This window comes from Terribacillus saccharophilus (assembly GCF_002272075.1).
GTDB lineage: Bacteria > Bacillota > Bacilli > Bacillales > Amphibacillaceae > Terribacillus > Terribacillus saccharophilus_A.
Window position 1 is genome coordinate 1 of the sequence record NZ_NPBJ01000019.1, and the last position, 40,621, is coordinate 40,621.

The 40,621-nt window shown below is 40.0% G+C and carries 43 protein-coding genes and 2 riboswitches; of the genes, 15 read left to right on the plus strand and 28 right to left on the minus strand.

The genetic code is table 11. The features are described from left to right. Window positions 1–650 precede the first annotated feature (650 nt). A complete protein-coding gene (locus tag CHH48_RS10010) occupies window positions 651–1,628 on the minus strand; it encodes a Gfo/Idh/MocA family protein (RefSeq protein WP_095219008.1) in 978 nt (325 codons plus the stop codon). 503 nt (window positions 1,629–2,131) lie between these two features. Here CHH48_RS10010 and CHH48_RS10015 point away from each other — a divergent pair. Both CHH48_RS10015 and CHH48_RS10020 read left to right on the plus strand, forming a co-directional pair. Beyond that, window positions 2,132–3,022, plus strand: a complete 891-nt coding sequence (locus CHH48_RS10015; RefSeq protein ID WP_095219009.1) for a retron St85 family effector protein — start codon at window positions 2,132–2,134, stop codon at window positions 3,020–3,022. A 162-nt stretch (window positions 3,023–3,184) separates the two neighbouring features. Next, complete coding sequence (locus CHH48_RS10020; protein WP_095219010.1) at window positions 3,185–4,144, plus strand: retron St85 family RNA-directed DNA polymerase; 960 nt, start codon at window positions 3,185–3,187, stop codon at window positions 4,142–4,144. A gap of 1,334 nt (window positions 4,145–5,478) precedes the next feature. Here the strand turns inward: CHH48_RS10020 and CHH48_RS10030 are convergent. The 4 genes from CHH48_RS10030 to groES all read right to left on the minus strand — a co-directional run bounded on the left by CHH48_RS10030 (window position 5,479) and on the right by groES (window position 10,246). After that, entirely contained in the window at window positions 5,479–6,363 is an 885-nt protein-coding gene (locus CHH48_RS10030) for a hypothetical protein (RefSeq protein ID WP_095219012.1), read from the minus strand. Window positions 6,364–6,655: 292 nt separating this feature from the next. Then, entirely contained in the window at window positions 6,656–8,026 is a 1,371-nt protein-coding gene (locus tag CHH48_RS10035; RefSeq protein ID WP_095219013.1) for a hypothetical protein, read from the minus strand. A 251-nt stretch (window positions 8,027–8,277) separates the two neighbouring features. Then, on the minus strand, window positions 8,278–9,909 hold the full coding sequence (gene groL / locus CHH48_RS10040) for a chaperonin GroEL (protein WP_095219014.1): 1,632 nt from the start codon (window positions 9,907–9,909) through the stop codon (window positions 8,278–8,280). A gap of 52 nt (window positions 9,910–9,961) precedes the next feature. Continuing rightward, window positions 9,962–10,246 (minus strand): co-chaperone GroES, encoded by a 285-nt coding sequence (groES, locus tag CHH48_RS10045; protein WP_095219015.1) that lies wholly within the window; start codon window positions 10,244–10,246, stop codon window positions 9,962–9,964. 267 nt (window positions 10,247–10,513) lie between these two features. On the opposite strand from groES, the gene CHH48_RS10050 reads away from it, so the two are divergent. Together CHH48_RS10050 and CHH48_RS10055 are read left to right on the plus strand one after the other, a co-directional pair. Then, a complete protein-coding gene (locus tag CHH48_RS10050; protein ID WP_095219016.1) occupies window positions 10,514–11,242 on the plus strand; it encodes a CPBP family intramembrane glutamic endopeptidase in 729 nt (242 codons plus the stop codon). 6 nt (window positions 11,243–11,248) lie between these two features. Further along, entirely contained in the window at window positions 11,249–11,455 is a 207-nt protein-coding gene (locus CHH48_RS10055; protein WP_038558255.1) for a DUF4305 domain-containing protein, read from the plus strand. 85 nt (window positions 11,456–11,540) lie between these two features. Here the strand turns inward: CHH48_RS10055 and CHH48_RS10060 are convergent, their stop codons facing one another. Together CHH48_RS10060 and CHH48_RS10065 are read right to left on the minus strand one after the other, a co-directional pair. Next, window positions 11,541–12,050 (minus strand): GNAT family N-acetyltransferase, encoded by a 510-nt coding sequence (locus CHH48_RS10060; protein WP_095219017.1) that lies wholly within the window; start codon window positions 12,048–12,050, stop codon window positions 11,541–11,543. A gap of 82 nt (window positions 12,051–12,132) precedes the next feature. After that, window positions 12,133–12,549, minus strand: coding sequence for a carboxymuconolactone decarboxylase family protein (locus CHH48_RS10065; RefSeq protein WP_095219018.1), 417 nt, complete (start codon window positions 12,547–12,549; stop codon window positions 12,133–12,135). A 123-nt stretch (window positions 12,550–12,672) separates the two neighbouring features. Here CHH48_RS10065 and CHH48_RS10070 point away from each other — a divergent pair, with 123 nt between their 5' ends. Continuing rightward, window positions 12,673–13,116 (plus strand): Lrp/AsnC family transcriptional regulator, encoded by a 444-nt coding sequence (locus CHH48_RS10070; protein ID WP_095219019.1) that lies wholly within the window; start codon window positions 12,673–12,675, stop codon window positions 13,114–13,116. Window positions 13,117–13,136: 20 nt separating this feature from the next. Here CHH48_RS10070 and CHH48_RS10075 read toward each other — a convergent pair whose 3' ends face one another. Continuing rightward, entirely contained in the window at window positions 13,137–13,793 is a 657-nt protein-coding gene (locus tag CHH48_RS10075) for a FusB/FusC family EF-G-binding protein (RefSeq protein WP_095219020.1), read from the minus strand. Between the two features lie 249 nt (window positions 13,794–14,042). Beyond that, window positions 14,043–14,984, minus strand: coding sequence for a helix-turn-helix transcriptional regulator (locus CHH48_RS10080; RefSeq protein ID WP_095219021.1), 942 nt, complete (start codon window positions 14,982–14,984; stop codon window positions 14,043–14,045). Between the two features lie 84 nt (window positions 14,985–15,068). On the opposite strand from CHH48_RS10080, the gene CHH48_RS10085 reads away from it, so the two are divergent. Next, entirely contained in the window at window positions 15,069–15,512 is a 444-nt protein-coding gene (locus CHH48_RS10085; RefSeq protein ID WP_095219022.1) for a VOC family protein, read from the plus strand. Between the two features lie 52 nt (window positions 15,513–15,564). On the opposite strand, the gene CHH48_RS10090 is transcribed toward CHH48_RS10085, so the two are convergent. Then, window positions 15,565–15,852: a hypothetical protein gene (locus tag CHH48_RS10090; protein WP_095219023.1), complete on the minus strand. Its 288-nt coding sequence runs from the start codon at window positions 15,850–15,852 to the stop codon at window positions 15,565–15,567. Window positions 15,853–15,985: 133 nt separating this feature from the next. Then, window positions 15,986–16,501, minus strand: a complete 516-nt coding sequence (locus tag CHH48_RS10095; RefSeq protein WP_095219024.1) for a DoxX family protein — start codon at window positions 16,499–16,501, stop codon at window positions 15,986–15,988. Between the two features lie 316 nt (window positions 16,502–16,817). On the opposite strand from CHH48_RS10095, the gene CHH48_RS10100 reads away from it, so the two are divergent. The 3 genes from CHH48_RS10100 to CHH48_RS10110 are packed head-to-tail and all read left to right on the plus strand — an operon-like array spanning window position 16,818 to window position 18,003. Further along, window positions 16,818–17,153, plus strand: a complete 336-nt coding sequence (locus CHH48_RS10100) for a carboxymuconolactone decarboxylase family protein (protein ID WP_095219025.1) — start codon at window positions 16,818–16,820, stop codon at window positions 17,151–17,153. A 5-nt stretch (window positions 17,154–17,158) separates the two neighbouring features. Then, the gene (locus CHH48_RS10105; RefSeq protein WP_095219026.1) at window positions 17,159–17,554 is read left to right on the plus strand and encodes a cupin domain-containing protein; all 396 of its coding nucleotides are present in this window, start codon (window positions 17,159–17,161) and stop codon (window positions 17,552–17,554) included. A 32-nt stretch (window positions 17,555–17,586) separates the two neighbouring features. After that, entirely contained in the window at window positions 17,587–18,003 is a 417-nt protein-coding gene (locus tag CHH48_RS10110; RefSeq protein ID WP_095219027.1) for a MerR family transcriptional regulator, read from the plus strand. Between the two features lie 230 nt (window positions 18,004–18,233). Here CHH48_RS10110 and CHH48_RS10115 read toward each other — a convergent pair whose 3' ends face one another. The 3 genes from CHH48_RS10115 to CHH48_RS10125 all read right to left on the minus strand — a co-directional run bounded on the left by CHH48_RS10115 (window position 18,234) and on the right by CHH48_RS10125 (window position 21,628). Further along, window positions 18,234–19,646, minus strand: a complete 1,413-nt coding sequence (locus CHH48_RS10115) for an alanine/glycine:cation symporter family protein (RefSeq protein WP_095219049.1) — start codon at window positions 19,644–19,646, stop codon at window positions 18,234–18,236. Between the two features lie 311 nt (window positions 19,647–19,957). Next, window positions 19,958–20,515, minus strand: a complete 558-nt coding sequence (locus CHH48_RS10120; RefSeq protein ID WP_095219028.1) for a cysteine hydrolase family protein — start codon at window positions 20,513–20,515, stop codon at window positions 19,958–19,960. A gap of 147 nt (window positions 20,516–20,662) precedes the next feature. Continuing rightward, window positions 20,663–21,628, minus strand: coding sequence for a hypothetical protein (locus CHH48_RS10125; RefSeq protein ID WP_095219029.1), 966 nt, complete (start codon window positions 21,626–21,628; stop codon window positions 20,663–20,665). Between the two features lie 80 nt (window positions 21,629–21,708). Then, window positions 21,709–21,813, minus strand: a riboswitch (SAM riboswitch). A 221-nt stretch (window positions 21,814–22,034) separates the two neighbouring features. On the opposite strand from CHH48_RS10125, the gene CHH48_RS10130 reads away from it, so the two are divergent. After that, the gene (locus tag CHH48_RS10130; protein WP_095219030.1) at window positions 22,035–22,643 is read left to right on the plus strand and encodes a transglutaminase-like domain-containing protein; all 609 of its coding nucleotides are present in this window, start codon (window positions 22,035–22,037) and stop codon (window positions 22,641–22,643) included. A 353-nt stretch (window positions 22,644–22,996) separates the two neighbouring features. Here the strand turns inward: CHH48_RS10130 and CHH48_RS10140 are convergent, their stop codons facing one another. The 13 genes from CHH48_RS10140 to CHH48_RS10200 all read right to left on the minus strand — a co-directional run bounded on the left by CHH48_RS10140 (window position 22,997) and on the right by CHH48_RS10200 (window position 33,378). Then, on the minus strand, window positions 22,997–23,860 hold the full coding sequence (locus tag CHH48_RS10140; protein ID WP_095219031.1) for a DegV family protein: 864 nt from the start codon (window positions 23,858–23,860) through the stop codon (window positions 22,997–22,999). Window positions 23,861–24,142: 282 nt separating this feature from the next. Next, window positions 24,143–25,603 carry an amino acid permease gene (locus CHH48_RS10145; protein WP_095219032.1) on the minus strand — a complete coding sequence of 487 codons (1,461 nt, stop codon included), beginning with the start codon at window positions 25,601–25,603 and terminating at the stop codon, window positions 24,143–24,145. 109 nt (window positions 25,604–25,712) lie between these two features. Then, window positions 25,713–25,900: riboswitch (Lysine riboswitch) on the minus strand. A 120-nt stretch (window positions 25,901–26,020) separates the two neighbouring features. After that, complete coding sequence (locus CHH48_RS10150; protein ID WP_095219033.1) at window positions 26,021–26,527, minus strand: DoxX family membrane protein; 507 nt, start codon at window positions 26,525–26,527, stop codon at window positions 26,021–26,023. Window positions 26,528–26,758: 231 nt separating this feature from the next. Continuing rightward, the gene (locus tag CHH48_RS10155; protein ID WP_095219034.1) at window positions 26,759–27,811 is read right to left on the minus strand and encodes a tetratricopeptide repeat protein; all 1,053 of its coding nucleotides are present in this window, start codon (window positions 27,809–27,811) and stop codon (window positions 26,759–26,761) included. 147 nt (window positions 27,812–27,958) lie between these two features. Further along, on the minus strand, window positions 27,959–28,528 hold the full coding sequence (locus CHH48_RS10160) for a 5' nucleotidase, NT5C type (RefSeq protein ID WP_095219035.1): 570 nt from the start codon (window positions 28,526–28,528) through the stop codon (window positions 27,959–27,961). A 2-nt stretch (window positions 28,529–28,530) separates the two neighbouring features. Further along, window positions 28,531–29,634, minus strand: a complete 1,104-nt coding sequence (gene ribD, locus CHH48_RS10165; RefSeq protein ID WP_095219036.1) for a bifunctional diaminohydroxyphosphoribosylaminopyrimidine deaminase/5-amino-6-(5-phosphoribosylamino)uracil reductase RibD — start codon at window positions 29,632–29,634, stop codon at window positions 28,531–28,533. Next, entirely contained in the window at window positions 29,627–30,382 is a 756-nt protein-coding gene (locus tag CHH48_RS10170) for a GTP cyclohydrolase II (RefSeq protein ID WP_095219037.1), read from the minus strand. The genes ribD and CHH48_RS10170 overlap by 8 nt, the downstream gene beginning before the upstream one ends. Before the next feature lie 256 nt (window positions 30,383–30,638). Beyond that, window positions 30,639–31,109, minus strand: a complete 471-nt coding sequence (gene ybaK, locus CHH48_RS10175) for a Cys-tRNA(Pro) deacylase (protein WP_095219038.1) — start codon at window positions 31,107–31,109, stop codon at window positions 30,639–30,641. A 26-nt stretch (window positions 31,110–31,135) separates the two neighbouring features. After that, window positions 31,136–31,543 (minus strand): hypothetical protein, encoded by a 408-nt coding sequence (locus CHH48_RS10180; RefSeq protein ID WP_095219039.1) that lies wholly within the window; start codon window positions 31,541–31,543, stop codon window positions 31,136–31,138. 3 nt (window positions 31,544–31,546) lie between these two features. Then, a complete protein-coding gene (locus CHH48_RS10185) occupies window positions 31,547–31,750 on the minus strand; it encodes a helix-turn-helix transcriptional regulator (RefSeq protein WP_095219040.1) in 204 nt (67 codons plus the stop codon). A gap of 78 nt (window positions 31,751–31,828) precedes the next feature. After that, the gene (locus CHH48_RS10190; protein WP_095219041.1) at window positions 31,829–32,344 is read right to left on the minus strand and encodes a DNA topology modulation protein; all 516 of its coding nucleotides are present in this window, start codon (window positions 32,342–32,344) and stop codon (window positions 31,829–31,831) included. Continuing rightward, complete coding sequence (locus tag CHH48_RS10195; RefSeq protein WP_095219042.1) at window positions 32,341–32,808, minus strand: DUF523 domain-containing protein; 468 nt, start codon at window positions 32,806–32,808, stop codon at window positions 32,341–32,343. Before CHH48_RS10195 ends, CHH48_RS10190 begins: the two co-directional genes overlap by 4 nt. Before the next feature lie 12 nt (window positions 32,809–32,820). Then, complete coding sequence (locus CHH48_RS10200; RefSeq protein WP_095219043.1) at window positions 32,821–33,378, minus strand: helix-turn-helix domain-containing protein; 558 nt, start codon at window positions 33,376–33,378, stop codon at window positions 32,821–32,823. Window positions 33,379–33,457: 79 nt separating this feature from the next. Here CHH48_RS10200 and CHH48_RS10205 point away from each other — a divergent pair, with 79 nt between their 5' ends. Then, on the plus strand, window positions 33,458–34,174 hold the full coding sequence (locus tag CHH48_RS10205) for an AzlC family ABC transporter permease (protein WP_095219044.1): 717 nt from the start codon (window positions 33,458–33,460) through the stop codon (window positions 34,172–34,174). Then, a complete protein-coding gene (locus CHH48_RS10210) occupies window positions 34,171–34,494 on the plus strand; it encodes an AzlD domain-containing protein (protein WP_095219045.1) in 324 nt (107 codons plus the stop codon). Before CHH48_RS10205 ends, CHH48_RS10210 begins: the two co-directional genes overlap by 4 nt. A 34-nt stretch (window positions 34,495–34,528) precedes the next feature. Here the strand turns inward: CHH48_RS10210 and hpaB are convergent, their stop codons facing one another. Then, complete coding sequence (hpaB, locus tag CHH48_RS10215; protein WP_176466391.1) at window positions 34,529–35,959, minus strand: 4-hydroxyphenylacetate 3-monooxygenase, oxygenase component; 1,431 nt, start codon at window positions 35,957–35,959, stop codon at window positions 34,529–34,531. Between the two features lie 312 nt (window positions 35,960–36,271). On the opposite strand from hpaB, the gene CHH48_RS10220 reads away from it, so the two are divergent. The 3 genes from CHH48_RS10220 (at window position 36,272) to CHH48_RS10230 (ending at window position 40,474) form a co-directional block, all read left to right on the plus strand. Next, window positions 36,272–37,225 (plus strand): L-lactate dehydrogenase, encoded by a 954-nt coding sequence (locus CHH48_RS10220; protein ID WP_428848880.1) that lies wholly within the window; start codon window positions 36,272–36,274, stop codon window positions 37,223–37,225. A 33-nt stretch (window positions 37,226–37,258) separates the two neighbouring features. Next, on the plus strand, window positions 37,259–38,881 hold the full coding sequence (locus CHH48_RS10225) for a lactate permease LctP family transporter (RefSeq protein WP_095219047.1): 1,623 nt from the start codon (window positions 37,259–37,261) through the stop codon (window positions 38,879–38,881). A gap of 237 nt (window positions 38,882–39,118) precedes the next feature. Next, window positions 39,119–40,474, plus strand: a complete 1,356-nt coding sequence (locus CHH48_RS10230; protein WP_095219048.1) for an FAD-binding oxidoreductase — start codon at window positions 39,119–39,121, stop codon at window positions 40,472–40,474. The last annotated feature ends 147 nt before the right edge of the window (window positions 40,475–40,621 follow it).

The window sequence follows — 40,621 nt, forward strand, 5'->3', positions numbered from 1 at the left end:
TCCAGCCTCTTTTCTAAAATATTTAAGATGTAGTTTTCGTGTCATGAAGGTTGATGCTTTAGCATCCAAATTTCACTTGTCATAGCATTAGTACCTTAGAACTTAGCTGATAACATCTACCCACCAGAGCCTTTCGTGGTAGTATGATCTGCAAGCTTTTCAATTCCAGTTATTTTTATCAGTTTTTTTACTTTTTAATTTACTGCACTTGTACCCGCATCTGCTGATACAAGTGCAGTGAACATGATATTGTCGATCAAGGACAGATTCTTTAACCGTTTATTCTTTAACCGTTTGATATCCTGAAAGATAAACCCATTAGGATCGCATGACATCTTGCAGTGTAGAATTTAAAGGCCGTGAAATAGGTACTCTAAAAGAAGAATTAGCACGTTACACTGGAACAGCAGAAAGTAGAAGTACAAAAGCAAAAAGCCAAAGCAGAATACCTCACCAAAACAAGAGAAGCACTAATCCATGCCGAAGCAAGAATCAAACAAAGAGATGCGGATGTAGATGATGTAAAAGCAGATTACGGTTAATGATTCTGTCAAACATATAAAAGAAGACACAAATTAATAAACAAACCTAAGACACCTGTGCTAAGAAAGGAGCCCTAATTCAAATCAGCGCTCCTTCTTTTATTACCTTTATTTTTTAAGCTTAACAGGTACACCACTTCTCGCAGACTCCAAAGCAGCATACGTCACCTTATGAGTTAGATATGCATCACTATAATCAGAGCGGATTTGCGAGGTGTCGCCAGTACGAACAGCATGAATAAATGCCTCATTTTCCCGAATGTATGGATTGTCCGTATCCTTATACGCCGTCTTTATGCCTTCTTGATCTATTTCTAGCTTATCGACCTGCCAATCTAGTATTCCTTTATCTGTATAAAGCTTGAGCCCAACATCTCCCATGCCACTAGGAAGGACGCACGTATTCGACAGGTTAGCTACCACGCCATTTTGCAGCCGTAAACTTACCGTACCAATATCCGGCACTGTAACATTATCGTGCTTGTTATGCTGTACTTGATTGCCATACATCGCGTAAACTTCTTCAACCTCACCGCAGACGTATCTTAGTAAATCTACAATATGCGTTGTTTGTTCGATAAATTGACCGCCAGACTTCTCTTGATCTCTCCACCAGCCCACCATGGGCATCTCGCCCATCCATTTACCTAATACCATACCAAGCGTTTGGCTATTTAAGTTTTCCTTTAGATGCTGAACCGAATCACTGTATCGAAAATGATACCCAACAGACGTAATCAAAGAACTTTCATACATACGCTCTAACACCTTGGCTGGAATCTTGTCCTCTATCCCCAGAGGCTTTTCGATGAGGAAAGGAATACCCCGCCCAATAAGCTCTAATTCGATCTCTCCCCGAACCATTGGCGGCGTAACGACATAAACCGCATCAAGCTCCTCTGCGTCCAGCATTTCCACATACTGATCATACCCATTTGCACCCTCATTATCGGCCGCCATATCTGCAGCTTTCTCTTTGCTTGTTCCGCAAATAGCCTGGATCTGGACCCCATCCATCTTTGATAGAATGTCAGCATGCTTGCGGCTAAACCAACCTGTTCCAATCATTCCAATTTTGAGTGTCATGTTTTTCTCTCCCTTGTTTGTGGATAGAGCTGTAAAAAAGAAAGATGATGCTTACTTTTCAGCAGCGTGGTGTTCTCACGGATCACTTTGATGAAAACAACTTTGAGGTAGTTAAATTTCGGATAGTAAACTGGTACTGTAATATCCTCTGACAACTGGTATTCTTTAAAAATTTTATAGCTTTTACCAGTTTCAGTAAATGCTTTATTGATAAAAATGGATCCAGAGCAAATCCGGGAATTGGAAAGCTTCTTTCAATTAATTCATCTTGAACAAGCTCACTTTTATTAATCTCAAAGAGACTAGAACGGGCACTAGTAACAGCAGACATGGATGATTAAGATGGATGGCGAGTATGACTGAGTTTTTAACAACGTAAACATACACGTTTACGTATAAACCAAACATGACACTTATTTGGAAATCCATTTTTGCTTATCTTATATCTAACATTTAGTGTATAGTTTAATTTAGATAAAATTCAATATATAGGTGGACTGATAATGAAGAGTCAATCTGAATTGAAAGTAGAGTTAGGCGTTAGATTAATCGAAACAGCAACTCCATACATTATTGATGTAATAAAAAAAGAAATTAACATTTTTCTTATAGGTGCAGATATAAAAGATAAGGAAAGTATGAGGTATAAGGTACAGAACTCAATAAAACACAAAGTAAACATACTGCTCCCAGAAACCATATTTGAGGATCAATTATTACTTAAAGAATATAACATGCTCACATTGGAGAACATATTAGCTCATAGTGTAGATGCTGTAGTTATGTGTATAGAAAGCCCTGGTTCTTTCACTGAATTAGGAGCTTTTGCAAATCATAAGGATCTGAATAAAAAACTAGTGGTTTGTCTAAATCAGAAATACTCACGAGCTAAAAGCTTTATAAATCTTGGACCTATAAAATATCTAAAACAAAATACTACTTCCATTGTATATTCTGAAAACTATACTGAACCTTTCAATGAAAAAAAAATAGATACACTTCTTAAACATATTAAAACAGTAAAGAAAAAAAACAACCAGAATATGGTATATAACTTGCACAATCCTATTTTTTCTGAAAGGTATGTACTTACACTACTCTATATTGTAGATTCAATAGACAGACCCACACTGTATAACATAATTAAGCAGAAGTTCTCTAATGATAAAGCTAAAAAAGAAGAGATTATTAGTATTATACACTCTAGTTTAAGTTCTTTATCATATAAAAGGGATTTACACTTCCAATCAAGAGACAAAACTTATTCCTTAACTAGAAAAGGCAAAAATCGTATTCATACAGAGTATCCTGACCACTTTATTCACAGCAGTCTAGACAGTTTAAGAATTGAAATGTTAAACTTTAATACAAGAAGGCCTAGAACTTATGCTTAGAAACCTACTTTTACCGATAGTGATTCGCTATCGTAGTAAATTACATGCTTTTCAACCATGGCTGTTAAACCCCCTCGTTTCACCAGGAAACAAGTTGATTTAACAGCCAAGGCTTACTTATGGTAAGTATATTCTAGGCCTTTATTAAAGGATGTGTACATAATGAATATAGCAGCATACACTTTGGGCATACCCAAAATAGATTCTTTATTAGATCTATCAAATGCTATTAATTTAAGCGAGTATACATTGCAAAGAATTTTAAACAGTGTAGACGATCAATACTATCTTATTAAGATTCCTAAAAAAGATAACTCATTTAGAGAAGTATATTCCCCATCACCAGCTTTAAAGGCTATTCAAAAATGGATACTAGAGAATATATTACAGCCTATTGCAGTTGATCCGTCTGCTACGGCCTTTCAAAAAGGCGTGACTATACGAAATAATGTAGAGTTGCATATTGATAATCAATTCTTACTCTGTATGGACATAAAGGACTTTTTTCCGAGTATAAAAAAGAATAGAGTATACCAACTTTTTAGATCTGTTGGTTACGACGAGCATATTTCTTTAGTATTTTCGCGTTTCTGTACATATAAGGAGTTTCTACCACAAGGAGCTGTAACTTCTCCTTCTATTTCTAATATAATTAGTATTAAATTAGATAGAAGGTTGAATGGTTATTGCTCATTACGGAATATTGTTTATTCAAGATATGCTGATGATTTCACCTTCTCTTCTAATAATACGGATAAACTAAGGAAATCTATAAATATATTGAAAGCAATAATTGAAGACGAAGGATACACTTTAAATACCAGCAAAACAAGATTACTGATTCCTGGTAACAAAAGAAAAGTTACCGGTTTAATTATTTCTGATTCTAAAAGTATTAGTATTGGTAGAAAGCAGAGAAGAATATTAAGAGCAAAAATTCACCACAGTATTTTTAAGATGGAGAAAAATACTGATTCCTGGCGACTTTTTAATAAGCATATTAACGGTTGGTTAAGTTTTCTTAAAGGCATAGATTATGAAAGTTATATAAGTTTATTGAAATATAGAGAGAACCTTAAGCAAAAGAAAAAGGAACAAGAAGATATTATATCTGTATTTTAGTGCAAAGTGATTAATAAATCCTTGCACTTTTTTATTTCTCCATATGTTGTTACATCCTTCAAATTATATCGAAAAGATAATTATATTTTAAAATGATAAGATGGATCGCAATAAATTTAAGATAAAACGTAAACATAACCGTTAAGTAAACCTTAGAGATTTTATAGAGTGTGAACTTTAGCATTCCTTGTACTTATTAAAATATAAGCTCGAAAAACTTTCTGAAGATTGTAGAATAAATCCCCTTTGCTTTAATAAGAATCCTCATCCAGTTCCAAGGCTGTTGAATCAGCAACATCGGAACAATTGGAAGGGAAAACTTCTTTAATTAGGAAAGGGCGAGTTTCCTGACTTGAAACAGCAAATACTGTTACTTTAATAACATTTTTAATGAATGCAGCTTCTTGTGGTAATTACGTACCTTACTATCTTATTTCTGGTTATTTTGAGTTTTGTTATTTCGAAAAAATCTTACATAGGTTTCGTTTATTGTTAACAATGATGATAAATAACAATCGGTCTTCTCAATGTAACAACTTAAAGAGTTAAAAGATATTTATTGCACCAATCGCAAATGGAACAAAATATTTGAATGAAAGATTTGTTTTAACTGAGGTGACTATCTAAAAAATAGATTTAATAGCCTAATAATACTTACTTCCCATCCAGAAGAAGTACTATTTCCCTGTACTATCCAATACATGTTAAAGATATGTTAGAATAATGGCCTTGATTAATCGTCTGCTCGTAAAGCTGGTGACGTGATTAGAAGTATTAGTAAAGCATATAACCTAACCCCTTTTTTAAATTGAAATAAGACGATTAATAATTTTCTAGCAATAGCCAAGGTAAACTTTCTTGTTTCATCTACTACTTTTTTAACTATCCTACTCGATTTCAAAGGTTCGTATTGATGAAGGAATACGAGCAGATGCGACAGTTTGTTTCTTCGAATTCTAATTAGGAGTACTGATGAATTTACAAAAGTATTTCACCACTAGAAGTTCCTGTATAACATTTTTTCTCGCCCTAGTTCTTAATACTTTTAAAATAAAGGGATAGTTTGATTAATTTATTGCATAACTTCTGTAAAGCAACAATACTTTCTTTTTTTTTCATTTCTTGATATTCTTCTTTTGTTTGATATCTCCTTAAAAAGTAAGGAAAATAGTGTTCTTTAATTGAATGTGTAAATGTGCTAACAAGCTTATCTACCTCTAGTAATTCCATCCTTATATCCAGTGGTAGCAAGTCATTATTATTATCTATAAACTCTTTAATTTTTCTCTTATGGAATGCTGAGAACCCTTCTAGCAATTCATTTAAGTTTATATTTAAAATATCTTTATTTTTTCATTAATAGAATACTCTAGTATGGATGACGATCTAACTTTAAGTTCATCACTAATCATATTCCATTTCTCCACTGTCAAATTATATAAATCTTCATTTCCAGAAAATTTCAAAATATCTATTTCAATTTTAAGTTCCTTTTGTTTTATTTTTAATGATTCTATCTTATCAAAAAAGTAAAAGAACTTATCTTCATACTCTTTTATACTTGGAATCTGCTGATAGAAACCATCATGAATAGATGTGCCACTTGTTACATCCCAAACTTTAAAATCAGAACCAAATATACTAAAGTCTATCTGCTCTTTTCTATCTGCAACTCTTTTTAAAGATTCAAATGTCTCATCTATAGTTTTAGATGTAATAAACCCCTCATCTCTTTCTAGTAAATATAGTAAATTCCTAATAAAACTTTCTATTAGTTTCTCAAAACTTCGCCCCATAAAATTATATACCACTTTAAGTTCTCTTCTTTTTTGATAATAGTTAAACAAACTGGCAATAATAAAAGTACTTACTACAATTCCTATAGAATCTGCAATAACATTAGGTATTATTTCATCCAGCCAAAAATCCTTATCCCAAAAACCGCTTGCCCTCTCATTTATTATCTCGAAATAGAAAGAAAAGCTAAAGATTCCTATCACTATTAGAGCAATGATAATAGGGATAGCGTTATCCTTAATTAGTATTTTTAGTTTACTAGTAAGCTGAAAAATATAATTCGCTAATCTTACCTGAGTAGTAAATATTTTATAGAAAAACTTATTACATACTTTTCTATAACTTCTCCGAGTCTTATGTATCTTATATCTTAAATACTTAAAAACTGTGATCACCTCAATATCAGTATAGATCGTAAACATTATATTCTACCTAATATAAATAATTTGCAAGTTCATTTCATCCTAACGGATTTTACATTTTAGAAGGTTACAACAATTACTAGAATAAGTTCTTTTCTTTTTCTTTTCATGAAATTTGACTATTTTAATCACCTGACTTACTTCTTCCTTCCGCTAAAATATCCCAAATCATCAGCTATCATAACACTTTTGTAGAAGTTTAGTCTTAAAAATTCATGACTATGGGTGCACATCCATATGAATCACTAGGATTAGTTTTAGATAAGATTAGATTCTCAGATGATATATATGATCAAAAATCAATATTTTCCACATGAGAGAGGCCATACTTTATGAAATCTGCTAAAGAGGCTGGCCTTACACACTGGTTAAACATTCGCTCAAATATCCCATCATGTAAAATTTGTTTAATTTCACCATATTGAATTTCTATTGCCTGCCCGTTATATTCAAAAGATTTCAGCTGTGAAGGTACATTATTGAGTTTGGCAGTTTGTTTTTTTGTCAATAGATTAACCTTCAACCCTTTTTCTTCCAAGATATTAAACCATTTTTTTATATCTAGAGAGATCAATATAGTCTTATCTCTATTAACTAATCGAACTTTATCATCAATAGAAAACGGGTGTAAAAATATAGGAAACGCTGTAGGGGCATTAATAAAACTAATGAGATTTACCGTTGGAAAATCTATGCCCATAGATTTTTTCCACACCTCGAAACCTTCATGTATTGGAATTTTGGAAGTATTATATACCCCTAATACTAAGCACTCATCAATTCTTCTTAATGAATAATTATGTTTATCCACCTCCTCCAGCATTTTAGAAATAATCCCATCGTAGTGTTGTGTATAAAAAACGTCGTTAATTATTTTTAAATCAATACCTGTAACATCATCTTTCCCTTCTCCTGTATTAATAATATTCGCAGTCTTTAATGCTTTAGATTGTTGTTTTACATACCTACTAAATTGTTTTTGGAACTTCGTATCTTTGCCCGATAATTCGTAGTAAAGCTTTCTTTCACATTGATTATCAGCATAGTCTTGAATTATTTCCTCGATTTTTTCATTTACCTTTCCTTCTTTTAATTCTATTATTCTAATTTGAGGATTATCAGGCTCTCTAACTATTAAATCACCTACTTGTATAAATGAAGTAATGTCAGTTATCAAAGGGAAAGTGTTGTTATTGCTTTTAAAAATACCCTCAACTACTTCGATATCATGTTTTAGATTAGAATTATATATTTCAACAGGTGGAATATCTTTGTATAACCTTCTTATTGTAGTAATATCATTCCCAAATAATTGCCACGCGATAGTGTCAGCTGCTTTTCTCAATATTTTCTCTTTATATGTTATTACATCTAAATTCTTTTCATATTTTTGGATAATATCCTTTTCTTTATTTTGTCTCATCATCTCTTTAATCTGGTCTTTAGTTCTAAGCTTTTTATTACCTAATATAATTAGATTTTGTATTATCAAGTTTTGGGCTTTCATAAATCCTAAATGTACCTTTGAACCAAATTCTATTCTCCTATCAACATTTTTGATTGAATTAAATGAATCCAATTTAAATGAAATATTTTTAATGCCATATTCGAGACAGTAATGGAGAATTGACTTTAATTCTCTATTAAAATTATTATCTAGCACTCTCTACAACTCCTTCTTTATGTATCTCATTTCTTTTAGCTTTATGAATTGTTTTTTTTATATTAAGTAAAACTTTAACTCTAATTGACATAATTACTCTTTCTTTATTTTCCGTATGTTTAATAAAACAAAAACCACTCCATAATTATTTATAGGAAGTGGTTTTTGCTAACCATATAAGTTTTTTACATAACTACTTCTCAAATAGGATGAAAAATAGCATTAAACAATCCATGTTTTATAAGACGGCCTTACATCATACCGCCCATACCACCCATGCCGCCCATGTCAGGCATGCCGCCGCCAGCGTTTTCTTCTGGCTTGTCAGCTACTACTGCTTCAGTAGTTAGGAACATAGCTGCTACGGATGCTGCGTTTTGAAGTGCGGAGCGTGTTACTTTAGTTGGGTCAACAATACCTGTTTCAAGCATGTTTACCCATTCGCCTGTTGCTGCGTTGAAGCCGATACCGACGTCTTCTTTTTTAAGACGTTCGATGATTACGGATCCTTCAAGGCCTGCGTTGTGCGCGATTTGGCGAACTGGTTCTTCAATTGCACGAAGGACGATTTTAGCACCAGTTTCTTCGTCGCCAGTTAGTTCAAGACCTGCAACGTTGTTGTAGATGTTAACTAGAGCTGTACCACCACCAGCTACAATACCTTCTTCTACTGCTGCGCGAGTAGAGTTAAGGGCGTCTTCGATGCGTAGTTTGCGTTCTTTCAATTCTGTTTCAGTAGCAGCACCGACTTTGATTACTGCAACACCGCCAGAAAGTTTCGCTAGGCGCTCTTGCAGTTTTTCTTTGTCGAATTCAGAAGTAGTTTCTTCTACTTGTGCACGGATTTGTGCTACGCGGGAAGAAATGTTTTCTGGGTTGCCGTTACCTTCAACGATAGTTGTGTTTTCTTTTGTAACAACAACTTTAGAAGCGCGGCCAAGCTGAGTGATTTGCGTGTTCTTCAGATCAAGACCCAGGTCTTCTGTGATTACTTCACCACCAGTTAGTGTCGCGATATCTTCTAGCATTGCTTTACGACGGTCACCGAAGCCAGGAGCTTTAACAGCAACAGCGTTGAATGTACCGCGTAGTTTGTTTACAACAAGTGTTGCAAGCGCTTCGCCTTCTACGTCTTCAGCGATCATCAATAGAGGCTTGCCTTGCTGAACAACTTGCTCAAGTACAGGAAGTACTTCCTGGATGCTGGAGATTTTTTTGTCTGTGATCAAGATGTATGGATCTTCAAGAACTGCTTCCATTTTATCTTGGTCAGAAACCATGTATGGAGAAGCATAACCGCGATCGAATTGCATACCTTCTACCACTTCAAGCTCTGTGTTGAAGCCGCGGGATTCTTCGATTGTGATAACGCCGTCGTTACCAACGCGCTCCATTGCTTCTGCAATTAGTTTACCAACTTCTTCGTCAGCTGCAGAGATTGCCGCTACTTGTGCGATAGACTCTTTGCCTTCGATTGGTTTAGAGATTTCTTTAAGCTGTTTAACAGCTACGTCAACCGCTTTTTCGATACCGCGGCGCACGCCTACTGGGTTTGCACCAGAAGCGACGTTTTTAAGGCCTTCGCGGATCATTGCTTGCGCAAGGACTGTCGCTGTAGTTGTACCGTCACCAGCGATTTCGTTTGTTTTAGAAGCAACTTCGGATACAAGCTGCGCACCCATGTTTTCGAATGCATCTTCTAGTTCGATTTCTTTCGCGATTGTCACACCATCATTTGTGATTAGTGGAGAACCGAATTTCTTATCCAATACAACGTTACGGCCTTTTGGTCCGAGTGTTACTTTAACTGCATCAGCAAGTGTGTCCACACCGCGAAGCATGGAACGACGAGCGTCTTCAGAAAACTTAATGTCTTTAGCCATGAATAAAAACCTCCTATAATATCTTCTATGTTATATAAATCTGTTCTTCGGATTATCCTACTACTGCAAGGATGTCGCTTTCGCGAAGAATTAAGTAATCTTTTCCTTCATATTTCAATTCTGTACCAGAGTATTTAGAGAAAATGATCAAATTGCCTTCTGCAACTTCCAGTGCAACTCTTTCTCCATTATCGGTTACACGACCGCTACCGACGGCAACAACTTTACCTTCTTGCGGTTTTTCCTTTGCAGATTCAGGAAGCACGATACCAAATGCTGTTTTTTCCTCCTGCTCTACAAGTTCAATTACAACACGATCGCCTAGTGGCTTCAACATGTGAGAAACCCTCCTTATATAATCGATAATTTGATTTTTAGCACTCGAGTTAGTTGAGTGCTAATACAGTTATTATAATAATCAAAACGAAAACGGAATGCAAGCATGACACTCTGATAGTTGTTCGACGAATTCCTTGTTTCTCCTGCCAAGCCTTGGACGAATTAACAGGGTAATTACAATGCGCACCGCTACATACTTCCTTGCTTCTTATGTTAAAATACGTAAGATGCCAACTACATAAGTAAGGCGGAAGGAGTCGTTATATTGCCAGCACGTTATTGGTTCGTCATATTGACATATATTGTGATGCAGCTTTCCGCATTCCTGCTTGTTCCTTTCGTTCCTTTGATGGATGATCGAGGGCTGGATTTAGCAACCGTCTCGTATTGGTGGAGTCTGATCACCTTCCTGCTCGCTGTCGTTATCGTCTGCTTTATGCTACGCAAGGACATGCGGACACCAGCTGTGCGAAACGCTACTGGTCCCGGAATGACGATTGTCTGGATCATTATCGGTTTCTTTGGCGCTTATGCCGGACAAGTGATTGCAGGCTTAATCGAGACGTATGCTTTTGGAATCACACAAGGCTCAGAAAATACGTCTAACATTCTGGACGCAGTTCGGGAAGTTCCAGCGTTTGTACTAATTGTCGTTGTATTCGCCCCAGTATTGGAAGAAATCATTTTCCGTAAAATACTATTCGGTGAAATCTACAAGCGAACAAACTTCTTCGTAGCAGTACTTATCTCCGCACTCGTATTCGGTGCCGTACATGGAGACTTCTTACACCTATTGCAATACTTCGTTATGGGTGTCGTTTTTGCAGCTTTATATGTACAGACAAAGCGAATCATCGTACCTATCATCACACACGGCTTGATGAATCTGATGGTCGTCATCATTCAGCTCTATCTCACCCCGGAAAGAATGGAAGAAATAGAAAGAATGCAGAAACAACTAGAAAATATGCAAATGATCATCTTTGGAGGATAAGAAATTATGATACGATCGCCATTGCCCGCCGCGATACTCTACCTTGTAATAGGTGTCTTCTTCGTCTATTGGGCCATACATGACGTACAGGCAGCAAAAGACTGGACGATTTTCAGCATCTTACTTGCAGTATTCGCTGCATTTGATTTTTACACATCGTTCCGATATTTCAGCCTGTATTTCAAAATCAAGAAAATGAATAACAAGAAATAAGGAAAACCAGCCATTGAGGCTGGTTTTTTCGTTCCCTCATTCCTGTTTCTTATGTAAGCTTGCCACTCTACAGATTCAGGATATGCTATATCTTTCGATAATATCTCAAGGCAGGATAACTTTCTCCTTCTATATCATGGTAACCAGGTCGCTCGTGCTGGACAACGAATCCTCTCGCTTCATAAAAAGGTATACCCTTCTGATTTCCCTTTGCTACAGATACCCACTGTTCAGTGGCGTTAAACTGTTCCTTTTGCTGTTTGGTGAGGGCATCTAACAATTTCGTTCCTATTCCCTCATTGCGTCGTTCAGGATCAAGATACAACACGAACACCTCTCCAATACCTTCACCGATTATTCCACCACCGATAGCTCCCAGCACTTCTCCATCTTCGAGTGCAACGAAGTATCCGCCCCAATCTCTGCTCATCTCAGATACTTCTTTTAGAATTCTGTCGTGATTATAAAACTCTTCGATAATGCCTTGAATGTATTTATCCGAACGCTTTTCACTGTGCGTGGCCCTAAATCCATCGCTGCATACTTTGGATATACCTGCCACGTGGTCTGAATTTGCTAGTGTTATATGTATCATAATTCCCTCCCCTTTCTTACAGGTTTTAACAATTTAATTATAACAATACTCAGATAATTATTCATTGGCAATTCTCGTCTTTTCACAGCTCCGCTTCGAGCTTCATCATCGCCCCAAAATATTGCTGTGCAGTGGTAAAGCAGATAAAAGCACAAAGTTCACTGATCTCAGCTTCTGTGAAATATTCCTTCAATATTGCAAACGATGAATCTGGAACATCACCTTTATGATGGTTTTGAAAGACTATCGCAAATCCTACGGCCACAGACGTTTTCTCGTCCTGCAAGATCGTATCTGGTTTTCCTTTTGCTTTGCAATAAGTACATCCGTTGTTTTGAGCTAATGTACGCCTTACTTGTTCTTTCAAATTTTTGGATAGCTTACTATCATTCTCTAAAATATCGGCTAGCTCCGACCAGGCGGTCATGATTTCTAGGTTATGTCCTAATAATTTTGTGAAGCTCGTTCTACCGAATTTCGACTTTGTAATTCTTGCCATGACTTCTCCTCCTTCGCTATATTTAATATAAGCATTCGTTGATCCTATTTACATACAGATTTTAAGGCGTTATGTGACTATAACTTATTCTTATTAACGAATTTAGTGAGGATGTTTTAAAAAATGAAAATAGATGATACAGATAGAAGGATTCTAGCAGAATTAACGGCAAATAGCCGCCTGTCCATGAGCGAACTCGGACGGCGGGTTAATTTATCATCTCCTTCTGTAAAGGAGCGTGTGCAACAGATGGAATCCTTCGGGGTGATTAAGAGATATACACTGGAGATTGCTTATGAAAAGCTGGGTCAGCCGGTCCAATGCATCATGGAAGCGACGATGAAGAATGGAAATTATAGTGGATTTAAAGCACATATCGCGACACTGGATAATGTGGATTTCTGTTATCGAATTGCCGGCAATGCCTGCTTTATACTGAAAATGCGTTTTGAAAACTTTGCGCAGGTGGAGGAATTCATTGATTCAATCGCTTCCTATGCTGTGACTGTGACACACTTCATCTTTTCACAGGTGGAAATTAATGAAAACATAAAAAGAGCAGACTGATTGAGTCTGCTCTTTTCCCATTACTGAAACAGATAATCCAGGAAAGTCTCTATCTTCCTTCTATCCGTCAGCTTTTCATTACATGCCTGACTGTCCTTGCATATATAGTTTCCTCTATTTACATAGGTCTCTTTCCCGCTCTTGACCCTTGTAACGAACAAACCCACTTCATCCAGACTGTTACATAATGTACAGATTCCTTGGGTACTGCTGTTATCAAAGACACCGGAGATACCTTTCAGCTTGCCTTGATATTCTACAATCAAGTGCTGCTTATGCGCCCGCGTGTCGAACCATCCGATATACGACAATCTCTTAAAATCCATACCATCAATGTCTGGCACCTGCAGCTTTTTCGCCTTCGGAAATAGCTTCTCCACAGTTTTCTTCGAGACCCGTCGAAATGGGATGACATACTGCCTCAGCTCTGATAAAAATGCCTCGGCTTCTATTTCCTCTTCTATTTCGAGCAGGCGATTAAGAAGTGTTTCTTGTACCTCATTCATTTCTGGCAGTATCTCCTCTACTTTTGAAAAAGCATGGAGCTTCACACCGTCCAGTGTATCCTTATGATTTACCGACGCATGCGCATTGATAATATGAGATACCTGCCGTGCGATGAAGTTATATTGGTCATTCCTAATAAATGCTTCTTTTGTAGTTTTCCGTTTATCCATTTTCTGTTCGCTCCCTTATCTTTTTGAGTGCTTAGATAAGTGCAAAGCCCGGACAGAAAAGGATACAATGGCGATTAGTAAACAGACCTCTCACACAAAGTATCGCCTTTCACCATAGGCTTTGCATGAGCTGTTACAAATTCTGACGCATGAGCATTCCTCTCAGTTGCCATCAGGTATCACCTCCACTTCCAGAATATACAAATGAGGGTATTGTTGCAACATGAAAAGGAATAAAGCAGTCGATTGCTAGTTTATGTTGTCCATGTGGATCATAAGCGACTGTAGCTTATTTCGGATTGCAACTCGGAGTTCAGAAGGTTGGATAGAAATAATAGACTTACCAAATCGCATAAAATAGTCAGCAATGAACGCTTCTTCATTCCTATTGTAATAGCCGGATATCGTATAAGTATCATCTGTCTGCTCTAGCTTCATGGACGGATAACTTTCTTTGTCATAAAGGTCCTTTCCGCGTTCTGTAACTTCTACGGTGAACATAGTCGCCCCTGGCTGATGATGATACGTCTTCAAAAGTGAAAACAGATACTGTAATTCCAAAGGCTGTTTCTCTTCTGACTTTTTCATTTGCACTATCTTGTCACAGCGAACAGTCTGAATACGGTTTGAACCCATATTATAGACTTTTGCGTACCACTGTCCGAATTTCGCTTGCAGCGTAACAAACTGAACTGTCTTATATCTGATTTCTTCTTTTCGATAGGCAATCGTATAGACCTTCTCCTCCATAATTCCTTTCAGGATTTCCTTAAGATAAGGTGCCTCATTACTATGACTAGGTGTATCCAGCCTTACCGAATCCTTCATTTTTTTGATTCTATCTTTGATACTGCTTGGTAAGACACTTTTAAAGGTTTCTTCTAAACTGTTTATTTCCTGCTCAAATGGTGTTTCCTTATATCCAGATAACGTCAGCATCGCAAAGTAAATGGCGTACAGCTCATCTGCTGTAAAAGTGATTGGAGAGAAAATTCGATTATCTAAGACAACGTACTTTCCGTTTCTGCCATGTTCCGCATAAATCGGCATACCTAGCATTTCAAGTGCCTGGACATCCCGAATAGCCGTGCTTCTGGATATCCTATACTCTTCCATCAAATCTTTTAAGTTAAATTGTTTCTTTTCATTTATGTATTGCAGCATGTCCTGCAATCTTTCTGATTTGCGCATGATAAAAGCTCCTTAATAGGTGTCATGAATTGATACTTTTTTACTGTAAGCTAAAACTGTTAACAGGAAAAGGAGGTCTTTTACATGACATTGGAGATTGCTGTTTTTCTATCCATGAATGGAAAAGCGAAGGAAGCGATCGAATTCTACAAGCATAACTTGCAGGCAAAGGAGCTTTTACTTGTGACCTATGCAGACATGGTAAAGCGTGATCCATCCATGGAGCTTACAGAAGAAAACAAGGATCATATCTCACACTCTGTGCTGTCAATCGGCAAAACGAAACTAATGATCGCAGAAGAAATAATGAAGCCTGACGAGAAATATCAAACAGGCAATAACTTCTCTCTTTGTATCCAAAGTGCAGACTTAACAGAGATAAACCATTTCTATCAAAACGTAACGAGCGATACCCGCGTAAAAGTTATTCGCCCACTATCGGCAAATATGTTCAGTAAGGCGTATGCTGTTGTTCGAGATCCCTTTGGGGTTGATCTACAGTTGATGTATGATCCAAGGTTAAGATAGTTAACGAAAGAAAAGGAACCAGCATTAATGCTCGGTTCCTTTTCTCCGCTAATTACTTTGCTGAAACAATGATCTTTCGCTGCAATACTTTTGTGACAATATGCTGATAAGCTTTTCTTTGCGGATTCTTCGCCAGCTTCTTATTATTCAGTCGTCCAATAACTTTTCGTACATCCTTATCAAAGATGAGCAGATCCCGATACGGCTGTTGATTCAAATACTTCTGGAACCAATCTGTTTTTCTTAATTGCTCGATATTATGCTGCGTATCATCCTCCGAAAAAGAGCCCGAAATGGAAGACAGCATCAGAATGCTGAATACATCCAAAAGTATAATCATGTTTTCAATCCTTTCTATTCATTTTTGAAATTGTAAGTGATATTATCTGTACGAATTAACAAAAAATGGGTTTCATTTTACATTTAAAAAACCAAAAAACCTACCGCTGATGCACGGTAGGTTCCATAATTATTTAAGAAGCAATCGGCTTCGTTGGTGTTTTAGTTGTATGTTTGGGATAGTGATTTCTGAGATATGGCATTACCCAGCGATCCAGCCCATATCGTCCGGCATTAGCTCCTGCGACTAGTATGAAGACAGTCAGCAAGACCATTTGTGCATTAGTGCTGACGGTGCCGCTGAACAGAAAGGCGAAGTTCATTGTTATTCCCATAAGAGCAGCGAAGTTAGTAAAGACTCCGAGAATAAGTGCGATTCCGACAAGTATCTCTCCCCACATAACGAGGAAGCTGAACAATCCCGCGTTCGGCAATGCGACCTGTTCCAGGAAGACAGCCCACCAGCCTTGCACCGCTGGATGATCTCCGCCAGCTTGTGCGACTGCGCCTTGCAGGAAGCCACTTGCATCAAAACCACCGCCTGTTAGTTTGCCAATTCCGCCTGTTAACCAGCTATAGCCAAGATAAATTCGGATAACTGCCCAAAGTCCCGCTGCTGCTTTACTGTTTCGAATCCACTGTATGATCATTTTCTTCTACACTCCATTCATGAAAATAGTTTGTTAAACATTTCACATAATAGATTGAGATGGATTAGCGCTGTTCCTTCTACACTTGTAGTATAAGCGAAAAAATCATATTGCGCTCACATTTGTGAGCGTTTTCACAAATTTGCAATATTCCTTTTACAGTTTTGTGAACATGGGCGTAATGCTGTTTCAAATAGTTTCTTTCATCCGATGGCTTCTGCATCTTTTTTCAAAAGACATACCTTGACTTAGAGTTGACTCAAAGGTGTAGCTTAAAGAAAGAAACAATAAAAAATTACCGAGAGGAGAAATGGAAATGGCAGAAAAACAGACGGCAGGACGGGATTTATTAGGAGAGTTCGCTCCGAAATTCGCAGAGCTGAATGATGACGTTCTTTTTGGAGAGGTCTGGTCGAGGGAACAGGAATTATCACCGCGTGATCGCAGTTTGATTACTGTTTCTGCCCTGCTTGCGGGCGGGAATATGGAACAGCTTACTCCTCATCTCCAGAAAGCAAAAGCGAATGGCTTAACAAAAGATGAAATTTCTGAAGTTATTACCCACCTTGCCTTTTATGCCGGTTGGCCGAAAGCTTGGTCCGCATTTAACATTGCTAAAAAAATTTTTGATGAAGAACAGAAAGAAGGATAAACATAATGACTAAAGAAAACCTAAGCAACAGTACTATTTTCGAATTAGGAGATAAAGTTGAAACTAACTTCATTGGCGATGCATATTTGAACATGATATATATGGATAAAACCCCAATTGATGCACCAATCGGTAATGTCACCTTCGCACCAGGAGCGCGTAATAATTGGCACGCACACAATATCGGTCAAATCCTGCTCGTTACAGGTGGAGAAGGCTGGTACCAAGAAGAAGGCAAAGCTCCACAGCTGCTTAAAAAAGGTGATGTGGTAAACATACCGGCAAACGTGAAGCATTGGCATGGTGCGACGAAGGATAGCTGGTTTGTTCACTTAGCTATTTCACCAGGTCAGACAGAGTGGCTGGAGCCTGTTGAAGATGAGTGGTATAGCAAGCTGTAAGTGCATCAAACGGCAAACAAGGAGAATATCTGATGGCTTATCGTATAGGGGAATTGGCGAAACTCACCAAGTTAAGCGAGCATACGCTGCGTTTTTATGAGAAAGAAGGCTTGCTTGTTCCAAAACGGAATGACAGCAATATTCGTGTCTACTCCGAAGATGATCGGTTATGGGCGGATTTCATCGTTCATATGAAAGGGACCGGAATGTCACTAGAGGACTTAAAAAAGTATAAAGTCCTTCGAGAATCAGAAAGTGAAAATTATGAGGAATTAGTCGCGATTCTAGTTCATCATAAAGATAATGTAGAAGCTAAAATTGCAGAGTACCAGCACAATCTGGAGCTTATGAACAAGAAGATAGACATGTACAGGCAATATATAAACGGTAATGACGAAAAGGATTTATATCAACGGTTTGTTGAAGGTAAAAATACAAAAAATGAATAGCTTGTTCTAGTATTATGTGTAGGATTGGTTATCCGCCCTGGGATAGAACAATTTAATGACTCCTTTGCAAATGCTGAGCAGCTTATTTCGCTTTAAATGAGATAGTCTTTCTTACAAGCCAACAATTATAAAAGAGTGGAGAGAAGTTGATTCTCTCCACTCTTTCACTTTCATACTCGGCATATTCCAGAAACTAACCGGGCAACGTCCTCTTCCACTGCCTCCTACTGTTACATTGTCTTTTTTCGCTTTTCATCTTCCTGTTCACGTTCTATCCAATAATCAGCATTTTTAATATTGACCTGTGAAGGTCGGAACACTGGATCAAGTCCCTGTTTCTTTTGCAGCTGATAATCTTTGAGTGCTGCCATGGTCGGTTTATACAGCAGGATGACAGCTATTAAGTTTACCCAAACCATTAATCCAAGTCCTATATCCGCTAGTGTCCAAGTAAAGGTTGCCGAGCGTACAGTGCCGAAGAATATCGCCGCAAGGAATAACACTTTAAGGATGTTGGAGAAAATCTTCCTTGATGCTCCTCTGACAATATAAAATAGATTTGTTTCCGCAATATAGAAGTAAGCAACTAATGTAGTAAAGGCAAAGAAAAACAGAGAAATAGCTACAAAAGGTGATCCGAATCCTCCAAGCACGCCATCCACAGCTGCCTGCGTATATCCTGCGCCTGCTTCCATGCCGTCCGTGTAGTCGACAATATAGCCTCCATCCGGATCTGCTACACTATAATTGCCTGTCATCAATATCATCAGTGCTGTTGCTGTACAAATAAGCAGTGTATCAATATAGACTGAGAAGGACTGAACCAAGCCCTGCTTTACCGGGTGGGATACTTCTGCAGCAGCCGCTGCCTGCGCTCCTGTTCCCTGCCCTGCCTCATTGGAATACAAGCCGCGTTTTACTCCCCAGCTTATGGCAGCACCAATCATACCGCCAAACGCAGAGTCAACACCAAAAGCAGAGCTGAAAATAAGCGCAAATGTACTTGGAACCTGTTCGATATTCGCGAAGATAACAATAGCAGCTACAATTAGATAAAATAATGCCATGATTGGAACGACATATGAAGCCAAGAAGGCAATTCTGCGGACACCGCCAAAGATGACGTACCCTGTAATAACAACCAAAGCAATCCCAGTGATAACTGGTCCGATGCCGAATGCATTATTCATGCTGTCAGCAATTGCATTTGCCTGTACACCTGGAGTTAAAAGACAGGTAGATACAGCTGCAACTACAGCGAAAATATAACCGTACCATTTCCATCCAAGCCCTTTCTCCGCATAATAAGCCGGTCCGCCGCGATACTCGCCATCCACTTTCTTTTTATAAATCTGAGCAAGTGTCGATTCAGCAAAAGCAGCTGCAGATCCGAAGAAAGCAATGAACCACATCCAGAATATAGCCCCAGGGCCTCCTGCTGCAATAGCAGTCGCAACACCTGCTATATTCCCTGTACCGACTCTGCCTGAGAGCGCAATAACCAGAGATTGAAAGGGCGAAACACCTGATTCAGAACTTTTCCCGGTAAACGTGTGCACAACCATGTCCTTCAAATATCTTACCTGCAGAAACCCGGATGCAATTGTATATACACCAGCAACTACAGCGATGAAAATCAACATCGGTACACTCCACAAATAACCGCTAATTTCCGTTAATAAAGCTTCAAAGCCCAATAGAATACCTCCTGAAAAGATGTATTTAAGATGGAATATGTTTTTATTATGTCGAAATAGCGTGGAGGATGCATTGGATTTGTAAGGAAATGTAACGGATAAATTTCATAATTCAAATAATTAAATCATTCAAATAAAGTGGAGCGTAATTAATTTAACAAAAATCTAACGGAACTGTTTTGCATTAACTACATATAAAAACCCTTCCAAATAAAATTCAGAAGGGTTTTTAAGTCTACGAACATTAAACAATAAGCTTAGCGATACGTATCATGCGTCGGTTTAAACAGGTCCTCTGCTGCCTGACGCACAACTGAGAAATGATCCACATTATAGTGACCGTGCAGAATCTGATTGTGATGCTGGATGATCTGCTCTGCTGTCAGAACATCAGAGCCAGCTGTTGAATGACCATCTGCTACGAGTGTTACATCCATGCCTTGTACGGTGGCAGTACGAACTGCCGTGTCAATACAATGCTGGGTCTCGCAGCCCATGATGACAAGATGAGTAAATCCCTCTTCTTTCACATGTTCAAGCAAACCTGTTCCATAGAAAGCATTTGTAGCCTGCTTGTTAAAGATAGGTGCTTCTTTTGGTACTTGGATACCTGGATGGATCTGGAATCCCGTTCCTTGTCCTTCCGCGACATCTGTATCACGGACGAAAAGAATAGCAGCGTCTGCTGTTTGTGCCTTGCCGATGACCAGGTTAATTTGTTCAATCAGGTTCTCTTTGCGATAAACAGGTCTCTCTCCTGCTCCGCCCTCAATTAGTGCTTGCTGTGCATCAATAATCAATAGTGCTTGCTTCAATAAAAGCTCCCCTTTAGCTGATTGCTATGGCACTCCTGCTTTGCGACTTGTATGCTGCATTTGTCTGTTTCATACTGAACCGCCTCCTCTATACTGTTAGCTTCAGTATACTGGAAATTAAACAGTAATGGGGATTTTTACCACAAACTAAAATTGTAATTCCTTGCTTCGTAAAAGATAAGTCTGTATTAGCTGATTCGTGTCCTCCAAGTCCTTTACTGACACGACCTGTGTCGTCTGGTCAAGATGCTCGATAGGAATATTAAGGACACTCACTGGAATCTTGGTGGATAGTTTTTTATAGCGATGTCGAAATAAAAATTCTAACTGAAATGGTATGTCATGAGCAATGGCCAAATCGACCAACTGATTTTTCAATGTCTGATTGATTGGAATTGTTTTGTCTGCCACTTTGATCGCAACTCCGCTTCCTAATTCGATGGCTCCTCGGCTTTTGTGCGCAATTCTTTGGCGAGGGACGGATCCGATAAAAAAGGCCGCTTCTCCTTCAAGCTGATAGGTTAGTTGCTTTTTGTTATGAAACGGAAAGAAAATAATAGTGATGTCCCCTTCTGTTGCATCCCACTGCTGCAAAAGATTGATCGCAATTGCCGGTGCCACTTTATTATCCAACCCTTTTCCAACGACTCTTCCACTCACTTCGTCACCAAGATACAAGAAGTCATCAAATAACGTCACATGATTGCCAGGCTCCACACCCATCTCACGCGCATCGCTTTCCGAGTTGGCACCGATGTCGATCACAGCAGCATGTTGTTCTGCTTCACCTGCCATAATCACGCCCTGCACTAATCCATTCTTTGCCTCCACTTGAACAGTCTGCCCCTGAGCATACGTAAGCGAAAAATAATTCGCATCTGCTACAAGCGCTCCTGATTCCGTAATGGACGTCACTACATAAATCTCTTCCTTTACCTCCGCCAGCAAGGTGATTTTAGGCGAATACTTTTCTCCATATTTACGGACAATAAGATTCCCCCGACTGTCAAAGTGCATCTCATCCGCGAACGGTGTAATCTTATCAACGATCTGTGAAACAAACGACTGATTATACCCTTTGTACTTGGACAGTTCTCGAATCAATTCAAACATGTTGCCTTCCCCTTTCTGTAGGCAGCGGGACAAATACAAAAGCCTCTCGTGCAAGATGCGTCGAGAGGCTTCCTCTATTCATCTTATCTGCCGGCTATGAACCGATGGAATTAGCACAGTATCTGTTGTCAGACCTGCTGCTGAGGTTTCACAGGGCCATATCCCTCCACCTCTCTAGATAAGAAACATATACAGTTTTCAGAAAGTTTATCAGACAGCGATCAGATTGTCAATATAACTTATCGGGTTACTCAGGAATAAGAAGTTACATCGACATACAAGAGCAAATTGCTTAGACAACTATTAATGTATGTTTATAAAAGTGACTTAGAACAATTAAAATTCATGAATCCTCCTATTGATTTTACTGGTATATTTATACATATGAGTTACAGGGGGGAGATATATGAATTTAATACCAGAATCACAATCTTACAATGACTATTTGGATGAATCAGATGTAATTGATTTCTCACATCCCCTGATCAGAGACAAGATCAGTGAGCTAATTTCATCTCGAATGTCCGAAATAGACAAAGTTAGAGTAGTATTCCATTATGTTCGTGATAGTATAGGGCACTCGTGGGATATTCAGAGCAAGCGTGTGACTTGCAGGGCATCAGAAGTACTTACATATAAAGAAGGCATCTGTTATGCAAAATCTAATTTGCTTGCAGCCATGTTAAGGTCATTAAATATTCCAACAGGCTTTTGCTATCAAAGATTGACCCTATTCGATACACCAGACAAAGGTTATTGCATTCATGCTCTTAATGGGGTTTATATTAAAAGCTTAAATAAGTGGATACGACTTGACGCACGCGGAAATAAACCCGGAATACAATCAGAATTTTCTCTGCATGATGAGCAATTAGCATTTCGGATTAATGAACAATTTGATGAGATAGATTATCCGATTATCTACGCAAAACCCAATGTAAAGACAATCCGGGTTTTAGAAAGCAGCAAGAATGCTTTAGATATGTATAAGAGGCATTTACCTGATTTTATATAAAATAGATAGAAAGGTCTGAGTATGATGAGTTGGGAAGCCAGACGTACCATTGCTGTATTGTTTATCGCCATTCCTTTATTAATCGCAATTTATCTTTGTTTTAATAGTCATTTATTATACAGAAATAACTTAGACGTAACAGAAGGATATGTAATAGGCAGGATTTTAGTAATCATCTTTACTCTTTATCTTTTCTCTAAAATAGGATTTTCTATATTTAAAAGTACAGAAACAAAGTAGCATTAAAACTAAGAGCTATTTAAAGAAACGAAAACCTCGAACAATTAAATTGTTCGAGGTTTCTCAATTGATGACATATGACACAGAAGCTGATTGATATCACAAGCCGTTTACTAAACAGAATAATTAGCAGGCATCCAGCTTGCCCCAACTCCGCCTCGACCAAAATGAATTGCCATAACGGAACTGATTTCATTGCTGATAAATACGTCTACCTTATCACCGCATATTTCCAATGCATGCTTTAACTCAGTAGCAAGATCAATGGAATTCACATGTGTAATACGAACAACTTGTTTTCCTGATTGCTCAATATCATGTCGTAATTTTTCCAGCATCCATTTTAACAGACGTTTCTTGGTACGAACTTTACTCATAACTTCTAATTTCGCATCCTTAAAACCGATAATTGGTTTAATATGCAATAAGTTACCGATCCTTGAAGCTGTTTTCGAAATGCGTCCAGTACGTACTAGTGTTGTCAGGTCATTAATCGTAAGGTACAGCTGTCCATGTGTACGGTAATATTCAATTACCTCTAATAATTCATCCAACGATTTACCTTGCTCCAAGAGCTCACACACTTTAATGACGATATTTTCTACTCCGATGGAAGCTGTATTCGTATCAATGACAGTGATTTTTTCCTTAGCCCCTTCGATTGTATCCCTTGCTATACGTGCAGAATTGACGGTACCGCTTACATTTTCTGTACAATGTAGGCTGATAATAGCATCGTATTCTGCCAATAACTTTTCATATAGTGTTACAAATACCTCTGGTGACGGCAGGGAAGAAGAATAGGAAGCTCCCTCATCTATAAAACGAAATAACTGATCATTCGTAATCTCTTTTAAATCAATATAGGACTTATCATCTACGACAACATTCAAATGCGCGTAATATATAAAAGGATATTTCTGTAAATCCTCTTCTCTCAAGTTCGTAAGACTGTCGGTCACAATTGCAATTTTCATATATTCACCTCTAATTCAGTATAACTTGTAAATCAAATAAAGAAACTAGAAAATTAGGAAATAAGTAATAAAATCAGACAAGAAAATACATAAAAACATCACAATTTTCCCTTTATTGCTACTTTGGTTAAATTCGGAAAAGATTTGGTACGCGGAATGATTTATTGTCTTGATATTAATCCTATTCATCTACATATAAAATACCCAAATTTCTAGGGTTTTCAATCATCTTTAAGGAAATATAGCTAATGAAAAAAGCTGCCGGTCTCCCGGCAGCTTTACTTATTCTGGTGCTGTTTCATGTGCCGGAGTAGTCAAATCAACTTCCTCCAGTTTGTGCACCTTCGTTTTCTTTTTCACTTTAAATATGATCCAGCAGAGCAGGAAGACGGGAATACCGATATAAGAAGCAACTAAGGTGCCCCATTCAATTCCATCTGCAGTGAAAGCTGAGAAGCTCTGACCGACAATAACGATGATACATAGTACAAAGGCTAGTATCGGCGCTACCGGATAGAATTTAGCTGTGTATGGCAAATCCTTGAGGTCATTTCCTTGAGCAAGATATGCTTTACGGAATCGATAATGACTTACAGCAATACCAACCCATACGATGAAGCCTGCCATACCTGACACGTTCAACAGCCATGTGTACACAACACCATTGCCGAAGAAGGATGTTAGGAAAGCAACACAGCCTACAGCCGCTGTAGCAATCAATGCGTTCACAGGCACACCGTTTTTGTTAAGTTTACCAAGGAAAGCTGGTGCTTTCCCTTCTTTCGCCAAGTTCCAAAGCATCCGTGTGCTGGCATACATACCAGAGTTACCGGCAGATAGGACAGCAGTAAGGATAACTGCGTTCATGACAGATGCAGCAAATGCGATTCCCGCTTTTTCAAACACAAGTGTGAATGGACTCAGACGGACATCATCACTTGCAAGACTCTCTGTTGTATAGGGAATGAGCATCCCGATAATGAAGATCGCCAAAATGTAGAACAAGAGAATACGCCAGAAAACAGAACGAATTGCTTTCGGAATCGATTTTCTAGGATTGTCTGCTTCCCCAGCAGCTGCTCCAAGTAATTCGGTCCCTTGGAATGAGAATCCGGCAGCCATGAATACACCAAGCAAAGCAAGGAAGCCTCCATTAAATGGTGCGTCTTCTACAGTGAAGTTGGAGAATCCAGGTGAGTCACCGCCAAGGATACCAATGATCATCAATACACCAACAATGATGAAAATGATGACAGTAACAACTTTGATCAAAGCGAACCAATATTCCGATTCACCGAACCCTTTAACAGAAATATAATTCAATAAGAACATGATGATAAGACTGATTGCACTCCAGATCCAAGATGGTGTATCCGGGAACCAGAATCCCATAATCAATGTTACAGCAACGAGCTCAGCCGCAATTGTGATGGCCCAGTTGAACCAATAGTTCCAGCCTAGTGCGAATCCGAATGATTCATCGACAAAACGTGATCCATATGTGCTGAAGCTTCCGGATACCGGCATGAATGCTGCCATTTCCGCCAAGCTTGTCATTAGGAAAAATACCATACAGCCAATTAGCGCATATGCAAGTAATGCTCCTCCTGGGCCTGCACTGCTAATGGCTCCTCCGCTGGCCAGGAATAATCCTGTACCAATTGTACCGCCAAGGGAGATCATCCCTAAGTGACGGGCTTTCAGTGCTCTTCGTAATCCCGGTTGTTTCGTGTTGTTGCTCACTTTCTTTCCCCTCTCTGTTTCTTCGTCGTTGCGCTATAGATACGAAAAAAGACCCTCCCGGATAGTTTGCTCTATCGGAACGGCCTTTACTTATAAACAGCATCATTCTCACAAAGATAGCGCAACACGCCAGCTTTGCGACTGACGTGACAGTCCTGCCCCTATTCGAGTACAGGCCCAGCCAGTAGGATTGGAGAACCCATCTTAGCTTCGGCAGCTGTTCCTTTCCATCCTGATCAACGATCTCTCCTGATCTCCCAGTTTGTACTAATAACAGCCGCAACCTCTACCTCATCAGATGATGAGGATTTGTATGCAATTAAAAAACCTTTTTAACTGTACTACACACATTGACTTATTTCAACAAGAAATTTTTTCTGCATGAAGAAACACGCGGCAAGCGCGTGTTCTTTTTTCTTATATCAGCTGTCTCTTGCTGTTTCTGGCTGACCTGTTATCCCCTGTATTTCGCAGAGATGGCATAATCCAGCGATCGATGCCGTAACGGCCAGCGTTCGTCCCGCCAATGATCAGCACTAAGCCCAAGATAATCAATATCAAATTCTGCTGAAACGCACCGCTTAATAGGAATGAGATATTCATCAATATTCCCATAAATGCTGCAATTCCAGTGAAGGCACCAAGCAGCAGCGCCAATCCGACCAGAGTCTCTCCCCACATGACAAGGAAACTGAAAATCTCTGCATTTGGAAGGACAACTCCTTCTAGGAAACTTCCCCACCAGCTCTGGATGACTCCTGCGTCCGAGCGCGCTAACGCACCTTGGACAAATCCGCTTGCATCAAAGTTTCCGCTCATCAGCTTACCTAAGCCGGCTGACAGGAACGTGTACCCAAGATATAATCTGATCACTAGGAAAACGACTGCTGCCCCCTTACTCTGACGTAAGGTGTTGATCATAATTTTTCCTCTCCTATCGCTGCCAAAGTTGTAAACCGATGTGGGTCGGCACTTCCACAGCTCTAGTATAAAAGGAAAAACAAAAAATGGAATATTTATACGGAAATTTTAATAGAATAGTAATAATATTAGAATATTTTCAATAATGCTCCTAGATAGCAACTATATAGTCAGATGCTGGTTTTTCATGATTCTTAGGTAACAGGCGGAAAATCCTATCAGATAAATTAGTTTTTACAATACAGCAAGCCGGTAATAATAATTTGCCTTCTCTTCTTCCCCTTTTAGCGTGTAATAATCAGCCATGCGCAAGCTGTAATAATGGACACTGTATCTATCACCGATTGCTTCATAATAGGCAATGCCTTCTATCCATACCGCTTCAAAGTTATCGCAATCGACAAATTGCTTATGCAGCATGGCGAAAGCCCATTGATAGTCCATATCTTGCTCTTTCTTACTCCTAGTAAATCCGATCTGGTAGTATTTCATTGCTTCTGAGTGGTGATTGACACGGAAGAGGGATTCTGTCAGATAGTAGAGGCTCTTCAAATAATGAGAGCAAGGGGTGGCATGTACAGCTTGATCAAAGTAGTCGGCTGCCTTTTCAAACTTTTGCTGCACAAAATAAAGCAATCCAAGATTGTGATGGACCATTGACGCCAAATCAAGAGATGTTTCATCAGCATTATGCTGGCAGTCGAGCGCTTCGTATAAAAGAGACTCAGCATGTTCGTAGTTCCGTATTTCCAGATGATTCAGTCCGAGCAGCAGCTTGCATTTTGCAAGGTGATACTGCTGTTTGTAAGATGTTGCATAACGCATTGCTTTATTCGCATTCAGTACTGATAGTGCCGGTATGCCAGTGAGATAATAAGCATGAGCCAGTTTATAATAAAAATCTGCTTTTTCTTCATCCTCAGTTATGTAAAGCTCTGCATGCTCATAATACCTTAATGCTTCATTCCATTTTTTATTTTTAAAATGAACCTGCCCTTTAAAATATTGATAGAAGTATTCATTTTGTTGCGAAAGGACATGCCCGCGTGCTTCGAAATGTTCCAATAGATACCCTGCAGTTAGCAATTCCCCCAGCATCACATGGTAGCGAATAGTAAGCAAATCTGCTTTAATCAATACTTCCTCTAACCCAATATCCTTCTTCATCGTATCAATTATATCTGCCAGCATTGCTGCTTCCTCTTGTTTTTCCTGTTTCATCACATCATAGAAGTCTTGCAGCAACTCACTAAAATCTTTATCTGTGACTGATAAAACCAGGCCCATAGTTACTCCTCCCCCTTTTATGTGATTCTGTTTATTACCATCGTATATTTGGAATTTGCTATTTATTTTACTTCTCTATCAGATATTTATTTCCTGCCTATTTCCTAAAAACAAAAAAGGATTGACGGCAAATTACCGTCAATCCTCCTATTTATTTTGTACCATATTTCTGATCTCTGATAAATCGACTATTCTCGGCAAATTTACAAGCTGATTATACGACTGATCTTTTACAAATACTTTTGTTGTAGAATATTCCAATAGCGTATTCAGTACATGAGGCTTATCATCAAAATAATAATCGAGTTGGAGTTTCTTGATTATGTGCACCTTTTCCTCATCCTTCATGCCGTAGAAGAATTGATCTTCTTTAACAGGAAACCCTAGTGCACGGAGCCACTCCATTGTCCTATGTCCATGTTCTTTTGGTCTTGAGGTAATATAGTAGATCTTATGCCCTTCCCGATCCAGTTCCTGCAATATCTCGACAGCATTCGGAAACGGTAAACAAGTAGTATAGTAGATTTCTTCCAAGGTGGAGTTCCACATTTCTGATCCTTGTTCATCCGTCAATCCGAATGGTTCATGTATTTCGACACGTTCAAGCTTTTGAAACACATCAAGGGAGATGTTCTGATTTAGTTTTTTGTTATAAATATGGAAGGCATGCTCCCGCAGATTGATGAGTGTATCGTCTATATCAAAACCAAATTTCATTGTTACATATCCCCTTTTTCATAGCGCGGGTAGCCAATGAATTTGAAGTCTTGTCCGATTTTAATGATGTCTGTGTCGGTCAATTCCACCGCATCAGCCATTTTAGCAAAACCTGTACCTTCCAGGAAAGTTGGTGCATTTTTCCCGCCAATCAATTTCGGAGCGAAGTAAAGCACTGCTTTATCAATCAAATGATTCTCCAGGAATGATGCATGGACACTTCCTCCACCTTCAATCAAAACAGAGGAAATAAGCTGCTCGCCTAGTGTCGCGACTACTTCTTTCACATCCACCCGACTTGAACCATTCGTCCGATATATTTTTACCCCTTGAGACAAGAGTGCTTTCTCTTTCTCTCCGTCTGCTTTCTGGCTTGTGAAAATCCAAGTGTCGGCTAATTTATCAGTGACGACTTTGCTATCCAACGGTATGCGCAAACTGGAGTCCAAAATGATTCGTATTGGATTACGTCCATTTGGTATTCTGGCTGTCAGCTCGGGATCGTCTTCTATTACCGTATTCACTCCAACAAGAATGGCCATATTCTCATTGCGCAGCTGATGGACATCCTGTCTGGAGGCTGCAGTTGTAATCCACTTACTATCAAGCGTATGCGTGGCAATTTTACCGTCTAATGTTGTACCTGCTTTTAACGTTATAAACGGCTTTTTCTCGACAATGAATTTATTAAATACCTCATTCATCTTGCGGGCTTCTTCTTCCCGGACACCGATAGTCACTTCAATACCAGCTTCTTCGAGAATTTTCACTCCGTTTCCGGAAACAACTGGATTTGGATCAAGCGTGGCAATAACTACTTTTTTTATTCCCGCTTCTTTAATTGCTACCGCACATGGCCCTGTCCGTCCATGATGGGAACAAGGCTCGAGCGTGACATAAATCGTCCCGCCCTTTGCTTTTTCTCCCGCCATCCGGATAGCATGAATCTCGGCATGAGGTTCACCGGCTTTCAAATGGGTACCGATTCCGACAATCTGATTGTCATTCACAATAACGGACCCTACAAGCGGATTCGGATCCGTTTGCCCTTTCATTGCCTTGGCGTTTTGCAACGCCAAATCCATATAAAATGTGTGATCAGTCATTGCTGCAGATCTCCTCATCGCCAAGGTGGCCGGAGCGGACGATTTTCGTCTTCAGGTAATTCTCGTTGAACTCAGACACATCTCCCCATAATGCTGACCGTCCGGAAAGCTGCATGCCCGCCTGTTCCATTGCAGCTAATTTACGCGGATTATTTGTCATCAGTGTAACAGGTTTCGTACGCAATGCTTTCAGTACTTGGATCGCATCAGTATAGTCACGGGAATCATCCACAAAACCGAGACTTTCATTGGCTTCTACCGTGTCATAGCCATTTTCCTGCAGGATGTACGCCATTGCTTTACTAAACAATCCGATTCCGCGCCCTTCATGGTTTGCCAAATAGAACAGTGCACCTGTACCATGCTCAACAATTCGCTGCATAGACTGCTTCAGCTGGAAGCCGCAATCACAGCGTTTGCTGCCGAAAATATCGCCTGTATGGCAGATGGAATGCATGCGAATCAGCGCATCTTCTTCTTCAGCAAAATCGCCGTAAACCAATACACTGGACTGCTGCATTTCAGCCAGGTTCATGTCAGATAATTTTTCGATGACTTCTTCATAATCCTTGGCAACTTCCTCACAATTCAGCCAGCAATACCACTGGAAGGTAACTGTTTCTCCGTAAAGATTAACAGGCAGCTTGATCGGGCCGACAAGATAAATGGCTCCCTCAGCTGTCGGAATAAGTTCAATTTTATCTTTTAAGATCGAAATGGCTTTCGATTCTAATTTCATTTCTGTCATCATCTTTCTCCTTTTTTATCAGTGTACGTTGAAATAACTGGATTTATGTAGGCACCAGTCCGCCAATATCTTGTTATGAAATTCAGGTGTTATATACTTCTTCCATCATAGTATGACAGTCAAGATCTTAGAAATAGGCACATCAAGGTTATTTAGTATCCTAAAAGTAACTAATGTGATATTGAGCTAACTATACACCGAAAAACAAACGTGGAAAATAAAAAAGCTCCACTCCTTTAGGAAGCTGGAACCTTATCTATTCGGTTAGTGAAGTTACTTTATGAGACAGAATTTTGCTCAAATCAGACAAAGTAAGTTCTACCTGATAACCAATTTTACCAGCGCTGAAAATGATGCTCTCGAAGTCTGACGCAGTTTCGTCCACAACAGTCCGGAAAATCTTTTTCATTCCAATCGGTGAACAGCCGCCATGAACATATCCAGTAAGCGGCAGCAATTCTTTTGCTGGCAGCATACGTACAGATTTCTCCCCGACACTTGCAGCAGCCCGCTTTAAGTCCAGCTCTTTTTCTACCGGGATAACAAATACATAATACTGAGTTGATTTGCTGACCGTAACCAGCGTTTTGAACACTTGAGCTGGATTTTGTCCTAATACCTCGGCCACTTCTGTTCCGCTGATCGCATCTGTATCGGCGTAACTATAGGATTTGTATGGTACTTTCTTTTGATTCAGCATACGCATGACATTCGTTTTGTAGTCCATCGATTGTATCCTTTCTTCGCAGATAATTAAAACCGTTTTACAACAAATAAACCTGCCGTCATAAGTATAAAGATGGCACCTCCATAAACCGCAATCCAGCCAAGTTCAATTGTTTCGTGTCCTATTCCAACGAGTACAAGCAGCAAAACTCCTGAAAGAAACGATATTAGAAAGAAAGCTGACAACAAATAATTCTTCAGCATTCGGACAGTCCGTTCATCCATATCAGGCTGTCGGCTTCTGCTCTGGGACCAGCTAATCAGCATCGGTAATCCAACGCCGCACAACGCTCCAACCATGATGAATAAGAGGAAATAATTCCCCGATGGCAGCTGTTCTCCAATAAGCTTTATTCCAAGCCAAATACCAACGAAACAACAGAGTGTGATAAATACATATACCAAAAGTTCATAACGCTTCTTCATCTTTCGCATTTGCTACTCCTCCTCTACATAAAATAGCTGTTCAAACGGAACGTCAAAATACGCAAGCAGCCGAAAAGCCAGCTCTAAACTTGGATTGTATTTTCCTTTTTCGATGGCATTGATTGTTTGTCGTGTGATGCCTAGATCTTCCGCCATCTTCACTTGGGTGATATGACGAGATTGTCGCATTTCCCTTACTTTGTTATTAACTTTCATCCGTATCCTGTCCTATCCACATGTAAAGGTACCTTTACACTCAAGATATACCAAAAAACACCAGATGTAAAGGACACTTTACGTCTGATGTTTTATTTTATCTAAAAACCCCTTCACTTCTCGGGGACTTCTCAATCTTATTATTTGCTTGTCCATCCCAAGCTCCGCAAGCTTCTGCTGCATCTGGGGATGTTTCTTGCTCGGGAAGTCCCAAATCCACTTGAGGAACTCCAAATCGATTTTTTCCTTACAGCCGGACTGCATATCAGGGCGTGATCGATTATGATACATAAGACGTCTCTTCAAAACTCTGTATAGACAAAGTGTCCGCGGCATATCCAGGAAAATGATCGTATCAGCTGCCTCCAGCCGGATGTCTAATGTGCTTTGGTAATTTCCATCGATAATCCAGCTTCCCTGGCTTACTAATTGTGATTGAATCTGCTTTTGTTCTTCTCGTGGTGTAAGTATCCAATTCGGTTTCCAAAGGATAGCGTCCAAATGCCACACTTCTATATCTAGTAACTTGCCAATATCCATAGCCAAAGTGGACTTGCCTGAACCGCCGGAACCGATCAATGCAATCCTGTTCATCGTATGCCTGCCAATTCCTGCTCGAGCTCTGCTTCTGAAATAACACGAATTCCGGCTCGTCTGAACATAGCTGTCGTGACACCTGCACCTGCCTGCTTATGACCTTGGAAGGTACCATCATAAATGACAGAGCTGCCGCAAGATGGACTATTTTCCTTTAATACAACCAAATCCACATCCTGCTCCTGGGCAATGGACAAGGCGTGTGCTGCACCTTCTATGTACATGCCGGTAACATCTGTTCCTGAATACTCGATGACTTTTGCTTTACCATCTAAAACGTCATACCCATTTCCCCCGACAATTTCAGCTGGTTCCCTTGGTGTTACGAATCCGCCAAGTAATTCAGGACACACACTAATCGCTTTTTTCTGAGCAATCAGCTGTTCCACAATTGTATCGGTAGCTGGTGTTCCATTGTAACGGACAGGTTTTCCCGCCAAACAGGCACTTACCATGATCATTCATATTCCCCCTTACGCTTCAGGTTCAGGATAATACATTAGTAGGAAAAAGCTCGCTGTACCGGCTGCTTTATTTTCATAGCTGTGCATCGTATTGGCTGAAAATTGCAGCGCATCTCCAGTTTTCAGCTGATGCTCTTCCCCATCCAGCGAGACTGTGAGAGCTCCTTCTCGCACAAGAAGATATTCCTCTCCAAGATGCGTTTTTGCTCCATGTACACATCCTGGCTCCAATTCCACTGTGTAAATCTCGAATTTCCTGTCAGGCTGAAATTTAAAATAAGGAAATACTCGATAGCCGCCTTCTTCATCCTCCACTGCGGAGATGTCCTCTTTATTTATCTTAATAAAGGAGACTTTATCTTCTTTCATGAAATACGAAAACGAAACCTGCAATCCATTGGCTATTTTCCACAACGTGGATACAGTCGGATTGGATTTCCCTTTTTCGATTTGCGCCAGCATCGCTTTGCTTACCCCCGTCAATTCAGCCGTGCGATCAAGGCTAAGTCCGCGGCTTTTTCGCAAACCAGCAAGGTTACTGGCAATCATCTTATTTAAATGTTCCATCAGAATTCTCCTTTCTTCTAAGAAAGTTATTGTTCAACATAACGAACATATGTATAATATAACGAAAAGGAGTGATATCATGCTTACAGATTCCGTCGGTAGAAGCGATTCGCTGACTTTTGTCCAAGGATTCCGAGATTGTGTGCCCACTCTCTTCGGTTATATCAGCGTAGGTATCGCGTTCGGTATTGTTGGTACGGCTTCTCATCTAAGTATACTGGAAATTACGCTGCTTTCGGCAAGCGTTTATGCTGGTGCTGCTCAATTTGCTATTTGCGCCTTACTGCTTGCCGGCAGCCCTTTGTCTGCCATCGTCTTTTCAGCATTCATTATCAATTTGCGTAATTTCCTGTTAAGTGCCGCCCTTGCCCCTCATTTTACCAAAGAATCGTTTCTTCATAACATAGGAGTCGGCATTTTAATGACAGACGAATCCTTCGGCGTTGCCGCTACTAAGTTGAAACAATTCGGCAGTCTCTCTGCTCATTGGATGCATGGCCTGAATCTCACGGCTTATCTGTTCTGGAACTTATCTTGTATTGTCGGCGCTGTTAGCGGTCAGTGGATTTCAGATCCAGAAGCATGGGGGTTGGATTTTGCTTTGCCTGCTATGTTCTTAGGTCTGCTCTTCCTACAGCTCGAGCATGTACCTACCGCGAAATGGAAGCTCTACGCTACCTTGATGCTCTGCATGATTGCTGCCATGCTCGGATTATCGCTTCTGTTTTCTACACATATCGCTGTTATCCTTGCTACCGTTATTGTCGCATCAGTTGGGGTGGTGCTGGATAAATGAGTATGAACAGCACTGTGCTGACAGTCATTGCACTTTCTGCCCTAGTTACTGTCATCCCCAGAATATTGCCGTTCATCCTTGTACGAAACTTGCGCTTGCCTGATGCAGTTATGAAATGGCTGTCTTTCGTTCCTGTCTGTATTTTGACAGCATTGGTTATTGAGAATATGCTCATTCAAGAGGAAAGCAGCCTCACTATCGATTGGCCGGTATTGCTTATTCTGCTGCCAACAGCCATTATTGCATACAAATTTCGAAGCCTATCCATGACAGTAGTCACCGGCGTGCTGCTGATGGCAATATACCGAAATATATTGTAATTAAAAAGGCCTCATCCATAGGATAAGGCCTCCTTCATGATAGCAAATCATCTATTTTTTTCGTATATGGCTTAAAATCAACTGAGCTATAGAATTGACCTATCAGCCGAACTGGATCTCCAAAAAAGAAATATTCATATAAGGTCTCCCTCGTGCCAAAAGAAGACATAACAAAGTCCCAAGCAAGCCGAAACAGCTTTACTCGATCCTTCCCTAGTTTTGTCTTACTCTGCAAATAATGGTTCAATGCTGCTCCTTCTTCTGATTTAAACGCATGAAGCGGCGGGATACTCATCAGTCCGCTCGCTCCTAGCTGATGAATGGCAGGAGCAATTTCAGGATACTTACGTGCAAACAGATTGGACGCCACCTGGAGCGGTTTCAAATCCGGACAGAATGTTCCCCACTGGTCAGGTGCAGCACCTGCTTCTGCTTGCTGCAGGAGTGATTGAAGTACCTCTGCTAAAATGACCAGATTAGCTGCTTTTTCCTGAACATGCTGATACTCTGCGATATTGATTTCCTCTATTAAGGATTGAACTAGGCCGATGGCGAATTCCAGCTTCGCAATCCGACGAATCAGTACTTGATGCAAAGAGAAGGCAGCGAAATTGCTTTGGTTCTTAAAGCTGCTTGCTACTGCAACATTATCATAGTAGAAAATGCGCTCCCATGGAATGAGTACTTTATCAAACAACACGATTGTATCTATCTCTTCGTATCGGGCACTCAGCGGATAGTCCGCTGTACTCTTCCCTCCGGCAAATGATTCTCTTGCTACAAATGTCAGACCTTCTGCATTGCTCGGGATGGCGAATCCGAAACCTCTATCCTGCTCAAAGCCACCTGACGACATGACTACCAGTTCATCCGTAATACCACCTTGGGTTGCTAACAGCTTTGCTCCTTGAATAATTATACCCTCAGCATTGCGATCCACGACTTTTGCAGCAATAGGCTCATCATTCTGCTCAAAATAGAAATCGGCTCGGTTTACCTGGGGATCAATAAATGTATGCGTCATCGTCAGATCATGCTGTCGTACATATTCATAATAGCTTCGCAGGTGATCAGGAAAACAGTTATCCTTTCCTTCCAATAACGAAGCTGAAGATGCGAGTGCCATCAGTACCGTATTCATATAATCCGGGCTGCGGCCAACCATTCCATGTGTCTGTTCCGCCCAGCATTTAATCATACCGCCTCGCCTTTTCAGGTCGTCCTTCGTCTCAGGTTTAAGAAAGGAAAGACCATAACGCTCTCCGGTATCACTGTCTTTATAAGTTAGTACATCCGTATAGGCAGCATCATGCTGCAGATCGTATAATTCTGCTTGTGTACGCATTACCCCTCGGAACGCACTATGCTTGGAAAGAGGCTTCTTCACAATTGATTTACCATTCAATACTTTGTTACCTAACGCATCAATACTGGCAAGATAGGCATCTCCAGTTCTGATAGACAAATACACACACCCCTGTCATTGTTATCCAAAACGGATAAGCTGTTCTTTTCATGCAGATACTAGAGCTGTTATTCTCCCTTTCGTCTTTCTATTACCGTACGTACTGCCGCAAGGAAGACAATCAAGATAAAAACACCAAAAGCAAACAGCATCGTAAACATACAAAAACCCCCTCAAAGAAGAATATTCCAATCGTTCACAATTTATTCAAAACAAACTACTTGATTAAGTTTGTGAAGTATTGCACAATGTATTTATAAAGAATGTGAAATTATTCACATATTATAAATCTTAACAAAGGTGATGATCTATATGGAAAGAATCAATAAAGTAGCTTTGGTTGGTGCGGGATTCGTTGGGAGCAGCTATGCATTCGCATTGCTGAATCAGAATATCGTGGATGAACTAGTGATTATTGATCTAAATGAAAATAAAGCGATGGGCGATGCAATGGATCTGAATCACGGCCAAGCATTTGCCCCTCGTCCGACAAAAATAAGCTATGGCACATACGTTGACTGCAAGGATGCCGATATTGTCTGCATTACAGCCGGCGCTAATCAAAAGCCAGGAGAAACAAGACTCGACCTTGTCAGCAAAAACGTTAAAATCTTCAAAGGGATTGTTGATGAAGTTATGGCAAGCGGCTTCGATGGCATCTTCCTGATTGCCACAAACCCAGTCGATGTACTGACGCATGCAGTTTGGAAATTCAGCGGCTTGCCTAAAGAACGTGTTATTGGTAGCGGCACAACATTGGATTCTAGCCGTCTACGCTACATGCTTGGCGATTACTTCGGCGTTGCGCCGCATGATGTACAGGCGCATATGATTGGGGAGCATGGAGATACGGAGCTTCCAGTCTGGAGCCAAGCTACAATCGGCGGAGTTCCGCTTGCAACAATGATGCAGACAGACAGCAAATATAAACCAGAAGATTTAGATGAGATTTATGTGAATGTACGAGATGCTGCTTATTACGTAATCGAGAAAAAAGGCGCAACTTACTATGGCATTGCAATGAGTCTAGTACGTGTAACACAAGCAATTCTTGGTGATGAAAAAGCAATTTTGCCAGTAACAGCATATCTCGATGGTGAATATGGGGAGAAAGATGTGTATATCGGTGCTCCGACTATTGTCGGCCGTAAAGGTGCACAGCAGGTTCTGGAGCTGCCATTGAACGAGAAGGAAAAAGAACAGTTCAAACATAGTGCTAGCGTCCTTAGAAATATCATGGACACTGCCTTTCAGACTGTGAACTAACCCAAACTCCATCAGAAATGAGATGAGCATAGCATGTGGATGCAAGCGTATGATCCGTTTGGCAATGAGTATGTTAGTGCAATCATCGCCTTTTTACCGATTCTGTTTTTCTTAGTTGGTTTGACTGCTTTCAAAATGAAAGGAATACTTGCTGCAGGACTGACGCTGCTTATCAGCTTCGCCGTAGCGGTATTCGTCTTCCAGATGCCCGCACTCAAAGCGTTATCCGCTATCGTTCTTGGTATCGGAAATGGTTTATGGCCGATTGGCTACATCGTCATTATGGCGGTATGGCTGTATAAACTGGCTGTCAAATCCGGCAAATTCGATGTTATCCGCGGCAGCATCGCAAGTATCTCGCAAGATCATCGTTTACAGCTCTTATTAATTGGGTTTAGTTTTAATGCATTTCTGGAAGGAGCAGCAGGCTTCGGGGTACCGATTGCCATCAGCGCAGCCCTTCTTGCTCAGCTTGGTTTCAAGCCGCTAAAAGCAGCAGGACTTTGTTTGATCGCCAATGCAGCATCAGGAGCTTTCGGTGCTATCGGAATTCCTGTCATTACGGGCGCTCAGCTTGGCGGCATCAGCAGTTTGGAGCTTTCCCGGACACTTGCCTTGATCCTGCCGCCAGTCAGTTTTCTGATTCCGTTCCTGCTCGTCTTTATCCTGAACGGATTCAAAGGTATTAAAGAGACCCTACCAGCTTTGCTTGTACTTAGCGGAACGTATACAATCATTCAAACTGCGACTATGATTTTCATCGGTCCGGAGCTTGCCAATATCGGAGCTGCTCTGATCAGTATGGGAGTACTTGCCCTCTTCCTTCGTAAATGGCAGCCAAAGCATATTTACCGGGAAAAAGGTGCAGAAGTTCAAGAGGAGCCTGCAAAGTATACATTAGGCCAAGTTGCTAAGGCATGGTCACCATTCTATATCCTGACTATCGTCATCGCTTTTTGGAGCGCACCATTCTTTAAAAATCTATTTGCACCAGAAGCTCCGTTGGCAGGCTGGATTGCTTACTTGAAAATGCCATTTCTACATCAGGAAGTGGTCAAGATTGCACCGATTGCCGTTACGGATACACCGATGGACGCCATCCTGAAGCTGGACTTTGTTTCTGCAACCGGCACAGCTATCCTCGTAGCCGTCATTCTGACTAGTTTGTTCAGCCGGAATATCAACTTGAAATGCGCTGCCAGCGGATTACAGGAAGCAGCCAAAGAACTATGGATTCCAGTTCTCACAATCTGCTTTATCATGGCGTTTGCAAATCTATCAAACTATGCCGGACTAAGCGCATCCATAGGTTTGGCCTTAGCTAAAACAGGCAGCCTGTTTCCATTATTCAGCCCAATACTCGGCTGGATTGGCGTTTTCATCACCGGCTCTGTTGTCAGCAATAATGCACTGTTTGGTACATTGCAAGTCGTCACCGGCAGCCAGATTGGTACAAGCTCAGCCCTGCTCCTATCTGCCAATACAGCAGGCGGTGTCATGGCCAAGCTCATCTCACCGCAGTCTATCGCGATTGCAACAGCAGCTGTAAAAGAGACAGGTAATGAATCAGCTTTGTTTAATCAGACGATTAAGTACAGCTTGATGCTGGCTGGATTTGTATGTGTATTGACATTTGTTTTATCTCTGTTTTTATAAAAAGAGCGTGCGCAATTTACGAGGTCATAGAAAAACTACTAACTTCGAAATTTTAGTTGTCAAACAGACAAAAGGAGGATCTGAACGTTCAATTTTTGAACGAACAGATCTTCCTTTTTACTAGTTTATATTATACATCCTCCTTCTCCAAATCCTTTCTATGCCTCTACCCAAGCAATTTTATTACATGTACATACAATATTCTGAAAGAAAATCATATGAGGACTATAGTTTATTATGGAGGTGTTAGACATCGCATCAAAAACGAAATTGACCGGTCGTGTTATTTTCAGAGGCGAACCGGGATATGAAGAAGCACGACTTAATTGGAATCCGTTCACTGACACATACCCCCTTGTTATTGTGTTCGCACAAGAACATGATGATGTGGTCAATGCAATAAAATGGGCACGAGAAAACAATGTCCCTCTTCGTGCTCGTGGCGGGCGACACGCTTTAGAAAGAAATATGTCTGTTGTAAGAGACGGCATCATCATCGATGTCAGCGACATGACTCGAGTTCGACTAAATAGTAAGAAGGAAATAGCTCTTATTGAAACCGGCATTGATGTAGGACCGCTTGTCAGTACTTTAGCCAAATACGGCCTCATGTCTCCATTTGGAGATAGTCCTACCGTGGGAATTGCCGGTCTTACACTTGGAGGAGGAATTGGACCACTTCAACGTACAATCGGTCTTGCTAGTGATAATCTCATTGGAGTAAAAATGGTTGATGCGGATGGAAGAACAATAATAGCTGATGAAAACAATAATTCTGACCTCTTGTGGGCTTCACGCGGTGGAGGCGGAGGAAATTTCGGCATAGCTACAGAATACAAATATAAGGTACATCGTGCACCTGAAAAGGCAACGGTATTCGACATTAATTGGCCTTGGGAACAATTAGAAGACGTTGTGAAGGTTTGGCAAAGGTGGTCTCCATCTGTTGACGAAAGATTAGGCACTAGTTTAAGTATTAACACTAAAACCAATGGGTTGCTCCAAGCAACAGGTCTGTTTCTAGGTTCAAAAGCAGAGTTAACTGGTTTGTTAGAACCATTGTTAACCACGGGTACGCCATCAGAGGTTAACATTCAAACTTTGCCTTGGCCTGCTGTCGTTAGAAATCGACTTCAACCTGATCAAATACCAACAGATATGGCGAACAAATTTTCTTCATCTTTTGGATTTCAGCCATTTCCTGATGAGGCAATCAAAGCTATGCGCTATTTTCTAGAAAACGCAACCGGAAGTGAGTCCAATTTCTTCTTTCTAAACTGGGGGGGCGCAGTAAGCAGAGTTTCTCCAGAAGCAACAGCATTCTTTTGGCGTGATCCAAAGTTTTATTTTGAGTGGAGTGCAACTTGGAAAAACCCTTCTGACGCCCAGAGAAACATCGCGTTAGTAGAAAGAACTCGTGAGATGTTGAAGCCGTTCTCCAAGGGATCCTATGTCAATGTTCCGGATTTTAATATTAAAAACTTCGGAAGTGCTTATTATGGAACAAACTTTGACAGACTCCGGGAAGTAAAAACAAAGTATGATCCAAAGAATGTATTCCACTATCCGCAAAGTATACCTCCATTTTACTAAAGGTCTGGTTTCGGTATTGTTCTAGTAGGTACCACATCTAACATTCTAAAAAATGAGCGCTCCTTAAAAATGGCCTAATTGAGTAGGGCGTGCTGAAAAACTACAATATCATGATAAAGAATAACCATATAAAGAAAAAAAGTAGAA

Bases quoted from the DNA above. Each gene is read 5' to 3' on its own strand.
- CHH48_RS10010 (WP_095219008.1), bottom strand. From the start codon at position 1,628: ATGACACTCAAAATTGGAATGATTGGAACAGGTTGGTTTAGCCGCAAG.
- CHH48_RS10015 (WP_095219009.1), top strand. From the start codon at position 2,132: ATGAAGAGTCAATCTGAATTGAAAGTAGAGTTAGGCGTTAGATTAATC.
- CHH48_RS10020 (WP_095219010.1), top strand. From the start codon at position 3,185: ATGAATATAGCAGCATACACTTTGGGCATACCCAAAATAGATTCTTTA.
- CHH48_RS10030 (WP_095219012.1), bottom strand. From the start codon at position 6,363: ATGTTTACGATCTATACTGATATTGAGGTGATCACAGTTTTTAAGTAT.
- groL (WP_095219014.1), bottom strand. From the start codon at position 9,909: ATGGCTAAAGACATTAAGTTTTCTGAAGACGCTCGTCGTTCCATGCTT.
- groES (WP_095219015.1), bottom strand. From the start codon at position 10,246: ATGTTGAAGCCACTAGGCGATCGTGTTGTAATTGAACTTGTAGAGCAG.
- CHH48_RS10055 (WP_038558255.1), top strand. From the start codon at position 11,249: ATGATACGATCGCCATTGCCCGCCGCGATACTCTACCTTGTAATAGGT.
- CHH48_RS10060 (WP_095219017.1), bottom strand. From the start codon at position 12,050: ATGATACATATAACACTAGCAAATTCAGACCACGTGGCAGGTATATCC.
- CHH48_RS10065 (WP_095219018.1), bottom strand. From the start codon at position 12,549: ATGGCAAGAATTACAAAGTCGAAATTCGGTAGAACGAGCTTCACAAAA.
- CHH48_RS10070 (WP_095219019.1), top strand. From the start codon at position 12,673: ATGAAAATAGATGATACAGATAGAAGGATTCTAGCAGAATTAACGGCA.
- CHH48_RS10075 (WP_095219020.1), bottom strand. From the start codon at position 13,793: ATGGATAAACGGAAAACTACAAAAGAAGCATTTATTAGGAATGACCAA.
- CHH48_RS10080 (WP_095219021.1), bottom strand. From the start codon at position 14,984: ATGCGCAAATCAGAAAGATTGCAGGACATGCTGCAATACATAAATGAA.
- CHH48_RS10085 (WP_095219022.1), top strand. From the start codon at position 15,069: ATGACATTGGAGATTGCTGTTTTTCTATCCATGAATGGAAAAGCGAAG.
- CHH48_RS10090 (WP_095219023.1), bottom strand. From the start codon at position 15,852: ATGATTATACTTTTGGATGTATTCAGCATTCTGATGCTGTCTTCCATT.
- CHH48_RS10095 (WP_095219024.1), bottom strand. From the start codon at position 16,501: ATGATCATACAGTGGATTCGAAACAGTAAAGCAGCAGCGGGACTTTGG.
- CHH48_RS10100 (WP_095219025.1), top strand. From the start codon at position 16,818: ATGGCAGAAAAACAGACGGCAGGACGGGATTTATTAGGAGAGTTCGCT.
- CHH48_RS10105 (WP_095219026.1), top strand. From the start codon at position 17,159: ATGACTAAAGAAAACCTAAGCAACAGTACTATTTTCGAATTAGGAGAT.
- CHH48_RS10110 (WP_095219027.1), top strand. From the start codon at position 17,587: ATGGCTTATCGTATAGGGGAATTGGCGAAACTCACCAAGTTAAGCGAG.
- CHH48_RS10115 (WP_095219049.1), bottom strand. From the start codon at position 19,646: ATGTTGATTTTCATCGCTGTAGTTGCTGGTGTATATACAATTGCATCC.
- CHH48_RS10125 (WP_095219029.1), bottom strand. From the start codon at position 21,628: ATGTTTGAATTGATTCGAGAACTGTCCAAGTACAAAGGGTATAATCAG.
- CHH48_RS10130 (WP_095219030.1), top strand. From the start codon at position 22,035: ATGAATTTAATACCAGAATCACAATCTTACAATGACTATTTGGATGAA.
- CHH48_RS10140 (WP_095219031.1), bottom strand. From the start codon at position 23,860: ATGAAAATTGCAATTGTGACCGACAGTCTTACGAACTTGAGAGAAGAG.
- CHH48_RS10155 (WP_095219034.1), bottom strand. From the start codon at position 27,811: ATGGGCCTGGTTTTATCAGTCACAGATAAAGATTTTAGTGAGTTGCTG.
- CHH48_RS10160 (WP_095219035.1), bottom strand. From the start codon at position 28,528: ATGAAATTTGGTTTTGATATAGACGATACACTCATCAATCTGCGGGAG.
- ribD (WP_095219036.1), bottom strand. From the start codon at position 29,634: ATGACTGATCACACATTTTATATGGATTTGGCGTTGCAAAACGCCAAG.
- CHH48_RS10170 (WP_095219037.1), bottom strand. From the start codon at position 30,382: ATGACAGAAATGAAATTAGAATCGAAAGCCATTTCGATCTTAAAAGAT.
- ybaK (WP_095219038.1), bottom strand. From the start codon at position 31,109: ATGGACTACAAAACGAATGTCATGCGTATGCTGAATCAAAAGAAAGTA.
- CHH48_RS10180 (WP_095219039.1), bottom strand. From the start codon at position 31,543: ATGCGAAAGATGAAGAAGCGTTATGAACTTTTGGTATATGTATTTATC.
- CHH48_RS10185 (WP_095219040.1), bottom strand. From the start codon at position 31,750: ATGAAAGTTAATAACAAAGTAAGGGAAATGCGACAATCTCGTCATATC.
- CHH48_RS10190 (WP_095219041.1), bottom strand. From the start codon at position 32,344: ATGAACAGGATTGCATTGATCGGTTCCGGCGGTTCAGGCAAGTCCACT.
- CHH48_RS10195 (WP_095219042.1), bottom strand. From the start codon at position 32,808: ATGATCATGGTAAGTGCCTGTTTGGCGGGAAAACCTGTCCGTTACAAT.
- CHH48_RS10200 (WP_095219043.1), bottom strand. From the start codon at position 33,378: ATGGAACATTTAAATAAGATGATTGCCAGTAACCTTGCTGGTTTGCGA.
- CHH48_RS10205 (WP_095219044.1), top strand. From the start codon at position 33,458: ATGCTTACAGATTCCGTCGGTAGAAGCGATTCGCTGACTTTTGTCCAA.
- CHH48_RS10210 (WP_095219045.1), top strand. From the start codon at position 34,171: ATGAGTATGAACAGCACTGTGCTGACAGTCATTGCACTTTCTGCCCTA.
- CHH48_RS10220 (WP_428848880.1), top strand. From the start codon at position 36,272: ATGGAAAGAATCAATAAAGTAGCTTTGGTTGGTGCGGGATTCGTTGGG.
- CHH48_RS10225 (WP_095219047.1), top strand. From the start codon at position 37,259: ATGTGGATGCAAGCGTATGATCCGTTTGGCAATGAGTATGTTAGTGCA.
- CHH48_RS10230 (WP_095219048.1), top strand. From the start codon at position 39,119: ATGGAGGTGTTAGACATCGCATCAAAAACGAAATTGACCGGTCGTGTT.